This window comes from Nocardia sp. NPDC055321 (genome assembly GCF_053645575.1).
In genome coordinates this window covers 1-41,585 of record NZ_JBSHMS010000049.1, presented here as the reverse complement: position 1 = coordinate 41,585, position 41,585 = coordinate 1, and the positions used below count along the sequence as shown (strand labels likewise).

The following is a 41,585-nucleotide window of genomic DNA, read 5'->3' as shown; positions in this document are numbered from 1 at the left end:
GTGCTGTGTATGGGGTGGGGGCCCCGCCGCCCCCCCCGCCGCGCCGGGATCGTTCGCAGCGTGAACAGCGGACAAGTCTGGTAGATCGACGCCCAAAGCAGGTTGTGTCCGCACCGTCTCATTGGTGCTCGATCGTGCGCATCCCTTCACCGGTCCCGAGGTGCCACCGGCTACCGTCGGGGGCCGGCTCCAAACGGCCCTCCAGGAGCGCGATGAATCCGTCCGCGACCTCGAGGATGCGAGTGAGCACAACTCCCTCCGGATGCCGGGCAAATCCATCCGAGACAGCCGTTCCATCGAGAATCAGCCACTGCCGCAACCGATCCGGACCGATATCGCCACCGTCGACCGCGGCGCTGCGAGCAGCTCGCGCGCACGCGCGGATCAGGTCCCGCTGACGTTCGTTGTCGATGACCATGGTCACCCCATGATCATCGAGTGCGGCGGCCCGCCGCCAGTGATCGTGTACTCCACCGAGCCAGGGGTCGTCAGCAAGCGATTCTGGTTCGATCTGACCGACCAGGTATGCGAGCCAGACGTCGAGCGCGTCGTCGACGGCCCAGAAGCCGAGGCCATCGATCTCTACGTACTTCGTCGAACTCATCCCAGGAGTATGCGGGAGCTGGGAGCTGGGCTCTCGAACCGACACGAGCGTGGGTCCCGGCACGAGATCCGCTCCCGGTATTGTCGGCGCCCGAGCACTAACGAGTCGGTCCCGCTGGGACCGAGGTGCTCGGGCGTGCGGATTCGAGCAGGGCGACGGCATGTTATGCCGAGCAGCACAGGTTATTGGGGGAAGGGTAGTGCGGTTCAGGCAGACCCTCCGTCTCGCCATCCTCCACTCGTTCGCAGTGTGAACGGCCGGCATCCCTGCTCTCTCGGTCGGGCGGTGGCGGGTCGCCGAACCGAAGCTGTCAATAGTCTTTCCCCGCATCGAACATGGCGTGCAGCCGTGCCTCGTCCGTGCTGACTCCGGGCTCGGCGATCACGATGTCCACCTGCCGGATCGTCCCGGTGAACGCGAAGGGCATGGGGTACTGCGGGCTCACGGGCGAACCGGTGTCGCGGCCGATGTTGAAGGTGTCGATCCCGAACCGTCCGGGGACGGTGTGCTCGATCCGGTCGCGAGCACCGACCTGGTCATTCACGAACAGTGTTGCCTCGCCACCCTTTCCGAGGCCGCCCCCGTCATAGACGAACTCGAGGCGAACGGTCGAGGGACCGTCGGGCAAGGGCAGATCGGATTCGATGATCGTGCGCTCGGACCCGAAGTAGTTGTAGTGGTAGACAGGTCGGCCGTCGTGCACGTACAACACGTACCCCGCAGAGGATCCACCTGCGGCGACCAGAATGCCGTCGCCGGGCCCGTCGAGTATCACCTCGATTGCGTGAGAACGGTTTTTGGTATTCGGTGCGGCGGTCTCGGGCAAGCGCAACGTGCCCGGGTAGTAGGTGAACCGAGTGCGGTTCGGGTCTGCTCCGCCTGGAGCGGGCTTGGGGACGCTGAGCCGCGCCGAGCCACGATCATCGAGCGGGTAGACCCCGTAGGTGACACACTCGCGGTCGAAGAGCTCTTTCAGTTCCGCGAGTTTGTCGGGGTGCTGGTCGGCAAGGTCGAGGCTCTCGCTGAAATCCTCGTCGAGGTTGTAGAGCTCCCAGCGGTCGGCCTCCCAGTTCCCGGGCGCGATGTCCATCCGCCATGGGCGGGTGTGCTGGGCGCAGGCGATCCAGCCGTCGTCATAGATCGCACGGTTGCCCAGGATCTCGAAATACTGTCGCGACCGCGTCGGGCGTGCGTCCGCTGAATCGAATGTCGAGGCGATCGATACCCCGTCCATCGGCTTCTGGTCGATGCCGTCGACCGTGTCCGGCGCGGGGATTCCGGCGATGTCGAGGATGGTCGGGACGATGTCGATCAAATGGGTGAACTGCGAGCGGATGCCGCCGGCCTCGGTGATGCGGGAGGGCCATGTGACGATCATCGGATTGCGGGTGCCGCCGAGGTGGCTGGCGACCTGTTTGACCCATTGGAACGGCGCATTGCCCGCCCAAGCCCAGCCCATCGGGTAGTGGGACTCGCTGTTCGGAGTGCCGATATCGTCGATGCGCGCGAGGATCTCGCTGACGTCGGACTGAATGCCGTTGAGGTTCATGATCTCGTTCACGGTCCCGCGCGGACCACCCTCGGAGCTGGCGCCGTTGTCGCCGACGATGAAGCAGAGCAGCGTGTTGTCCGCATCGGGCAGCCCGTTGACGGCGTCGATCAGACGCCCGCACTCCTGGTCGACGAACGCGAGATACCCGGCATAGTTCTCCATGAAGCGGGCACACACACGTTTCTCGTCCTCCGAGAGCGAATCCCACGGGTCCACCCAGTCCGGCCGCGGGGTGTTGACCGTCCCCGGTGGGATCACTCCGAGCGCGAGTTGCCGCTGGAAGGTCTCCTCACGAACGGCATCCCAGCCTTTGTCGAACTGCCCGCGGAACCGGTCGCGCCACTCCTGGGTTACCTGGTGGGGAGCGTGCATGGCACCCGGGGCGAAGTAGAGGAAAGCGGGCTTGTCCGGGTTCACCGATTTGCCGTAGCGCAGCCACTCGATCGCCCGATCGGTGATGTCGGTCATGAAGTGGTATCCATCCTCGGGCCCACGATCGGGCTCCACCGGGCGCGTGTTCTCGAACAGTGCCGGGTAAAAGGAGTTCGTCTCGCCCGCGTTGAAACCGAAGAAGTAGTCGAAGCCGAGTCCGGTGGGCCAGCGATCGAACGGGCCGACCACGCTGGTCAACCAATCGGGCGTGTTGTGGTTCTTGCCGAACCAGGCGGTGTTGTAGCCGTTCTCCCGAAGTGTGCGTCCGATCGTCGCGGTCGATTTCGGGATCAGGCTGGTGTAGCTCGGAAAACCCGTCGCCCACTCCGCGAGGAATCCCGCGCCGCAGTTGTGGTGGTTGCGCCCGGTCAGCAGCGCGGCCCTCGAGGGCCCGCAGATTGCCGTCGTGTGAAACCGGTTGTATCGCAGACCCGCCTCGGCGAGTTTGTCGAGAGCGGGGGTCGGGACCGGACCACCGAATGTCCCGACCTGCCCGAAGCCGACGTCGTCGAGCATCATGATGACCACGTTGGGCGCGCCGGCCGGAGCTGACGGCGGATCCGGCCAATCCGGAACGGAATCCTCGTACGTAGTGCCGATCGTTCCCTGGAATGGCGGATCCGGAATCGGCAGTCGCGACCGATCCAGATTCCGTGGGTCATGACTCGCAGAATTCGTCATTCGCGGCTCCTCGACGATTCCGTTCGGCTCGGTCGACCGAGCCGACAAAGCTCAACGCACCCGACCAGTGATAACCACTTCAGCGCATTCTTCTCACCTTCATCGACAAGGGAACCATGTCGATCGGTCAGGATGAGCAATTGCCACGCCGGGACCCGGTCTCACCATTCGTAATGCCGGTGGCATCAGGTAACCGGCGACGCCGACTTCCTCTCCGACACGGTCGTGATGTTGTCGGTGCTCGCCCTGTGTCGGCTCGGCTCGAGTAGCAGCCACCCGGCGACAGCGGCGACTGCCGCAATACCTCCGGCGGTGAGAGAGGCAGTGTGAAAGCCTTCGAGGAAGGCGCCTTTGACCAGACCGCTGAGTTGGGCGCCGACAGGGCCCGGGATTGATCCGGCCGCCTGAACCCCGGTCAGCATCGAGTTCGCCGCCGCATCGCGTGCCTCCTGCGGCAGCGGTATGCCGGCCAGATCGGAAGCGATCGTCCCGGAGTAGACCGAGGCGAGGATCGAGCCGAGTACAGCTACTCCCAGCGTTCCGCCGAGTTCGCGACTCGTGTCGTTGACCGCCGACCCCGCACCGACCTGGCCGGTGGACAGCTCGTTGAGCACCATCAAGGTCGCCGGGCCCGCGACGAGCGCCACGCCCGCGGCCAGTGTGACCATCACGGGCGCGATCACGCCCCAGTACGAGGTGAGGGCGTCGTATCGGATGGTCAGCAGGAAGGCCACGGCCATGACGAGCGACCCGAGCACCGCGGTGCGACCCGCCCCGATCTTCGACCCCAGCCACATGCTCGGCCCGGCGAAGACCGTCATCGCGATCGCGAAAGGCAGTGTGCGGGTGCCGGTCTCCAAGGGGGAGAACTCTTTGACGCCCTGGAAGTACTGAGTCATCAGGAACACGAAACCCATGAGCGCGAACATGCCGAAGGTCAGCAGCAGTGCCGCCGCGGCGAAGTTGCGGTCGCGGAACAGGCGAATGTCGAACAGGGGCGACGGGAACCGGCTCTCCCAGACGGCATAGGCCGCGATGACCGCCGCGCCGATCGCGATCCCGCCAATGGTGCGAAGGGTCAGCCAGCCGTGGTTCGGGGCCTCGATCACGCTGTAGACGACGATCGTGATGCCGGCCATCGACAGCACCATGCCCCCGATATCGAAGCGGCCGGCATCGGGGTTTCGGCTGGGCGGTATGAGCGCCGCGACCGCGACCAGCGCGAGGGCGCCGGCGGGAACGTTGATCCAGAAGATCGAGCTCCACGAGTAGTGATGGAGCAGCCAGCCGCCCACCACCGGGCCGATCGCGGCGGCGACTCCGGCGACCGCGGCCCACGTCGCGACCGCGATCGCGCGCTCGCGGAGGTCGTCGAACAGAATCACCACGAGCGCGAGGGTGGCCGGAAAGACAAGAGCGGCAAAGAGTCCCAGGCCCGCGCGCGCGGCGATCAGTTGCCCCAGGTTCTGCGAGAGAGCCGCGAGTGCGGAGACCGCCGCGAAGCCGACGATTCCGATCAGCAGCACGGTCTTGCGGCCGAAACGATCACCCAGATACCCGCCGGTCAGCAGCAGGCCGGCGAACACGAGCGTGTACATGTCCACCACCATCTGCAAACCGGACGTATCTGCGCCCAGATCAGTCGAGACTTTCGGCAGCGCGACGTTGACGATGGTGTTGTCCAGGAACACCAGCAACTCGGCGAAGCAGAGCGCGGCCAGTCCCAGCCATCGAATCACTATGGGACGCATCGGTTATGCCCCTCCTTGTCTCGGGCGGGCGATTCCGCATCGGGGAGGGGAACGACTCGAACGCGGTACGACCCCCCGTACACGGGCCGACGTCTGAACGGCCCTCTGCCAACGTACGAGCGGCCCGCGCAGGCGGGAATGACCCGATGGGACGGAACCGTGATACTTTCGGCGCGGTGGAGCGCAGGTCGTGGGACTTCAGACGCGGCATCATCGGAATCCGCCACATGGTCCAGGTCGGAATCGATCACGGGATCGCGGAGCGCCGACTGCTCGCCTCGACCGGACTCGTGCTCGCGGATCTTGATGCCGACGATCTGGAAGTCGAAGGCGTACAAGAGCTATCGGTCGCGCGCAACCTGGTCCAGACCCTCGGCGACCGGCCGGGACTCGGGACCGAGGTCGCGATGCGCTTCTCGCTGGCGAACTTCGGCCTGCTCGGCTTCGCCATGCTCAGCAGTCCCACCGCCGGCGAAGCCCTGCAGGTCGCCCTCCGAACGCTGCGGATCGGCAATCGGTTCATCGACATCGCGGCCGGTTTCACCGAGACGAGAGGGCGAATAACGTTCGAGCACGGGCACCTGCCCGCCGACGTGCGTGCGTTCCTGCTCGAACGCGACATCGCGATCATCTTCGGGGTGATCGTATTGCGTTGTCTCAGTCCGCAACTCGTCGATCGGCTCGGCGATACGCGGTTGGAACTGGCGCTTCCCGCCGACCGTGCGGCGACAGTGGTCGATGGCATGAGCCGCATGCTCGCCGACCTCGCACACGATCCGCTCCGGCGGCTTCGGATCGTCGCCGACCGCCCGACCACAGAACTGACGTTCCCACTCGATCTGCTCACCGAACCGATGTCGATGCCGGATCCGGCCACCGCCGCGCTGTGCGAGCAGCAGTGCCTGGACCTCTTGCAGCAGCGCAACCGCGGGCCGCTCGCCGCGAGAACGCGCGCGATGCTGCTGCAGCAGATCCACTCCGCGCCCACTGCGAGCGACATCGCGGCCGGACTGAACATGGACCGCCGCACCCTGCATAGACGACTCGCCGAGGAGGGAACCAACTTCCGGCTCCTGCAGGAGGAGACGCGTCACGCGCTGGCGATCGACATGCTCGACATCCTCGACCTCACCGTCAAGGAGACAGCGGCCCGCCTCGGCTACACCAGCGCCGCGGCGTTCAGCCGTTCGTTCACTCGATGGACCGGCAGTCCGCCCAGTGCCTACCGGCAGCGCACGCGACATGGCGTAGAAAGCGCCGAAGCTCCCACATCTTCGGTCTGAATCGGGCCTATCTCTGCACGACCCGATTCAGCCACGCTGTCATGTAGTCGAGCACCGACGGGTCGATAGTCGTGGCAATCGATACATATTCGTCGGGCATGCCGGTCTGCGCCGACTGCATCAGGTGATTGGCACCGTCGAAGGTGTGCACGGTCGCGGCCGGATTACCGGCCAGAAAGCTCCTCATGAGAGGGTCGTTCACCGCGGCATCGACCTGAACATCCTTGGTTCCGAACAATGCGAGGGTGGGTATCCGGAGTGCGCGCAGCGCCGGTTCGGGATCGTAGGTAGCCTGGGCGGCGTATTCCTGGTTGATCGCCCTGTCGATATCCGCGTCGGCGGCCCGTTGGTTCTCGGGCAGGCGCTGATTCGCGGCTCTGGCATTCGTGCGCGCTTGGTCGAAATTGCCTTCGCGGAGGAGATCGCATTCGGTGCGCACGGCCGCATCACTGGCCGCCAGTTCATCGGCGGTGGAGGTTCCGGCCGCGCGGAGCTGTACGCGCATCTGATGCGCGAGCACCTCGCATCCCGTCTGTGCCGGCCCCGCCATCAGCATCGCGAACGCCACACTGTCAGGCGCCTTCTGCGCTACCAGGGGCGCCAGCGTGCCGCCCTGGCTGTGGCCGAGCAGCCCGATTCGCGTGCGGTCGATATCCGGCCGTTCCCGCAGGAACGAGATCTGCGCGAGTACATCCGAAGCCATGTCGTCGTAGGTGGCCTCGCTCTTGTCGCCGGTCGTCGCGCCGACCCCGCGGTCGTCTGTTCGGAGCACCGCGAATCCCGCCCTGGTGAACGCGTCGGCCAGCACCAGGAAGGGCTTGTGCTGCGCGAATTCCTCGTCCCGATTGTGCTTTCCACCGCCGGGAATCAGGACCACCGCGGGAAAAGGGCCGTCCTTGTCGGGGACGGTCAAGGTGCCGCCGATGGTTGTTCCGGAATTCTGGATCGTCACGTCCACCGAATGATAGGCATCATCGGACGCGTTCTTCGTTTGCGCGCAGCCCGCTGCGACGGCCGAGATCAGCAATACAACGAGGGCGGATACACCTCGGACGGCTCGGGAATTCATGGGCGCCACCGGCCGCAGGCTTCCGTCGAATGGCGGACTCTTCCGTTCATGCGAGAAGGGTAGGTAGCCGAATTCGCTACGCACATCAGGGAATACCCGGAGGCTCCCCGGAATCGCGACGAATCCCGGCCCTGAGCCGCCATCCGGCGGAGTGCTCGAACGCCGGTGCATTCCGCTGCCAACTCGAGTCCCACCCAGTTGAACGATCTAGTCGATTTCCGATGATTCCGCCCGCCATCGCGTAAGCCTGATCGGACATTCCATCGATGTGGAGGGAGCAGTGTGCTCGAGCCTGCGCCGACCGCGAACGTGGCCCGGCTGTCCGAATTGACCGGCGACGCGGCCGCGATGCTGCGGGTCATCGACTACTTCGACGCCTTCGATGAATCGGCGGCCAACGCCGACACCGTCATTCGCGCGGCCGCGCTGCTGGCCGAATGCCCGGTCGGCGCGAGCTGGCCCGGCGGTCCGGTGATTCGATACGACGCGGCGGGCAGGTTGTTGCCCGCCCGCACCGCCGGACCCGAACCGGAGGACTCGGAACCCGTGGTCTGGCTCGAGCGGCCCGATGGACAGCCACGCGCGACCGAGCCCGACCACGTGCCGTCCTGGGCGGCGGCCCCGCATCCGCTCGATGACGTGGTGCTGGATCGGTTACGGCACTGTCTGCGGGTGGTGGCCGCGCGGCAGGCGCCGAACCCGCTGCGCATGGATGATCCCGCGCTGCTGGAAGTGGTGCTGTCGGAGAAGGAACGGCGCGAGGACCGAGTCCGCGCGATGCGGCTGCTCGGGCTCGACCCGGCTCGGTTCACCAGGGTTCTCGCGGTGGCCGGGCCCGGGGCCGCGGTCGCCGTGCGGATCATCGGCGAGCATGTGCCGGTGCTGCGGCAGGCGACGATCGGATCGACCACGGCGATCCTGGTCCAGGACTTCGGAATATCCGACGGCACGGTGGATCTCGGCAACCACGGGCATGACGCCGGCGGGACGAACGGTGCCGTGCGTTCAGGCCGGGGCACGGACGTCGCAGAGTCGAGCACAGCCGGGCCCGGACGGCTCTCGATGGTTGATCGCGGCCTCTCGGACACCTTGAATGCAGCTGTGGTGCAAGCGTTTCCGGCATCCCGAACAGGAGCCGAGGGCCCGTGGATCGGTGTGGGGGAGCGGTTGCCCGCATACGCGGCGGCCACGTCCTGGGAGCAGGCGCGGCGGGCCCTGCGCTTCGCCTCGTCGACCTGGCACGGACGCCGGGTGATCGCCTTCGAGCGCCTCGGCGCGTTGGAGTTGCTCGCGGACCTGCCGGTCCAGCGGTTGCTCGGCGTCGCCGACGTGACGCGCGTCAACGAGTTCGCCGCGACCGAGGCGGGCGCACTCGCGGTCGACACCCTCGAGGCGTTCTGCGTCTTCGGCACACTGCGCCGCACCGCGACCGAGCTGCATCTGCATCACTCCACGGTGGCCGCGCGCATCGCGCAGGTGGAGGCCGTGATGGGCTGGGATGTCGACGACGCGCTGGACCGGTTCACGGCCACGCTGGCGTTGTTCGTGCGCCGCATGGCGCTCTCGTCCACGCAGCTGTCGGCCCCGCCCGACCCGACAGGCGTCGGGTCGGGAAGGTGATACCCGCGACGGGCGGCGGGTGATCCAGATCACTCCGCTCGGCGACGATCGACGGGCACGGCACAGCCGGTGCGGGAGAAGGAGATTCACACCATGCCCATCGTCGAACCCACCAAGACCTGGAAGCTGCTCGAGGAGCGGCTCGCCGTCACCGCCAACGAGCGGCACCGCCGGGTGCTCGAGATCGTCATCGCGCACATGAAGGCCGAAGCGGTGCCGGACCTGGACGGTCTGATGAAAACCCTGGTGGCCGAACCGAATTACCACTTCTGGCAGTTCGGTCAGGATGTCGGCCCGAAGGGCTGGGACGGCGTGCGCGACTACTACGCGGCGTTCGTGGCGAGCAAGTCGAACATCCTGGAGTTCGAACTGGACCGCCTGCTGGTCGACGACGACTGCGTGGTCACCGAAGGCTATCTGCGCCAGATCTACCCGGGCGCGTACGCGGCCCGGATCGGCCTCCCGATCGAGGATCCCGAAGCCGACTACCTGATCTCGTTCCGGCAGCTGCTGCTGTGGCCGGTGAGCGAGGCCGGGCTGATCATCGGCGAGGACTCCTACCACTCGGGCCCGGTCGAGATCCGCAAGCTGTCGTTCGACGAACTGCCCAGCGAGTACGTCGAACTCGTGTACCCGGGCGTGTGAGAAGCGCGAGACTCGGCGAATGAAAGGCGAATCGGACATGACGGACCAAACGGCGGCAGCCCCGGCGGCGCAGAACCCGGTCGAGCGGCGTGCGGACATCGCGAGCCTGCTGCTCGACCGGCTCGGTGACGAGCGGCTCGGTCTGCGCACCCGGGAGCGGGACTGGACGTGGGACGCGGTGGTGCGGGAATCGGCGGCACGCGCCGAACTGGCCCGCGACCTGCGGCGCGACGGGCCGTTCCATATCGGCGTACTGCTGGACAACGTGCCCGATTTCGTCTTCTGGCTGGGTGCGGCCGCGCTGGCGGGCGCGACCGTCGTCGGCATCAATCCCACCCGCGGCAACGCGCAGCTGGCGGCCGACATCCGCTACGTCGACTGCCAGCTGATCGTCACCGACGCGGCCGGCATGGCCCGCCTGAGCGGACTCGACCTCGGCTTGGAGCAGGATCGGTTCCTGCTGGTGGACGACCCGGCCTATACCGAGCGACTGGCGGCGTACGCGGCCGAGCCGGTCGCGCACGCCGGTGCGGAGGCCCTGCTGCTGTTGCTGTTCACCTCGGGCACGACCGGCACCTCGAAGGCGGTCAAGTGCACCCAGCGCCGGCTGGCGATCCTCGGCTACGCGGCCAGCGACAAGTTCGGCCACATCCGCGAGGACGTGGACTACTGCTGCATGCCGCTGTTCCACGGCAACGCGATCATGGCCCTGTGGGCGCCGGCCCTGGTGAACGGCGCGACGGTGTGCCTGACCCCGAAGTTCTCGGCGACCGGATTCCTCTCCGACGTACGGTATTTCGGCGCGACCTTCTTCACCTACGTGGGCAAGGCGCTGGGCTATCTGCTCGCCACCCCGGCGACCCCGCAGGACGCCGACACCACCCTGGTCCGCGGATTCGGCACCGAGGCGTCGGTGGCCGACCAGGCCGAGTTCCGCCGCCGCTTCGGTGCCGAGTTGTTCGAGGGATACGGCTCGAGCGAAGGCCCCGCCCTGGCCGCGCTGGATCCTGCCGCCCCCGCCAGCGCACTGGGCCGCCCGGCGCATCCCGGTGTGGCGGTGGTGAATCCGGAGACGCTCGAGGACTGTCCGCGCGCGGTGCTGGACAGCCACGGCCGTGTGCTGAACGCCGACGAATCGGTCGGCGAGATGGTCGACAAGGCGGGCGCGATCGTCTTCGAGGGCTACTACAAGAACGATGTCGCCGATGCCGAGCGCCTGCGCAACGGCTGGTATTGGACCGGCGACCTCGGCTACATCGACGAGGCAGGTTTCCTGTATTTCGGTGGCCGCAAGGGCGATTGGCTGCGCGTCGACGGGGAGAACACCTCGACACTGATGATCGAACAGGTGATCCGGCGACATCCCGCGGTGATCGCCGCCGCCGTGTACGGCGTCCCGGACCCGCGCTCCGGTGACCGGGTGATGGCGGCCATCGAGGTAGCGGATCCGAAATCCTTCGACCCCACGGAGTTCGCCGAGTTCCTCATGGCCCAGGATGATCTCGGCTCGAAAGGCGCGCCCCGCCTGCTCCGCGTCTCCGCCCGCCTCCCGGTCACCGGCTCGAACAAGGTGCTCAAACGTGAACTCCAGGAACAGCGCTGGCACACCGAGGAGCCCATCTACCACTGGTTCGGCCGCGGCAAACCCGAGTACGAACCCCTGACGGCTTCCGCCAAGGCCGAACTCGAAGCCGAGTTCGTCTCGTTCGGGCGGGGCAACCTGTTCTGACTCCGCTGCCCAGGCAGCCGCAGCGCCGAGATCGCCACCACCGGTGAACTGCGCTCGGCTGCGGGAGGCATCAACTTTCGGATGTGGACCGGCGGTTCTCGGTCGGCCAAGTGCCCGGGCCGGTGAATCAGCCCCTGGTCCACACGGTGTCGGCGGGGTCCTCGGGCGACACCCAGTCCTTGTCGAAGAACCACACCAGCCCGTCGCCGGCCGCGGCCAGCTCGAGCGCGACGATCTCACCGAGCACCGCCCCCATGGACCTGGAATCCGCCGCCGACATCTCGATATTGATCGCGAGGCGTACAGCGGCCAGATGATCGCGGATCCGCTCCGGCCCGGGACCGGTGGCCTCAGCGATCACTTCGTCGAGGATCTCCGAAACCTCTTCCGCAGGTGCGGTGTTGACCGAGATCAGCAGTGGATGACCGGACTCCGTCCAGTGCACCTCGAGCGGCGAACCGGCATGCACTCTGAGATTCGCGGCGACCGAATCCGCTGCTGCTGCCGCCAGTTCATCGTCGTCGTACACCGTTTCGGCCCAGGTCGCCAGGTCGGCGACCTCGATCCATCCGCGAATCCGCTCGGGCTCGAGCCGGATCGTCTCGCGGCAGTACACGCTGATCCACTCGGCCACGTGCACACCCTAGCCCCAGACGAGCCGACCCAAGCGATCCGGCGCCACCTCGGCCTCAGCCGAGAGAAATCCCCAGCTCCTCGGCGAACACCCGAATCATGTTCTGCACACCGATCTCGTTGCGCCCGATGATCATATGATCGTGCTGGCCCCGGCGAACGGCCTCCCCGCACTGGGGCAGCATGGCGAAATCCTCGTCGCGGACCGCGGCGTGGACCTGTGCGTAGATCTGGTCGTACAGCTCGCGCTGTTCGGCGGTGGTGGCCGGGACCCGGCTCATCCAGCTGTGCCGGACCGTACAGCGGGTGGGGGAGTCGACGGGCAGCATGTCGATGATCTCCACCCCGACGGGGCTGTTGGCCAGGATGAGGTTCGGGTAGACCCAGTAGATGACCCCCATCTGATGGGAGGGATCCCAGGACCCGGTCGGATCGGCGTCGAGGTCGGTGATCCAGGTGAAGGGAAAGCCCATGCGGTGGTGCTTGCCGAACTTGTCGAACACCATGGTGTTGGCCAGCGTGTTCTGCCCGATCACGCTCTCGCCGTGCACGAACGGAAAGTGGTAGCCCTCGGCGAAGGCTTCCAGCGCACCCTTCCAGCTGACCTCGGACTGGAATTCGCGATCGTCGTGATACCCGTACGCCGAGTAATTCCATTGCGCGAGTTCGGCATCCAGCGGACCTAGATGGGTGTCGAGATCGATGTCCGCGCCCGCGGTCAGCACCGCCCAGATGAATCCGTGGCGTTCCTCGGCGGGTAGTTCGACCAGCCCGTAGTCGGCGCGGTCCATGCCGGTGAAGCCTTCCTTGCCCGGCACACCCACCAGCTTGCCCGTCGAGTCGTAGGTCCACGCGTGATACGGGCAGGCGAACCGCTTCGCGTTGCCGGAGCCGCAGGCGGGCATCGCCCCACGATGGCGGCAATAGTTCAGGAAGACATGGCTTTTGCCGTCGCGATCCCTGGTGATCAACAGGGAATCACCCAGCACCGAGCGCACCACGAAGTCGTGGGGCGCTGCGAGCTGTGCGCCGGGCACGATCGCCAGCGGTGTGCGGCGCAGCACGTTGTCCTGCTCGAGCTGCACCAGCTTCTCGTCGCGGTAGTAGGTCAGCGGCACCCGCAGCACATCCTCGGCCAGTTGCGTGCTGCGGTTCAGGGCGAAATTCAGAGCGCGGCGAGTGAGGTTCTCGTCCAGGGGCGCGGGATTCAGGAGCGGATGAGTGTTCACGCTCCCTTTTGCCGTATTAGGGTGGCCCGATGCGCACACACGGCTGGGCCGGCACGCGGCCAACCAGCGACGCGGAAGCGGTCGATCGCATTCTCGAGGCGGCTCGCGGGGCGATCGACCGCGGCCTGGAGCCGGGAATCGCCGACGTCGCCCGCGCGCTCGGGGTGTCCCGGCAGACGGTGTATCGCTACTTCCCGGGCACCGATGCCCTCCTCGCGGCCGCCGCCGAGCGCGCGGCAGGCGACTTCGTGGACGTGCTCGCCCGGGACCTGGCCGGAATCACCGACCCCGCCACCGCGGTGGTCGAAGGCATCGCCCGAACCCTCGAACGTCTACCCCGGGAGCCACAGGTCGCCCTGCTCATGACCCCCGGCCGCCGAGTCGGCTTGGCCGCCGGCGTGACGTCGTCGATAGCCCGCGACTTCGGCCGCTCCATCCTGGATCGCTTCGACGTAGACTGGCCCGCAGCGGGATTCGACGACACCGCACGCGATGAGTTGATCGAGATGATGCTGCGCACGCTGCAGTCGTTCATCATCGACCCCGGCGACCCACCGCGCGAGGGCGCCGACCTACGCCGCTATCTCCGTCACTGGGTCGCGCCGGCCCTGGACCCCCGGACACGCGCCACGCCGTCCGAGCGGTGACCGGCACCCGCATGGAGTGCGCGCTGCCCACCCCCGAACCGCTCAGGGAACCAGGACGACTTTTCCGGCCATATGCGCACCTTCGACCAACTCGTGTGCCTTGGCGATATCGGCCAACGGCACAGCGTGCGCGACTCGCACGGTCAGCGCGGCGGTATCGGCCAGCCGTACCAACTCGGCGAGATCGGCAGCCGACGGACGGACATCCACATACCCGAACCGCACGCCGGCCTGGTTCGCACGTTCCGGCGTAATGCCGAGATAGACACCCACCGCGGCAATGAGCTGCCCGCCGGGCTTCAGAACCGCCAGCGAGCGTTCTGCATACGCACCGCCGACCAGGTCGAAGACCACATCCACCGGATCGACGACCTTCTCGAATTCCGTTGCCCGATAGTCGATCACCTCGTCCGCGCCGAGGCCGGCCACGAACTCGCTGTTGGTGGCGCTCGCGGTTCCGATGACATAGGCCCCGCGAGCCTTGGCTATCTGGACCGCGATGTGCCCGACTCCACCGGCGGCCGCGTGCACCAGAACTCGCTGCCCGGCAGCGATATTCGCAGTGCCGACGAGCCCCTGCCAGGCGGTGAGACCGACAAGGGGTAGTGCACCCGCCTGCTGCATGGTCAGCGAGTCGGGCTTGCGCACCAGTTCGTTGGGCGAAGCCAGGACGTAGTCCGCGTGCGCCGAGGCGAGCGCGGGAAACGCGAGCAGTCCGAACACCTCGTCACCGGGCTGGAAAGCCGACACCCCCGGCCCGAGGGCCGCCACCGTCCCCGCGATATCCCAGCCGAGCGTGAACGGCGGTGTAGCGAAGCCGGACTCGCGCAGGTCGACCGTCTCACTACCGACACCGTCCCGTGGCCGGTAGCTCCCGGCCCGCACCACGACATCGACCGGATTGACACCGCTCGCACCGAGCGCGATCAGCACCTGTCCCGGTCCCGGCTCGGGCCGGGACACCTCGCTGATCTCGAGAACCGCTGTGCCACCGAAGGATTCCTGAAGTGTGATTCGCATGCCAACCAGTCTCGGCGCACCACTACTCGGTGTGAAGAAGGCACCTTCTTGATATATATGTACCTGATGGATACCACTCTGGACCTGCGTGACTTCGGCGGAGCCAATGCTTATCTGCGTGACTGCCCCGCACGCATGGTCTTGAATCTCATAGCGGACAAGTGGGCGCTGCTGGTGATCGCGGCCCTGGGTGGTGGCACCCTGCGCTACGGCGAACTCCGCCGCCGCCTCGAAGGAATCTCCCCGAAGATGCTCAGTCAGACCCTCCGCAGTCTGGAACGCAGCGGGTTGCTGACCCGCACCCAGCACCCCACCATCCCACCCCGGGTCGAATACACCCTCACCTCACTCGGCGAAAGCTTGCGGACTCCAACCGAAGCCTTCAAGAACTGGGCCGAGCAGAATGTCGCCCAGATCCTCGCCGCCCAAGACCAATTCGACACCCGGGAACCCCCCGAACCCTGGCACGGACGGTGAGTTACGGCGAGGACATCGCCTCAGTCGTCCTCGCCCTGCGCCCAAGCCGCCACCGGCATCGACAGATAGATCCCGAAATCGTCCAGGCCCGTGGCCTTTTCGAGGCTCTCGTGCAACTCGTCAACCCGTTCCTGGCGGTTCTCGGCCCGGCTCGGGAAGAACTTCGAGCGGATCTCGACCACCACGTCGAGGCCGCAGCGGTCGTACGGGCCGAGGGCGCGGAACCGGACCTCCACATCACCGGGTTGCAGGTCGCCGTCGTAGGGCTCCTCGGGGCACTCGACCGCGAGGGAAACCAGGTGCGGCAGAACATCACCCAGCTTCCGCAGGGTGGACTCGGGGACATGTGGGGCGTAGACGACCTCGACCAGGGGCACTATCGCAGCCTACTCACGGACGGATTCGGCCGGTCGCGACGGTGACGGGGAGCGCAGGCGCAGCGGGTCGACCGTCCGTAGCGAGAGCGCCGCGACCGTGGCCACGGCGGTGGCGGCGGTGACGTGCCAGAGGTTGTACATCCCGTGGGACCCATCCGGATTGAACACCAGCATCAGCCAGGTGCACAGGCCAACCAGCGTCATCAGCGTGGTGGTGGACAGCGCGAAACCCGCAGCCAGTGCGAGGGGCCACGAGTAGTACCAGGGCAGCGCGGCGGGGGAGAGGACGACGATCGCGACGAAGGCGATCACGATGCCCAGCACCGCTTCCCGCTCGCTGTGCCGGAACCGCCACCAGGTCCAGGCCAGCACCGCCACCAGCGCCAGCATGCACAGTGCCCGGAGCGGGTCGAGCAGGGTGTCCGGGTTCAGCGGGGTCTGCGCGGCGATGATGTCGCGCAGTATCGTCGGCAGCGAGAGCCATTGGATGATCTTCTTCGATCCGGACAGCGCGGTCAGCCAGCCGATACCGACACCGGCGAGCATCGTGGCAGCCGCGAAGACCGCGGCGAACACGCCCAAGCCCAGGCCCGCGATCCTCGCGAAGATCCGTGCGGGATGCGGCATGTCGGGGGTCGGCTGTGCCGCGTCGTGCGGCCGTTCGTTGTTCGGCAGATTCTCGGGCGAGCGTCCGGCTCGCTGCGCGGCCCGCCGCTCACGCTCGTGCAGCATCCAGATCCACACCAGGAACGGCAGTGCGACACCCGCGGTCGCCTTGATCGCGACGCCGATCGAGAGCACCACGATCCCCGCCGCGTGCTGACGCTCCAGCACCAGCGCGATCGCCGCGCACATCAGCCCGACCATCAGCATCTCGTTGTGCACGCCGCCGAGCAGATGGATCAGCACCAGCGGATTGAGCACCGCGAGCCACAGCGCGACCGCGGGCCTGCCGCCGAGATGCCTGGTCAGATACGGCACCGCCCATACCATCAACGCCAGGCCGGGCAGCATCACCAGTCGCAGCGCGATGGTTCCCGCTATGACGTTGTCACCGGTGACGCCGGTGACCGCGCGGCCGAGCAGCAGGAAGATCGGCCCGTAGGGCGCGGTCGTGTGGGTCCAGACCTCGCTCACATTGTCCAGCAGCACACCGGGATTGAAGACCGGCCCGACCGCGTACGGGTCGAAGCCGTCGCGCAGCAGCGCGCCCTGGGCGAGGTAGGAGTAGGCGTCGCGGCTGAACAGGGGCGCCGCGAACACCAGCGGGACGCTCCACAGCGCCACGACAGCGCGCAACTCGCGCAGCGTCACCCCGGATCCGCCCCGGATCACGGTGCGGCCCAGCCGAACCCACGAGGCGATCATCAGCAGCACGCCGATCCAGACCATGATCGTGGCGAGCGCGTAGCCGTGCCCGAACCGCAGCCAAGACAGGTGCAGATCCTCCATCAGCGGGTCGTGGACGCGGGTCGCGCCGGCGCCGAAACCGCCGCAGGTGATCATGGTCGCGCCGAGCAGACCCCACACCGCCTGATGCCCTTCGGGGCCGCGGACGAAGTCGGTGTGAGTACGCAGCCGATCACGGAACCCCGGGCCGGGCACCGTGCGGGCGACGGGCTCCACGGTGCGATTCGCGGCGGCGTGCGGTGCCGTGGGCATCGCGTCATTTCTGGTGTCTGCCATGTGTTTCGGTCCCCCGCATCCGTCAACGATCGCCGCAGCGCCGCACATCGACGGGTGGCCGCGAGTCGACGCTTTCACATTCCGCGCATCATCGGCTACTCGACTGGTTCGCTGCCTGGCCGCAGGAGTCGTTCGGTGCACCCGCGTGCGTCCCCTTCAGCAAATCCGCTGGCTTCGGCCCAGGCGCACCACCTGTCCCATACACCCCATCGAATCTCTTTCGGTCCGTAGATTTTCCGACCTCGGACGATTCGAGTCCGACACGCGGTGAGTGTCTACGAACTGGAATCAGCAAACTCACAGTTACTGTCGGTATCGACACGAATCCACACCAACCGGACAGATGCGTCGTGCATCGAATATGCATCGATTGGGGTACCATCGTCCGCACACGCACTCGAACGGACGCATGACGGGGTCAGCCCGCCTCAGTGCCGGTCACCTGTCTCGACCCGACCGGCGGTGCGACGGGTCGGCCCGATAGGGATCTGACCAGCGGAGGAGTTCTCGGCATGGCTCGATATCTCGTGGCGGCGAGTCCGATCCCGGGCCATGTCGCGCCCATGCTGACCGTCGCCGCGGATCTGGCCCGACGCGGTCATCAGGTGCGCTTCCTCACCGGCGAGAGCTTCCTGGAAACGGTGGCGGCCCAGGATATTTCCTGCTCGGCACTGCCCGCCGACGCCGCGGTGTCGGTGAACGACGTGGCCCGCGAACCCGCACCCGGACTGCTCCGCAAGTGGCGCAACGGCAACGCCGAACTGCGCGCGGGTTTCCTGGACCCGATCGCCGGCCAGTACCGGGCACTGCGCCGCGAACTGGACGGCGCCCACGTCGACGCGGTCCTGGTCGACGTGATGTTCACCGGGGCGATCCCGCTTCTGCTCGCGCGGCGGCCGCGCCCGGCCGTAGTGGCCTGCGGCGTCGTCCCGCTGATGCTCTCGAGCGCCGACACACCCCCGTTCGGCATGGGATGGCAACCGCACAAGGGCCGCGACTACACGGCGATGAACCGGTTCGTCCGACGGGTGCTGTTCCGCGGCACCCAGCGCAGGCTCGATTCCATCCTCGATGTGCTCGGCGCGGGACCCGCGCCCGGATATCTCCTCGATTGGCCGCTGCTGGCCGATCGGCTGCTCCAGTTCACGGTCCCCGGCTTCGAGTACCCGCGCGGCGACCTGCCCGATTCGGTCATCTTCACCGGCCCGCTCCCGACCGCCGGCGTACATCCGCCCAGCCCGTGGGACCGCCCGTCCGCCCGGACGATAGTCCACGTGACGCAGGGGACCTGGAACAACAGTGACCTCGGACAGCTGATCGCCCCATCGCTGACGGCACTGAGCGGACGCGAGGACTGCGCCGTGGTGGTGAGCACCGGCGGTTCGCCGATGCCCGCCGTGCCCGTCCCGGCGAACGCCCGGATCACCGACTTCGTGCCCTACGACCAACTGCTGCCGCACGTGGACGTCATGATCACCAACGGCGGCTACGGCGGTGTGCAGCAGGCACTTCGGCACGGCGTCCCGGTGATCGTCGCGGGCGAGACCGCCGACAAACCCGAGGTCGCGGCCCGGGTGGCGTACACCGGCGCGGGCATCGATCTCCGCACCGCCCACCCCACGCCCGCCGTCATCGCGGCCGCGGTCGACAGAGTCCTAAACTCGCCCGAATTCCGTTCCGCCGCCGCGAGAGTGGGTCGTGAGATGAGCGCGACCGCACCGCTCGCGGTGGTGTCGAACGTACTCACCGACCTGCACGAGAACCCATCCCGGACAGGCGTTCCGGCCTCACGAAACGGTATGGCCCGATGAGCACCGTATCCTTCGATCCCGCCCGGACCCCGCTCGATGCGGGGCCACCCGATCTATCCGTGGGATTCGCGAACTGGCACACCGACACCCGAGCCCGGGTACTCGGCGAGCTCACCGACTTCCTGCGCCAGACCCGGGTGAAGGAGCTGTCCGCCGCCGGCGTGGACGAGGTCCTCGCGCAATACGCCGTCGGCGGCAAATGCCTGCGCTCGGGATTCATGTACCTGGGCTGGCTCTGCGCCGCGGCGCCCGATGCCGCCGCCGTGCGTGCCGCGGCCAGCCTGGAACTCCTGCACGCCTTCGCACTGCTGCAGGACGACGTCATGGACGACGCCGTGCTGCGCCGCGGATCCGACGCCGCCCACGTCCGGCTCAACGCCCGATTCGGCGGCCGGGCCGGAGCGGTACCGGGCTTCGGGACCTCGGCCGCGACACTGCTCGGGGATATGTGCCTGGTCTGGTCCGAGCAGATGCTGCGCGAGAGCGGCGTCGGCGCCGACGCGCTGGCGCGACTGTGGCCCCGGTACGACGCGATGCGAATCGAGCTGGCGGTGGGCCAGTTCGCGGACCTGGCCAACGACGTCCGCGAGCGACCGAGCCTGGACACCGTGGTCGACATCGCGCGCGCCAAGTCGGGCAACTACACCGTGCGCCGGCCGCTCGAGCTGGGCGCCGCACTCGCCGGTGCGAGCGAGACGATGCTGACCTGCCTCGGGCACTACGGAACCCTGATCGGCGAGGCGTTCCAACTGCGTGACGATCTGCTCGGGATCTTCGGGGCGGACTCGGTCACCGGTAAACCGCAGGACAGCGACCTCGGCCAGCACAAGGCCACCAGCGTGGTGGTCGCCGCGCTCGACATGAGCGCGGGCAGCGCCCGCCACGAGCTCTCGGACCTGGTGGATCGGCCGGAGCTCGACGCCGCCGCGATCGAGCGCTGCCGCACGCTCATCGCGGCATCGGGTGCACCCGACCGCATCGAGGACATGATCGCCGACCGGGTCCGCGACGCCGTGCACGCACTGCGTGATTGCGCGCTCGGCTCGGATAGGCAAGCGGCACTGGAACATATGGCGCTGCTGTGCAGTGCCCGGCAGTTGTGACGAGAGGAAGTCCGATGCGCACGGTCACGGGACGCAGCGATCACATCGTGGTGGTGGGGGCCGGCCTGGCGGGCCTGTCGACCGCGATACACCTGGCCGCGCGCGGCCGCACGGTGACCGTGCTCGAACGGGAACCGGTCCCGGGCGGGCGCATGGGCAGGCTGGACCTGAACGGCTATCGCATCGACACCGGCCCGACCGTGCTGACGATGCCGGGCCTGCTCGAGGAACTCTTCGCCGCGGTGGGCGAGCGGATGACTGACCGCCTCGACCTGATGCCCGTCGATCCCGCCTACCGGGCTCGATTCGCGGACGGGCGCACCCTCGACGTGCACAGCGACGAGGAGCGGATGGTCGGCTCGATCACCGACTTCGCGGGCGCCGAACAGGCCGCGGGCTACCGGCGCCTGCGGGACTGGCTGACCCGCCTGTACGCGACCGAGTTCGACCGGTTCGTGGCCGCGAATTTCGATTCGCCGCTGTCGATGTCGATCCCGGCGCTGGCCGGGCTGACCGCTCTGGGCGGATTCCGGCGCTGGGACCGCAAGGTCGGCGAGTTCATCACCGACCCGACCCTGCGGCGGGTGTTCACCTTCCAATCGCTCTACGCCGGTGTCGCACCCGATCGAGCGCTGGCGGCGTACGCGGTGATCGCCTACATGGACACGATGTCCGGGGTCTGGTTCCCGCGCGGCGGCATGCGCGCGGTGCCCGTCGCACTCGCCGACGCCGCCGAATCCGCCGGTGTGCGTTTCCGATACGGCGCGAACGTGAGCGAGCTCGAGCGCACGGGCGGACGCGTGATCGCCGTGCACACCGATCAGGGTGAGCGGATCGCCTGTGACGCGGTCGTATTGACGACCGAACGGCACCGCACCTACGAACTTCTCGGTCATCGCTCGCGCCGCCCGCTCGCCGTGCGGCCCGCGCCGTCGGCGGTGGTGCTGCACGTCGCGTGCGAGCAGAACACGCGAATTCCCCATCACAGCCTGCTGTTCGGCGACGCCTGGCACAGCGCGTTCGCCGAGATCATCGAGCAGGGCAGGGTCATGTCCGATCCCTCGCTGCTGGTGACGCGACCGACGGCGAGCGATCCGGGTCTGGCCCCTGCGGGTCGCGACCTGCTGTACGTCCTGGCCCCCGTGCCCAACCTCCAACGAGGGCATATCGATTGGGAGACCCGGCGCGACGAGTACGCGGAGGAGGTTCTCGACCTCGCCCGTGCCAGGCTGTCCACCGATCTGCGCGACGCCGAGGTGCTCCGGGTCGTCACCCCGGCCGATTGGGCGCGCCGGGACATGCTGGCGGGCAGCCCCTTCGCCCTCGCACACACCTTCAGCCAAACCGGTCCGTTCCGGCCCGCCAACATGATTCGCGGGTTCGAGAACGTCGTGCTCGCGGGCGGGTCGACGGTGCCCGGGGTGGGAATTCCGCCGGTCCTGATCTCCGGACGTCTCGCCGCGGACCGCGTCACCGGGCACCGCGAACGGAATCGACACGTCGCCACCGCGGGTGACGCCACCGCCGGGACGTCGCGATGACGCGCGCCGAACTCGACGCCGCCGGGATCACCGATCCGGGCCTGCGCGAGTCGTACCTGCGCTGCCGGGAGCTCAACGCCGCCCACGGCAAGACCTTCTTCCTCGCCACCCGGCTCCTCGCACCGGATCAGCGGCCCGCCGTACACGCCCTCTACGGCTTCGCCCGGCGGGCCGACGACATCCTCGACGAGTTCGATCCGGCGCTGACCCCGGCCGAGCGCGGCAGCAGATTGGACACGCTCGCCGGGCAATTCGGCGCGGCCGACGCCGGCGGCGATCCCGTGCTCGCCGCCGTCCTGCACACCGCGCGGGCCTACCGGATTCCCCCGGACCTGTTCGAGGCGTTCCTGACCTCGATGCGCATGGATCTCTCGATCACCGACTATCCGAACCGCGCGGCCCTGGACCGCTACGTCTACGGCTCGGCCGAGGTGATCGGCGTACAGCTGCTGCCGGTGCTGGGCACCGTCGAATCGGTGGCCGCGGCGACACCGTACGCGGCGGCCCTCGGAAAAGCCTTCCAGCTCACCAACTTCCTGCGCGATGTGGACGAGGATCTCGCACGCGACCGGGTGTATCTGCCCGCCGACGAACTCGCCGCCCACGGTGTGGACCGGGACCTGCTGCGCTGGTGCCGCGACTGCGGCCGCGTCGATCCTCGGGTCCGGAGCGCGCTGGCCGAACAGGTCGCCAACACCCGCGATATCTACGCCTACGCACGCGCCGGGACCCAGCTGCTCGCGCCGCGATCACGACCCTGCGTGGAGACCGCCGCCGTTCTGTACGGGGAGATCCTCGATCGCATCGAGGCCGCCGATTTCGAGGTGTTCGGGCGGCGGGCCACGGTCGGCACCGGCCGCCGGATACGGGTCGGCACAGCGGGTTTCGTGCGCGCGTGGCGAGCGCGCCGCGCCCATCCGGCCGAAGGGACGGGACGGCTCCCGGCACCACCGGTCGGCGCCCCCGACCCGTCCGAGCGCGGGTGATGGCGATGGAGCACTGGCACTATCTGCTGATCCTGGTGGGCTGTCTCGTCGTGACCGCGCCGCTGGAGTTCCTCGGTCCCGGCGTCTACCGGCGGCCGCGACTGCTGCTCGGCGCGCTGTGGCCGGCCGCGGCGTTGTTCGTGGTCTGGGATCTGATCGCGATCGCCGCCGGTGTGTGGGACTTCGATCCCCGCTTCACCCTCGGGGTGCTGCTGCCCGGGTCGATGCCGCTCGAGGAACTGCTGTTCTTCCTCGTCGTGCCGCTGTGCGGGCTGCTCACCTTCGTCGCGGTCGAGAACCTGCTGGACCTCGCGCGCCGTCGCCTCGGCCGTGCGGAAAAGGCGGTGCGGCAATGAATATCACCGGCGTGGGATACACGCTGCCCGCGATCGCCGCGGTCGTGGCGGTGTGCCTGATCGAGTCGAAGCTATTGCGCACCGGCCTGTTCCGGCGTCCGGCGTACTGGATCACGATGCTGATCGTGCTGAGCTTCCAGGTCCTGGTCGACGGCCTGCTCACCGCCGGCCCGACCCCGATCGTGGTGTACAACCCGGAACACATTCTCGGACTACGGTTCCCGTGGGACATCCCGGTGGAGGACTACTTGTTCGGATTCGCCCTGATCACCGCGGTCCTGCTGGGCTGGGAACGCGCCCGGCAACGCCAGATCGGCGGCCGGCGATGACGGCCCCGGACGGCTACGGACGCGATCGGCGGCGGGTGCGCTATCCCGCGACGCCGGGCCATTCCGATCTCACCCGGCTCGGCCCCGCACCGCGCGTGGCCGTGATCGGCGCGGGTATCGCGGGTCTGGCGGCGGCGACCGGACTGACCGAACGCGGATGCCGGGTCGAGCTCATCGAGCGCGAACGCTATCTTGGTGGCCGGGTCGGCGCGTGGAACGAGCAGCTGCCCGACGGCACCGAGGTCGGGATGAACCGCGGCTTCCACGCCTTCTTCGCGCAGTACTACAACCTGCGAAAACTGCTGGGGCGCACCGATCCCGGTCTGCAGCGGCTGCGCAGGCTCGACGACTATCCGCTGATCGACGCCCGGGGCCGCCGCGACACCTTCCGCGGCCTGCCGCGCACGCCACCCTGGAACGCGCTCGCATTCGCCCTGCGCAGCCCCACCTTCCGCGTCCGCGACCTGATCCGCATGGATCCGCGCGCGGCCGCACCCCTGGCGGCGGTGTCGGTGCCGGGTATCTACGAGTGGATCGATCACCTCGACGCCGACACCTTCCTGCGCGAGATCAACTTCCCGGAGTCCGCGCGGCACTTGGCATTCGAGGTGTTCTCGCGCAGCTTCTTCATCGAGCCCCGGCGGATGTCCGCGGCCGAACTGGCGGCGATGTTCCACATCTACTTCCTCGGCTCGAGCGAGGGCCTGGTCTTCGACGTGGCGCGCGACAACTTCGACGTCAGCCTGTGGACCCCGCTCGAGGACTACCTGACCGGGCCGCCCACACCGGCCCGTCCGGGCGAGGCCCGGGTGGACCGCTGCGTCGCCGTCGAGCGCATCGACCCCGACGGCGACGGGTTCCGGCTCACCGACGACACCGGCGCGACCCGGCGCGTCGACGCGGTCGTGCTGGCCACCGACAACACCGGGCTGCGACGGCTGGTCGAATCGTCCCCGGATCTGGGCGACGCACCCTGGCGCGCACGGGTCGCGGCCACCGCCGTCGCACCCGCCTTCGCGGTGCAGCGGCTCTGGCTGGATCGGCCGGTGCGCCCGGACCGTACGTGCTTCCTCGGCACCGGCGGGCTGGATCCCCTCGACAACATCAGCGTGGTCGACCGCTACGAACAGCAGGCCGGAAAGTGGGCCGGGGCCACCGGCGGCAGCGTCGTGGAGCTGCACGCCTACGCGGTCGCCGACGAGATCCCCGCACCGGCCGAACGCGCCGCGGTGCGCGAGCGGCTGCTGGCGCGCCTGCACACGATCTACCCCGAGACCGCGGCGGCGACCATCGTGGGGGAGTCGATGCTCTGGCGGCAGGACTGCCCGCGATTCTCCCCGGGCGATTTCGCCGACCGCCCGGGCGTGACGACCCCGCACCCGCGACTGATGCTGGCCGGAGACGGCATTCGCGCCGATCTGCCGGTCGCGCTGATGGAACGGGCCGCCACCACCGGCTGGATGGCGGCCAACGCGCTGCTGCGCGGCTGGAACGCGGCCGGGCACACCCTGCACTCGGTCCCCGCGCAGGGACGCTCGGCACTCCTGCGCCGACTCGCCACACGCGAAAGGCACACCGTCCGATGAGTATTCGCGCCGAGCTCGTCAACCTGACCGCGAAGTCCCCGCTGCAACGGTTCTCACCGGAGAAGTGGTCGCGGCAGGAGCCCACGTTCGGGGACGCGGATCCCGGGCTGATCTCCGCGGCCCTGCGCTGGTCCCAGCAGCGCCCCTCGGGCAACTGGTACGCGGTCGCCGCCAGCACCGCGATCACCGGATCGCGCCCGTACGGCGTCAAGATCGGGGGAAAGGAGGTCGTGCTCTGGCGCGACGACGCGGGCGTCCTGCTCGCCGGGCCCGGAGCCTGCCCGCACCTGGGTGCTCCGATGGCGACGGCGGAGGTGGAGAACGACGCGCTGATCTGCCGCTGGCACGGCATGCGGGTCGGGCCGGGCGGCGACGCCTCCCGGTGGTGCCCCTACCCGGCCCACGACGACGGCGTTTTGGCCTGGGTGCGCATGGACGCACTCGGCGGCGAATCACCCACGGACGCACCGATTCTGGGTGACCGACCGGCCGATACCACGGTGCACGCGGTGACCAGGCTGGTCGGCGTGTGCGAACCGCGCGACATCATCGCCAACCGCCTCGATCCCTGGCACGGCTCCTGGTTCCACCCCTACTCCTTCGCCCATCTCGAGGTGACCCGAACCCCGCCCCGGGACGGGATCACCGAGGAGAACCACCGATTCGTGCTGGCGGTGACCTTCCGGGTGACCCGCCGGCTCGGGGTTCCGGTGCAGGCCGAGTTCACCTGCCCGGACCCGCGCACCATCGTCATGCGCATCGTCGCGGGCGAGGGAGCGGGAAGCGTGGTCGAAACCCACGCCACCCCACTGGGTTCCGGGCCCGACGGCCGCGCCCGCACGGCGGTGGTGGAGACGACCATCGCGAGTTCGGACCGCCCGGGCTTCCGGTACGCGCGCACGGCGCTGCCACTGTTGCGGCCGCTGATGAACCATGCGGCCACCAGGCTGTGGCGGGACGACCTCGCCTACGCCGAACGCCGCTACGCCCTGCGAACGCATCGGACCTAGGCCCGGAGCGATAATCGTCCTCGAGCGCCGCCGGGCCGATCGGGCAGCGCACAGCGGGAAGGAGATGCCGTCGTGGCCGGAGTCCGCGATCAGGAGGCGTATCCCGTCGGGGTGGTGGCCGAGCAACTCGGCATGCCCGTCGCGACCCTGCGCAGCTGGAATCAGCGCTACGGCATCGGCCCGCAGCAGTATCGCTCCGGCAGACACCGGCTGTACTCACGCGCCGACATCGAGGTCGCCGCGCGCATGCTCGCCCTGGTGCGCGCGGGCGCGAGCCCGGCGAGCGCGGCCAGGGCGGTCATCCCGGCCCGCCCGCCCGCGCAACCCGCCGACGGCATCGAAGCGCTGCTCGACGCCGCGTTCCACCTGGACTCACCGCGGGTGATGGGACTGCTCGAATCGCGGCTTCGCGAGCACGGTGTCGTCAGAGCCTGGGATGACCTGTGCCGTCCGGCGTTCGCGGCGATCATCGCCCGCCAGGGGCTCGGCGAGGATTGCATCGACGTCGAACACCTGCTGTCCTGGGCGATCGTCACCGCCCTGCACCGCGTCTCGCCCGCACCCGACCGCGTGGCGCACGGGGCCGTCATCCTCGCCTGCGCCCCCGGCGAATTCCACACTCTGCCACTGGAAATACTGCGTGCCGCCCTCGCCGAGAAGGGTGTGCACGCCGACATGCTCGGCGCTTCGCTCCCCGCGTCGGCCTTAGCGGCGGCACTGACGCGACGGCGCCGCCGCAGCACGGTCGTGCTGTGGTCGCAGAGCACGGACACCGCCGATCCGGCGCTGGTGGTCGCGACCGGTTCGGCTCGGATATGTCCCGCCGGACCGGGATGGGCCGATACCCCGATACCGCCCGGCACACGGGTTCTGCGCGATCTGGCGGATGCCCTGGCAGAACTATGCGGGACGGCGTCCTCGGGTGAGTCGTCACCGGTCACCTGAACACTCGCCGCCGATTCACTACCGGCCCCGGTCTGCCGTGCCCCGACTATGTGTCGACGGGGACCGCCGCGATTGGTCGCCGCGTACGGACCGCGGTGGATATGTCCGCGGACGGGGGATTGAGATCGCGATCAGCGGGTACCGCGATCATGTCGCCGGCTCCACGCGGCGACGTGGCACGAGGGATGGTCGGCAGGAATGGGAGGTGCGTTGCGCGGTGGGCGTTCAGGTCGGAGAGATCATCGCGAGACGGACCGTCGCCGACGGTGACAGCACCGTGCTGATCGAAATGGGTATGCCCGCAGACGATGTCGGCGGCGCGGGCGTGTCGGGATTTCGCATCGAAGGGCTGGGCGAGTACACCGTCACGGGGGTCGACGCGATCGGCGCGCTGTACAACGCGCTCCTGGAAGTCGGTGCGGTGCTGTCCCGCGCCAACACCGCGGGCCACGATTTCACGGTCCTCGACTCGTCCACGACGGAATTTCCCGCGGCGCCGAGCCGGCGACCGGCTCCCGACCGGACCCCGGAATCGCACGGCGGGGAGGTCGTGGCGTTCCGCATCCTGATCAACGACGGCGAGCCCTTGGCGGTCGAAATCGCTAGGCCCACAAGGGCACTCGACCAGCCGTACTTCGTCTGCCGGTTCCGGATCGACGGCCGCCGCGAGGCGGTGGCATCCGGATTCGACGAGATCCAGGCCCTGCTCACCGCGGTCCGGATGATCGGCGCGTGGCTGCGGCTACCCGCGGATTGGCCGGTGAGCAGGGCCTCGTGAATCAGTCGGACCCGATGCGCTCGTGCAGCGTCAGCAGCCGGTGATCGAACCGCGTGCGGAAGTGCGGCAGTTCGTTGCTGAGTGGGCGGAACTCGGCCACCAGCTGGGCGGCCAGGGTGCGGAGCTTGACGTTCGTCTCCTGCGAACGCCACCGGAGCAACCGGAACGCCTGATCGGGGGTCAAACCGTAGACGAGCATGAGCGCGCCCTTGGCCTGTTCGATCGTCTCCCGGCCCTCGTAGAACTCGGCGGGAGCGTCCTCGGCCTCACCCTGCACCATGTCGGTGATCTCGATGTAGTAGCCGGCCGTGCCGAGCACCGCGCCCTCGTCGTCGGCGAACAGATCGGCCACGGCGATCACTTCGTGCTCGTCGCCGGCGGTGTCGATGATCCGGTGCCTGCTGGAGAACGGCTCGCCGTTGTCGATCATGCTCGTGATGGCGCCCTCGACCCGGTCGCGGTCCTCGGGATGCTGATGCGCGAGCAGCAGCGTGGTGGTCGGCTCGACCTCACCGGGCGCGTAGCCGTGCATGGCGGCGACTTCGTCCGACCACTCCCAGCGCTGGTCGGCGAACCAGAACCGGAAACTGCCGATGGACTGCGGGGTTCCCGTTCCGATCACGGCTTCGGCCTCGGCGACGCCCTCGGGCGCGACGACCTGCTCCACCGCGTCCTCGTGCGGGGTCACCTGTTCCATATCGGTCACCGTTCCAGTGTGTGCGGGCCGAGCGACCCGTGAAGTCGAAATGCAGTCAGGAGAGTAGGCGACGCGGTAGTGGTCACGATTGCCGGGGCAGGCGGACGACCTGCACGAAGAACTCGTCGATGTGCTTGATCGCGGCAATGAACTGGTCGAGGTCGACGGGCTTGGTCACATAGGCGTTGGCGTGCAGGCGGTAGCTGCGCAGCACGTCCTCCTCCGCCGCCGAGGTGGTCAGCACCACGACCGGGATGTGGCTGAGGTCCGGATCGGATTTGATCCGCTCCAGGATCTGCCGGCCGTCGTATTTCGGCAGGTTCAGGTCCAGCAGGATCAGGTCGGGTCGCACGGCCTGTGCGTGTTCGCCCTGCCGGTAGAGGAAGTCCAATGCCTCCTGGCCGTCGCGCGCCACGTGGAGGGTGTTGCCTATCTTGTTGTCCTCGAACGCTTCTCGCGTCATCAGTTCGTCGCCGGGATCGTCCTCGACGAGCAGGATGTCGATCGCGCGGGTGGGTGCCGGGATTGTCATGGGAGGGTTCTTCCTCGAGAGTTCGACGGTGGAGAGGTGAGCACCGTGTCGACACCGATGCGCGCGGTCGGTCGGATTCTCGGGAGGGCCGGCGGGCACATGGCCACGCCGAAGAAGACGACGGACACGTGGTCCACCGTCCCGAGGGCACGCTGATACAAGCGGGCTCCGATCAAACTCAGGTGACGTCGCCGAGGCTCGTCAACTGCGCTCGACTCATCGGCGCACTGTTGGACCGATGAGGCAGAACGAGATTATCCGATGCCGACACTTCCGGGGAATTCGGCAGGTGAGGCGGTGTTCGCCGATCCACGGCGGTCGGCGAAGTTGCCATCGACCGCGCGACGGCGATAGCGTGCGCCACGCGCGATCGGCGCGACGGGGATCACACACGAGGGGGCGTGCGATGCACGATCAGTTCACCGGACAGACACAGGGTTCGTTTGCACCGCAACAGTTTCCAACGGCGATGCCGACCCCGGTCTCGGCCGCGAACGGAATCTACTGCCGGTACTGCGGTTCCACGCCCGCGGTCCACGTCGACCTGCGCGGGCACCGCGCCTTCGTCATCTTCATGCAGTTCCTGCGCCGCCCCGGACCCTTCTGCCGGGACTGCGGCCTGGCGACCTCCCGCAGCATGACCGAACAGAGTCTGATCCTGGGCTGGTGGGGCATGCTGTCGCTGTTCATCAACCCGTTCACGATGCTCACCAACATCTCCGGGCACAAGGCGATCGCCGCCCTGCCCGCCCCGATCCCCGGCGGCCCGGGCCGCCCGATGGACCCGGGCAAGCCTTTGCTGCGCCGACCCCTGGTGCTCATCGCCCTGGCGATCGTGGGCATCCCGGTCGCGCTGTTCGTGCTGCTGTTCCTGTTCTCGATCGTGTCGGTCATCTTCGGCGGGTGAGCGGTCCGGGTGACACCGAGCCGGTCCGGCACCGGTGGTTCCATCGGGAACCATGATCTTGTCAATGGCAGCAGCGTGTCGAAAGACGCTGTTCCATTGGATGAATCGGGTGTCTCAGGCCGGATAGCTGACCATCACGCAGCGCATTCGAGTACCGCGTTCGCGTCGTGGTCAGGACGTGACATGAACTCCCCGCGGGCACCACGTGTTCACCGACCAGGGTGTGGCCAGGGGGAGTCCCGGGCGCGAACCACCGTGCGGGCGAGCAACTCTGGTAACCATCGCGGCACCGCTCCGGCGCTGCGACCGGAGACCGTGGAGACGAAGAATGATGTTCAGTAACCCTCGTTGGGCGATAGTCCTGATCACCGTGGCGATAGCGACCCTGGCAACCGTGCCGCTCTGGGCGGCGGGGCCACTGTGGGACGCCGCCGGACCCACCGTCGTGCTGGCGCCTACCAAGCCCGCGGACTTCGACGCTCTGCAACCGTCCGGTATCGCGACGACCGTCCTCCGGGCGGCAGCGCCGACCCGGTGACGAGCGGCACTTCCATATTGGAACATTTCGAGACAGGATGATCACCCTGTGATTGCTGGGATCGACCAGCTCGGATCTACCGTGGTGAAGGCAGGCGAAGGTGACGAGTCGGGGTCGAGTCGAGCTGGTCGGACGAGGGCCGGAATCGGCTGCCCTGGACCAGATGATCGCGGCGGCCCGAACGGGTGAGAGCCGAGTGCTCGTGGTTCACGGCGTGGCCGGGGTCGGGAAGTCAGCGCTGCTGGACTACGCGCAGGATGCGGCGACAGGTCTGCGCATTGTGCGGGCGGTCGGCGTCGAGTCGGAGATGGAGCTGGCATTCGCAACCCTGCACCAGTTGTGCGCACCACTACTGGACCGGCTGGCAACGCTTCCCGAGCCGCAACGCCACGCCCTCGAGACGGTGTTCGGCATGCGCGCGGGCACTCCGCCGGAACGATTCCTGGTCGGTCTGGGTGTGCTGAGCCTGCTCTCGGACACGTCCGAGAGCAGCCCGGTGCTGTGTGTCATCGACGACGCGCAATGGATGGACAAGGCCTCGGCTCAGGTGCTCGGTTTCGTTGCCCGGCGACTGCTGGCCGAATCGGTCGCCATGGTCTTCGCAACCCGCCGGTGGACCCAGGACCTGCTCGGCCTGCCGGAACTGGAGGTCGCCGGACTGCACGAGACCGATGCCCGGTCCCTGCTCGACGCCGCGACCCCGACGCGCCTCGACCTCCGCATCCGCGATCGGATCGTGGCCGAGGCCAGGGGGAATCCGCTCGCGCTGCTCGAGCTACCTCGCGAGCAGACCGTCACCCAACTGGCGGGCGGGTTCGGGCTGCTGCCGGCCGACAGTGTCCCCGGCCGCGTCGAACAGAGCTTCGTGACGCGTATCGAAGAGTTGTCCGCGCAGAGCAGGCTGCTGCTGTTGATCGCGGCCGCCGAGCCGGTCGGTGATCCCACGCTGGTGTGGCGGGCCGCCGAGCAGCTCGGAGTCACCCCCGCGGCGGCGCTCGACGAGCAGACCGATGCGCTGGTGTCCTTCGACGTTCGTGTCACCTTCCGGCATCCGCTCGTCCGCTCGGCGGTGTATCGCACCGCCGGAGACGAGGATCGGCGCTCAGTGCATCGAGCACTGGCCGAAGTCACCGACCCACGGCTCGATCCGGACCGCCGGGCCTGGCATCTGGCCTCGGCGACCGTGGTACCTGACGAGGCCGTCGCCGCGGAATTGGAGCGTTCCGCCGATCGGGCGCAGGCCCGAGGAGGTCTGGCTGCCTCGGCCGCGTTTTTGCAGCGTTCGGTGGCCCTGACCGCCGATGCGGACCGGCGGGCCGAGCGCGCGGTGGCGGCCGCCGAGGCCAGCGCCCGCGCCGGTGACCTCGATATCGCGCGTGAGCTGGTCGATCTCGTCGATGCGGAGTCGACCAGCGAATTGCTGCGTGCGCGAGGGCATCTGGTGCGCGGCCGAATCGCACAGGCGGCCGGGTTCAACGATCAGGCGCCACCGATGCTGCTGGCAGCGGCGCGACGGCTGGAACCGTTCGACCGCGATCTCGCCCGCGAGACCTATCTGCTGGCGTGGGGAGCGGCGGCGTGGGGAGCGGCCGACACCGCGAACCTCACCGCCATCTCCGAGGTGATTCGCGAACTTCCTGTCCCGCAGGTGAATCCGCGCCCCATTGATCTGGTCCTCGAGGGGTGCGCGGTGCTGGGCACGGCGGGCCGGGGCACAGCGATCGGCCCGTTGCGCCGGGCGATGGACGCACTCGTGGACTTGCCCGCCGCGGACCTGCTCAAGTGGGGCTGGGCCGCCTGCGGATTGAGCCCGGCCGTATGGGACGAGCAGGTCATGCTCGAAACCTATACTCGCGCTGCCGAAGTGGTGCGCACCGCGGGAATCCTGTCCGAGCTGCCGCTGTATCTCGCATCGCTGGGGGCGGCGACCTCGCTCATCGGCGACTTCACCGCGGCGGCGGGGATCGTCGCCGAATCCGAGGGGATCGCGGCCGCGACAGGGGTCCCGCTCGCGCCGTACACGACGCTGATCCTGACGGCCATGCAGGGCAGGGAGTCCGAGGCGGCCGCGCTGATCGCCGCCACCATCGAACAGACCCGTGCCGACGGCCAGTTGACCGGCGTCACCACCGCGCAGTGGGCGGCCGCGATCCTGTACAACGGCCTGTCCCGCTACCACGACGCGCTGGCCGCGGCTCTGGCCAGCACACAGATCGCCCAGCTGGTCGTCTCGGTGTGGGTATTGCCCGAGCTCATCGAGGCGGCGGTGCGGGTCGGCGACGACAACGCCGCGAACGCTGCCATGGAGCGTCTGGCGGAGGCCGCGGATACCGCCGAAACCGACTGGGCGCGAGGGATTCTGGCCAGATGCCGGGCGCTCCTCGTCGACGGCGCCGCGGCGGAAGCCCACTACCGCGAAGCCGTCGAAACCCTCGGGCGCACGCTTCTGCGCCCGGAGGCGGCGCGCGCGCATCTGCTCTACGGCGAATGGCTGCGCAGGCAGTCGCGGCGAGTCGACGCCCGTCGTGAGCTACGCACGGCCTACGAGCTGTTCGACGCGATCGGTATGGCGGCGTTCGCCGAGCGGGCACGCCGCGAACTGCTCGCCAGCGGCGAGAAGATCCAGAAGCGGACGGTCGAGGTCACTGCCGAGGAGTTGACCCCGCAGGAGAGGCAGATCGCGATGCTGGTCGGCGAGGGTCTGTCCAATCCGGAGGTCGGCGCCCGGTTGTTCCTGAGCCCGCGCACCGTCGAATGGCACCTGCGCAAGATCTTCGCGAAGCTGAAGGTCACCTCCCGCCGGCAGCTGCGCGGAGCTCTGCCGCAGGGCGCCTGACGGGCCGTGACCGTCGTCGGGGCGGATTCGATCCCCTGGTATTCGGGAACCAGTGGAACTCCCTGGGGCGCGCGATCCTGGGTATCCCCGAGTCTGATTGCACCGGTTCATCGCGCCGGGCGTCCTCGACCCAGGGAAATGAGGCAGTGATGTCAGATCGGCCGTTGCACGGAGCCGTCGCGCTCGTCACCGGAGCCGCCGGCGGCGTCGGGGCGGCGACCGCGTATCGCCTGGTCCGAGAGGGCGCCACCGTCGCCTTGGTCGCTCGGCGCGGTGATCGCCTGACCAGGGTCGCGGACCACCTGACGGCTCTGGGTGGACGTGCGGTGACCGTCGAAGCCGATCTCACCACCCCCGCCGAGGCCTACCGGGCCGTCGAGGACGCCCGTGACCGGCTGGGGCGCCTGGACGTGGTGGTGAACAGTGCCGCCACGATGGTGTTGGAGACCGCTCTTCACACACCGATCGAGGAATGGGATCACATGGTCTCGCTCAATGTGTCTGGCCTCCTGCATGTCACACATGCCGCCGTGCCCTACCTGATCGACGCGGCCGCGACCTCGCCGCGGCGGGTGGCGGATCTGGTGAACGTGGGCTCGGTCGCCGGACGAGTGGCCAGACCCGCGGGCAGCGTCTATCACCTGACCATGTTCGGTCTCAACGGGTTCACCGAGTCGCTGCGTCAGGAGCTGCACACCGAGGGCGTGCGGGTCAGCGTGGTGTCGTCGGGCATGGTGGCGGATGGGGACGGGATTTCGGACTCGGCGGCCCGGCCCGATCGAATGCTCCCGGAGGACATCGCGGATTCGGTCTCGTACATCGTCACGCGCGACCGCCGGATCGCCATCAACGACATCGTGGTTCGGCCCGGCGGCCAACTCTGGTAATCACTCGTGGCCGCGACGGTGCGGCCGCGCACGGGCAGCGCTGTCACATATGCGGATACGGTGCGGTCCTTGTTTCCGAAGGCACCCGGCCGAGTCACGAGGTAAGAACGCGGAACACCGGGTTTCAGACGGCTCGCGGAGTATGCGTCAAGCAGAGCGTGTCTGGTCCCACCCGTCGCCGGGTGCCTTCTACTCCCCGCGTCTCGCGGTGGAGCACCTCGTCAGTCCTCGAGCGCAGCGCGGAGTTCTCTGCGCGAGGCGATGTCGAGTTTGCCGAACACCTTGCGCAGGTGCCATTCGACGGTGCGGGCACTGATGAACAGTTCGGCGCCGATCTCGGTGTTCGTCAGGCCGTCACGGGCGAGTTTGGCGATCTGGGCTTCCTGGGTGGTCAGTACCTCGCGTACATCGCTGGAACGCTGACGTACCGACTCCCCTGTTTCACTGAGCTCACGCCTGGCACGCTCGGCGAAACCGGTAGCGCCGAAGCGATTCAGCATCTCGTGGGCGGTGCGCAACCGCGCACGGGCCTCCTCGCGCCGGTTCTCACCCCGTAGCCATTCGCCGTACACCAGATGGGCACGGGCGAGCTGGACCACGATCCGGCCGCGCCCGAGGCGATCGATCGCCTCACGGTAGAGCAGGTCGGCGGATTCGCCCGCGCTGAGCAATGCCCGGGAACGGGCCAGTACACCCAGCGCCCAGTCCGTCCCACTGGCTGCAACACGCTCCTCGAGTTGCCGCAGGGCGGTCTCGGCGCTCGCACGAGAACCGGAGCGGGCGGCGGACTCCACCAGCTCCACCAGCGCAGGTCCGAAGACTCCCAGATCGTCGTGCTCGCAAGCTTTTTCCGCGCTGTCGCATGCCTGCCGATAGCGGCCCAGCCCGTTGTACAACACCGCGAGCGCGTAGTGGCCCTGGCCGATCGCCCGTCCCTCGCCCCAGGTGGTTGCACAGTCGACCGTTGTCTGGATCACCGTCGCCGACCGGTCATCCGCACCGCGCCATGCGGCGAGTAGCAGTCCCGTGTAGCCGAGCGGGGCATTGCCTGTCACCCTGGTGATCGATTCGGATTCCTCGACCAGGGCTGCGGCCACGTCGAACTCCCCGGCATGCAGGTGCACCGCCGCGCGGTTGGTCAGTGCCTGCGGCAGAAAGTTGAGTGCTCCGGTCTGACGGGCCGCGCGCACCGCATGGGTGGTCAGTTCGTGCCAGGTCCCCTCGTCCCACATCTCGATCGCGGCCTGCGATGCCAGCCAATGCCAGCGCATGACGTCCTCGTCACCGGCGGTCTCCGCGCTGAACGCCGAGAGCTCGCGCATGAGCGTGGCCACGCCGACGGTGTAGCCCTCGGCGAAACGCGTTGCCAGGACATCGAGGAGCACGTCGACCAGTCGACGCGTTCGTCGTCCGTGCGGCGCCGCCTGGGCCGCCCGAGCCACCGCGCTCAGCGCATCGGCGCTGTGCAGGCGGCTCGCGTAGATCGCGGACCCGAGGGCCTCCAGGTAGGTCTCGCGAGACTGGTCCACATCCAGCGCTTCGAGGCGGCGCGCGGCGTCGAGCAACAGCGGCAGTGCATCGCCGCCGCGCTTGCGCGCCAGCACGATTCGCCCGCGCAGCTGGGTCAGGCGTGCACGCTCGAGCTCGTCGAGCAACCCCATTTCGGCCGCGTTGAGCAGCTCGAGGGCGGTGTCGGGCGCCCCTGCCTCGAATGCCGCCCGCGCGGCCGCGAGCGCTCGCGTTCCGCGCCGCGCCAGGTCGGGTGTCAGGCTCGTCGCACGGCGCAGGAACGCGGCGGCCGCGGCCAGTCCGCCGCGGGCCTGCGCGCGAACCGCCGAACGCTCCAATTCATCGGCGACCGTCTCATCCGGTTCCACCGCCGCGGTGGCTCGATGCCAGGCGCGGCGATCGGGGTCGGTATCCGGATCCGTCAGCTCGGCGAGGACGAGGTGCACCGCGCGGCGATCGCGCGAATTCGCGGTGCGATAGGCCGCCGAGCGCACCAGCGGATGCCGAAATCGCACCCGCGCACCGAATTCGATCAATCCCGCGGACTCGACCGCAGTGGTCGCGTCGACGCCGATGCCGAGTCGTTCCGCCGCGCGCCGCACGAGCAGCGCGTCGCCGACCGGATCCGCCGCCGCGGCGAGCAGGAGCAGTTGAGCGGCGGCCGGAAGCTCGGCGATACGTCGCACGAAGCTCTGCTCGATCTGACTTGTCAGCGGCTGCGAATCGGGCCGCCCGAACCCTCCGGCCAGTTCCGCCGCCGTCATCCCGCGCGGTAACTCCAACAGCGCCAGCGGATTTCCATGCGCTTCGGCGATGATCCGGTCCGTGACGCGCTCATCGAGCCGCGCGGGGATGGCCGATTCGAGCACCGCGCGCGCGTCGCCGTCGCGCAGGCCGCGAAGCACGTGGTCCGGCAGGCCGGCGAGTGGACCCGCCCCACGATCGGCGGGTGTATCGCGCACGGCGAACACGAGCGCCACTCGTTCGGCGAGCAGCCTGCGCGCCACGAACGCCAGGGTCTGCGCGGATACCTGATCGAGCCATTGCGCGTCGTCGATCACGCAGATCAGCGGCTGCTCCTCGGCCACCTCCGCCAGCAGGGTCAGGACCGCCAGGCCGACCAGGAAGCGGTCCGGCGCCGGTCCCGCGCGCAGGCCGAAAGCGACGGCGAGCGCTTCGCGTTGCGGGCCGGGAAGCCGGTCGAGCTGTGCCATCATCGGCGCGCACAGCTGATGCAGGCCGGCGAAGGCCAACTCCATATGGGATTCGACCCCGGCGGCGCGCACGACCCGCCAGCCCTGTGCGCTCCCCACCAGGTGATCCAGCAGCGCGGACTTGCCGATCCCCGCCTCACCCCGTAGCACCAGGACCTGACTGCGCCCGGCCCTGGCATCGGCGAGCAGTCGATTCAGGCGTTCGCTTTCAGCCCGTCGGCCACGCAGTGCGCGCAGCGGATCGTTGCCCGACATCACCACCGCCGTCACCATCTCCGAAAAGGCCGCCGTGATCGGAGTGCCCGCCCATGATGCTATCGCCGGGCAAACCCCCCGGCTCGCGGGCCCAGGACCCGCGCCGCGAGGCGATCCCCAGCAGGGAACGAAAGCCGCAGCAGGACAGCACTATTCGCTGTGCTCGCCGGGCGAACCTCAGCCCTCGAACGGATGCGGAACCAATGGGGAGTCCGAGGCCAGCCATGCGTCGACCGGGTTGTCGGCGGCCCACGCGGCCGCGTAGTCACTCATCCTGGCGAAAGTGACACCGGGCCTGCCGGCCATGTAGCCGATGAGAGAGTCGAGCATCCGGATGCGCGAACCCCGCCCGATGACCTCGGGATGCATGCACAGCACCACGACCGCGCCCGGCTCGTTCTCGTAGGCGTAGTCGAATTCCTCCTGCCAGACCTCACGGACCGCGGACGGTGGATTCATGACGGAATTGAACCCGCCGTAGAACTCGAAGTGCACGAAATCGTCCAGGTGCCAGGCGAAAGGCATCTCGACCAGGTCGACGGTTTTCCCGAAGGTGTAGCGATCGGTCGCCGACCACTTGTCGCCGAGCCGAAGGTAGTACGGGTGGAAGTCCGAGGCGCTGAAGTGTGAGTTGTACCGGACGCCGCTCTCCAGCAGCAGGCCGATCGTGTCCTGGCTGTAGCTACCTCGTGGCGCCCGGTAGCCGACCGGGCGTTCACCGGTGACTTTCTGCAGGGCGTCGAAGCCCTTGGCCAGAACCTCGCGCTGGGTGTCGATGTCGAAATCGCCGGCCGACTCATGCGCCCATCCGTGATGGCCGATCTCGTGTCCCCGGCGCTGGATATCGAGTACCTGGCGCGGATAGGCGAGCGCGGTGTGGCCCGGGATGAAGAACGTCGCCTTGATTCCGTGCCGGTCCAGCAGATCCAGGACGCGCGGAACCGCGACGGCCGCGAACTCACCCCGCGAGACATCGGCGGGGTTCTGCGATTCGGCCACCCAGCCGCTGAGCGCGTCGAAGTCGAAGGTGAGGCAGACGGTTGGCTTCCCATCATGCCGACTTGTGCTCATAGACGCCCTGTTCGTAGATCGAGGGTCGCGATGGCCGTCATGGTCACGCGACCCGAAGGCTGACAGTTTGACATCCACCCGGGGCCGGGCGCTCGGCGCCACCCGTGATCCGACATGAGGAGTTCGACAGCATCGGCGAGCGGCCCACCCGCGTCGGCCGCACGTGCCCGGGGGTGCCGGGCACGTGTCCCCGGCCCGGGATCCCCGGGGGTTCGCCAGGGATTGCCAAGGGCGCGAACAGACCCCGTGCGGAACGACGGTGGATGTGCGGCGCCGCGCCGCCCCTTGCGATCGCCGAGCCGGATGGCGGGCGAGGTCAAACGAAAGGACGACCCGATGGGCCCGTCGAGCACTCTCACCGTCACGTCCGAACCGGGTTCGTCGCCGGATCCGCTGTCTCCGGGGACAACCGGCTATGTCGCGGACTTCCAGGATCTGCGGCCGCGGCTGTTCGGGATCGCCTATCACATGCTGGGCCGCGCAGCCGATGCCGAAGACGTCGTGCAGGAGGTGTGGTTGCGCTGGCAGCGGACCGATCGAGCGGTGGTCCGGGATCGGGTCGCGTTCCTGGTGACGATCACCACCAGGCTCACCCTCAACGCTGTCGGCTCTGCCCGGGCGCGCCGGGAGATACCGGTCGATGACTGGCTGCCGGGACAGGTGATCGTCGTCGAGGACCCGGCGCAGGTGATCGAGCACTCGGCCGATCTGGAGCGAGCGATCGCGATTCTGCTGCAACGGCTTTCGCCGAACGAGCGGGCCGTGTTCGTGCTGCGTGAGGCGTTCGATTACCCGTTCCGCGACATCGCGCAGCGCTTGAGCATCAGCGAGGCCAATGCCCGCCAGCTCGGCCGGCGTGCCCGGGCGCACATGGTGGGGCCGCGCCGGGAGCCGGTGCGCCGAGAGTCACTGGGCCGGTTGCTCGGCGCATTCCGCGACGCCGCTCGCGATGGGGCCGTGGCGGACCTGGAACAGCTCCTCGTCGACGACGCTAACGTCGCGAAACCATCAGCCGGGCAACGTGTTCGAGTCACACCGTCACGGAAGTCGGGGTCCGCGCGGTCCTTGGTTTCAGCACAGTACAGAAAGGCACACCGATGACCGAACCCATCCTGGAACCGGTGGCGCGGAAGTTCGCCGCCGCCACCGCCGGCCCACCGTTCCTCTACGAACTCGGAGTCGAGGGCGCGCGGGGCGTCCTCGACGACCTGCAGGCCGCGCCGATCGAGAAGCTCCCCGTGCGCGACAGGTGGATCACCGTGCCGGCCGATATCGGCGACGTTCGGGTCCGGATCGTCGAACCCGTTGACGCGGAGGGGAATCTGCCCGCGATCCTGTACATCCACGGCGGCGGCTGGGTACTCGGCAACGCCGGCACCCACGACCGTCTGATACGGGAGCTGGCGGTGGGAGCGCGCGCGGCGGTCGTCTTCGTGGAGTACGACCGTTCGCCAGAAGCCCGCTACCCGGTCGCGATCGAACAGGCATACGCCACCGCGCGATGGATCACCGAGCACGGCGCGCGCGAGGGTATCGACGCGTCGAGGCTCGCGGTGGCCGGGGATTCGGTGGGCGGCAACATGACCGCGGCGGTGACGATCCTGGCCAAGCGACGCGGTGACGTGCGATTCGTCCACCAATCGCTGTATTACCCGGTCACCGATGCCGGGCAGGACACCGCGAGCTATCTCGAGTTCGCCGAGGGTCCCTACCTCACCGCCAAGGCGATGGCGTGGTTCTGGGACTCGTACCTGCCGGATCCGGCTTCGCGTACGGAGATCACCGCCTCACCGCTGCGGGCGAGCGTCGAGGACCTCGCCGGGCTGCCCGAGGCCTTCCTGATCGTCGATGAGAACGACGTCCTGCGCGACGAAGGAGAAGCGTACGGCCGCAAGCTGATCGAGGCCGGCGTGCGCACCACGAGCACGCGCTACAACGGCACACTGCACGACTTCATGATGCTGAACCCGGTGCGCGGGACTGCCGCCGCCGACGCCGCGATCGAGCAGGCCGTCCGCGTCCTGCGTGCCGCGCTGCACTGACCACCGATTCCGACCCCACCCAGAGAAGAGAGAATGAGATGACCCATCAGAAGCCCACCGTGGTCCTCGTACACGGCGCCTTCGCCGAGTCCGCGAGCTGGTCCGGTGTCGTGGAACGCCTGCACGCCCGATCCGTCGACGCCATCGCCATCGCCAACCCGCTGCGGGATCTGCCCGTCGACGCCGCCTACCTCCGCGACGTGATCGCGAGCATCGGCACACCCGTTGTGCTCGTTGGTCATTCCTACGGCGGCATGGTCATCACCGAGGCCGCCGCGGGCAACGACAAGGTCGCCGCGCTCGTCTATGTCTGCGCGTTCGCCCCCGATCACGAGGAGTCGGCGCTCGAACTGTCCGGGAAGTTCCCCGGCGGCACCCTGGGCGAGGCCCTCGCCGCCTATCCGATCGCAAACGGCGGCAACGAGTTCGCCATCCGCCCCGACACGTTCCACCATCAGTTCGCCGCCGATGTACCCACGGCGACGGCCGCGGTGATGAGCGCGACCCAGCGCCCCGTCACCGAGGCCGCCCTGACCGCGGGCCTGCAGGCGCCCACTCCCGCTTGGAAGTCGGTACCCTCCTGGTTCGTCTTCAGCGACGCGGACCTGAACATCCCCGTCGCCCTGCATCGCTTCATGGCCGTTCGGGCCGGAGCCAAGGGCACTCGCGAGGTGCCGGGCGCCTCGCACGCGCTGTCCGTCTCCCAGCCGGACGCCGTGGTCGCGTCGATCCTTGACGCCGTGCGCGCGGTCGCCCCGGCGGCGGCAGCCTGACCGTCTGGTGTCGGAAACTGAGCCGCAGCCGTTCTCGAACGGCTGCGGCTCAGTTTTTGCGTCGAATTGACTCCTATTCAAAGGGAGCCAACGCTATTGACCGTCATCTACCCCAGCCGGTTCTGCCTGGCTCCACCGCACGCGGCGTCGACCGTGGGCGCGGGTTACGGGCCAAGCCGTCGCGGGTGGGATGGGGGCCGACGCCGAGCGGACCGGATCACTCCGAGCAGCCGGCGGTGATCGCGTTGGCAGCGCTAGCTCTCAATCCTCGCTAGTCCGCGCGCCCTTCCTGCGGTGCCCGACAGACCGCAAATCCACGAGCACAGCACCTAGCGCACTCTCCGGCGTACCGGCTGTAAGGATCGTGCTCGTCACGTCGCGGGCGATACGTCGGAAACTGACCGTCGTCGAACCCACGGTATCGCCACGCAGGTAGTTCCTGCG

Annotated in this window: 36 protein-coding genes; 23 read left to right on the top strand and 13 right to left on the bottom strand. The window is 68.4% G+C overall.

Going from position 1 to position 41,585, the window contains the following annotated elements; genetic code table 11:
• Positions 1-118 precede the first annotated feature (118 nt).
• The 3 genes from ACWIGI_RS40200 to ACWIGI_RS40190 all read right to left on the bottom strand — a co-directional run bounded on the left by ACWIGI_RS40200 (position 119) and on the right by ACWIGI_RS40190 (position 5,020).
• Positions 119-604, bottom strand: coding sequence for a hypothetical protein (locus ACWIGI_RS40200; protein ID WP_454208912.1), 486 nt, complete (start codon positions 602-604; stop codon positions 119-121).
• Between the two features lie 310 nt (positions 605-914).
• Positions 915-3,269, bottom strand: coding sequence for an arylsulfatase (locus tag ACWIGI_RS40195; protein WP_454208911.1), 2,355 nt, complete (start codon positions 3,267-3,269; stop codon positions 915-917).
• Between the two features lie 185 nt (positions 3,270-3,454).
• Positions 3,455-5,020 (bottom strand): MFS transporter, encoded by a 1,566-nt coding sequence (locus ACWIGI_RS40190; protein ID WP_454208910.1) that lies wholly within the window; start codon positions 5,018-5,020, stop codon positions 3,455-3,457.
• A gap of 176 nt (positions 5,021-5,196) precedes the next feature.
• On the opposite strand from ACWIGI_RS40190, the gene ACWIGI_RS40185 reads away from it, so the two are divergent.
• A complete protein-coding gene (locus tag ACWIGI_RS40185; protein ID WP_454208909.1) occupies positions 5,197-6,303 on the top strand; it encodes a helix-turn-helix domain-containing protein in 1,107 nt (368 codons plus the stop codon).
• A 7-nt stretch (positions 6,304-6,310) separates the two neighbouring features.
• On the opposite strand, the gene ACWIGI_RS40180 is transcribed toward ACWIGI_RS40185, so the two are convergent.
• Positions 6,311-7,330: an alpha/beta hydrolase family protein gene (locus tag ACWIGI_RS40180; protein ID WP_454208908.1), complete on the bottom strand. Its 1,020-nt coding sequence runs from the start codon at positions 7,328-7,330 to the stop codon at positions 6,311-6,313.
• 324 nt (positions 7,331-7,654) lie between these two features.
• On the opposite strand from ACWIGI_RS40180, the gene ACWIGI_RS40175 reads away from it, so the two are divergent.
• From ACWIGI_RS40175 to ACWIGI_RS40165, 3 genes are all read left to right on the top strand, one after another.
• The gene (locus ACWIGI_RS40175) at positions 7,655-8,992 is read left to right on the top strand and encodes a PucR family transcriptional regulator (protein WP_454208907.1); all 1,338 of its coding nucleotides are present in this window, start codon (positions 7,655-7,657) and stop codon (positions 8,990-8,992) included.
• Positions 8,993-9,085: 93 nt separating this feature from the next.
• The gene (locus ACWIGI_RS40170; protein ID WP_454208906.1) at positions 9,086-9,637 is read left to right on the top strand and encodes a nuclear transport factor 2 family protein; all 552 of its coding nucleotides are present in this window, start codon (positions 9,086-9,088) and stop codon (positions 9,635-9,637) included.
• Between the two features lie 37 nt (positions 9,638-9,674).
• Positions 9,675-11,366: an AMP-binding protein gene (locus ACWIGI_RS40165; RefSeq protein WP_454208905.1), complete on the top strand. Its 1,692-nt coding sequence runs from the start codon at positions 9,675-9,677 to the stop codon at positions 11,364-11,366.
• A gap of 127 nt (positions 11,367-11,493) precedes the next feature.
• Here the strand turns inward: ACWIGI_RS40165 and ACWIGI_RS40160 are convergent, their stop codons facing one another.
• Together ACWIGI_RS40160 and ACWIGI_RS40155 are read right to left on the bottom strand one after the other, a co-directional pair.
• The gene (locus tag ACWIGI_RS40160) at positions 11,494-12,000 is read right to left on the bottom strand and encodes a hypothetical protein (protein WP_454208904.1); all 507 of its coding nucleotides are present in this window, start codon (positions 11,998-12,000) and stop codon (positions 11,494-11,496) included.
• 55 nt (positions 12,001-12,055) lie between these two features.
• Positions 12,056-13,228 carry an aromatic ring-hydroxylating oxygenase subunit alpha gene (locus ACWIGI_RS40155; protein ID WP_454208903.1) on the bottom strand — a complete coding sequence of 391 codons (1,173 nt, stop codon included), beginning with the start codon at positions 13,226-13,228 and terminating at the stop codon, positions 12,056-12,058.
• 29 nt (positions 13,229-13,257) lie between these two features.
• Here ACWIGI_RS40155 and ACWIGI_RS40150 point away from each other — a divergent pair, with 29 nt between their 5' ends.
• Positions 13,258-13,875, top strand: coding sequence for a TetR/AcrR family transcriptional regulator (locus ACWIGI_RS40150; RefSeq protein ID WP_454208902.1), 618 nt, complete (start codon positions 13,258-13,260; stop codon positions 13,873-13,875).
• 42 nt (positions 13,876-13,917) lie between these two features.
• Here ACWIGI_RS40150 and ACWIGI_RS40145 read toward each other — a convergent pair whose 3' ends face one another.
• Entirely contained in the window at positions 13,918-14,895 is a 978-nt protein-coding gene (locus tag ACWIGI_RS40145; RefSeq protein WP_454208901.1) for an NADP-dependent oxidoreductase, read from the bottom strand.
• 66 nt (positions 14,896-14,961) lie between these two features.
• On the opposite strand from ACWIGI_RS40145, the gene ACWIGI_RS40140 reads away from it, so the two are divergent.
• Positions 14,962-15,372 carry a winged helix-turn-helix transcriptional regulator gene (locus ACWIGI_RS40140; protein ID WP_454208900.1) on the top strand — a complete coding sequence of 137 codons (411 nt, stop codon included), beginning with the start codon at positions 14,962-14,964 and terminating at the stop codon, positions 15,370-15,372.
• Between the two features lie 20 nt (positions 15,373-15,392).
• Here the strand turns inward: ACWIGI_RS40140 and ACWIGI_RS40135 are convergent, their stop codons facing one another.
• Together ACWIGI_RS40135 and ACWIGI_RS40130 are read right to left on the bottom strand one after the other, a co-directional pair.
• Complete coding sequence (locus ACWIGI_RS40135) at positions 15,393-15,749, bottom strand: hypothetical protein (protein ID WP_454208899.1); 357 nt, start codon at positions 15,747-15,749, stop codon at positions 15,393-15,395.
• 9 nt (positions 15,750-15,758) lie between these two features.
• Entirely contained in the window at positions 15,759-17,411 is a 1,653-nt protein-coding gene (locus tag ACWIGI_RS40130) for an alpha-(1->6)-mannopyranosyltransferase A (protein ID WP_454208898.1), read from the bottom strand.
• A gap of 536 nt (positions 17,412-17,947) precedes the next feature.
• Here ACWIGI_RS40130 and ACWIGI_RS40125 point away from each other — a divergent pair.
• The 10 genes from ACWIGI_RS40125 to ACWIGI_RS40080 all read left to right on the top strand — a co-directional run bounded on the left by ACWIGI_RS40125 (position 17,948) and on the right by ACWIGI_RS40080 (position 27,880).
• Complete coding sequence (locus ACWIGI_RS40125) at positions 17,948-19,246, top strand: glycosyltransferase (RefSeq protein ID WP_454208897.1); 1,299 nt, start codon at positions 17,948-17,950, stop codon at positions 19,244-19,246.
• Entirely contained in the window at positions 19,243-20,349 is a 1,107-nt protein-coding gene (locus tag ACWIGI_RS40120) for a polyprenyl synthetase family protein (protein ID WP_454208896.1), read from the top strand. The genes ACWIGI_RS40125 and ACWIGI_RS40120 overlap by 4 nt, the downstream gene beginning before the upstream one ends.
• Before the next feature lie 14 nt (positions 20,350-20,363).
• The gene (gene crtI / locus ACWIGI_RS40115) at positions 20,364-21,890 is read left to right on the top strand and encodes a phytoene desaturase family protein (protein ID WP_454208895.1); all 1,527 of its coding nucleotides are present in this window, start codon (positions 20,364-20,366) and stop codon (positions 21,888-21,890) included.
• On the top strand, positions 21,887-22,876 hold the full coding sequence (locus tag ACWIGI_RS40110; protein WP_454208894.1) for a phytoene/squalene synthase family protein: 990 nt from the start codon (positions 21,887-21,889) through the stop codon (positions 22,874-22,876). Before crtI ends, ACWIGI_RS40110 begins: the two co-directional genes overlap by 4 nt.
• Before the next feature lie 5 nt (positions 22,877-22,881).
• Positions 22,882-23,232: a lycopene cyclase domain-containing protein gene (locus tag ACWIGI_RS40105; RefSeq protein ID WP_454208893.1), complete on the top strand. Its 351-nt coding sequence runs from the start codon at positions 22,882-22,884 to the stop codon at positions 23,230-23,232.
• A gap of 2 nt (positions 23,233-23,234) precedes the next feature.
• Complete coding sequence (locus ACWIGI_RS40100; RefSeq protein WP_454208915.1) at positions 23,235-23,561, top strand: lycopene cyclase domain-containing protein; 327 nt, start codon at positions 23,235-23,237, stop codon at positions 23,559-23,561.
• A complete protein-coding gene (locus ACWIGI_RS40095) occupies positions 23,558-25,147 on the top strand; it encodes an FAD-dependent oxidoreductase (RefSeq protein WP_454208892.1) in 1,590 nt (529 codons plus the stop codon). Before ACWIGI_RS40100 ends, ACWIGI_RS40095 begins: the two co-directional genes overlap by 4 nt.
• Complete coding sequence (locus ACWIGI_RS40090; RefSeq protein ID WP_454208891.1) at positions 25,144-26,157, top strand: DUF5914 domain-containing protein; 1,014 nt, start codon at positions 25,144-25,146, stop codon at positions 26,155-26,157. Before ACWIGI_RS40095 ends, ACWIGI_RS40090 begins: the two co-directional genes overlap by 4 nt.
• A gap of 72 nt (positions 26,158-26,229) precedes the next feature.
• The gene (locus ACWIGI_RS40085; RefSeq protein ID WP_454208890.1) at positions 26,230-27,102 is read left to right on the top strand and encodes a MerR family transcriptional regulator; all 873 of its coding nucleotides are present in this window, start codon (positions 26,230-26,232) and stop codon (positions 27,100-27,102) included.
• Between the two features lie 217 nt (positions 27,103-27,319).
• Positions 27,320-27,880 (top strand): DUF6968 family protein, encoded by a 561-nt coding sequence (locus ACWIGI_RS40080; protein ID WP_454208889.1) that lies wholly within the window; start codon positions 27,320-27,322, stop codon positions 27,878-27,880.
• A gap of 1 nt (position 27,881) precedes the next feature.
• Here ACWIGI_RS40080 and ACWIGI_RS40075 read toward each other — a convergent pair whose 3' ends face one another.
• Complete coding sequence (locus ACWIGI_RS40075) at positions 27,882-28,577, bottom strand: PAS and ANTAR domain-containing protein (RefSeq protein ID WP_454208913.1); 696 nt, start codon at positions 28,575-28,577, stop codon at positions 27,882-27,884.
• A gap of 82 nt (positions 28,578-28,659) precedes the next feature.
• Positions 28,660-29,109 (bottom strand): response regulator, encoded by a 450-nt coding sequence (locus tag ACWIGI_RS40070; protein WP_454208888.1) that lies wholly within the window; start codon positions 29,107-29,109, stop codon positions 28,660-28,662.
• A 469-nt stretch (positions 29,110-29,578) separates the two neighbouring features.
• Here ACWIGI_RS40070 and ACWIGI_RS40065 point away from each other — a divergent pair, with 469 nt between their 5' ends.
• The 4 genes from ACWIGI_RS40065 to ACWIGI_RS40050 all read left to right on the top strand — a co-directional run bounded on the left by ACWIGI_RS40065 (position 29,579) and on the right by ACWIGI_RS40050 (position 34,277).
• Complete coding sequence (locus ACWIGI_RS40065) at positions 29,579-30,016, top strand: hypothetical protein (RefSeq protein ID WP_454208887.1); 438 nt, start codon at positions 29,579-29,581, stop codon at positions 30,014-30,016.
• 328 nt (positions 30,017-30,344) lie between these two features.
• Positions 30,345-30,554, top strand: coding sequence for a hypothetical protein (locus ACWIGI_RS40060; RefSeq protein ID WP_454208885.1), 210 nt, complete (start codon positions 30,345-30,347; stop codon positions 30,552-30,554).
• 100 nt (positions 30,555-30,654) lie between these two features.
• Positions 30,655-33,390, top strand: a complete 2,736-nt coding sequence (locus ACWIGI_RS40055) for an ATP-binding protein (protein WP_454208883.1) — start codon at positions 30,655-30,657, stop codon at positions 33,388-33,390.
• Between the two features lie 149 nt (positions 33,391-33,539).
• Positions 33,540-34,277: an SDR family oxidoreductase gene (locus ACWIGI_RS40050; protein ID WP_454208882.1), complete on the top strand. Its 738-nt coding sequence runs from the start codon at positions 33,540-33,542 to the stop codon at positions 34,275-34,277.
• Positions 34,278-34,498: 221 nt separating this feature from the next.
• Here ACWIGI_RS40050 and ACWIGI_RS40045 read toward each other — a convergent pair whose 3' ends face one another.
• Together ACWIGI_RS40045 and ACWIGI_RS40040 are read right to left on the bottom strand one after the other, a co-directional pair.
• On the bottom strand, positions 34,499-37,255 hold the full coding sequence (locus tag ACWIGI_RS40045) for an AAA family ATPase (RefSeq protein WP_454208881.1): 2,757 nt from the start codon (positions 37,253-37,255) through the stop codon (positions 34,499-34,501).
• A 177-nt stretch (positions 37,256-37,432) separates the two neighbouring features.
• On the bottom strand, positions 37,433-38,326 hold the full coding sequence (locus ACWIGI_RS40040) for a polysaccharide deacetylase family protein (RefSeq protein ID WP_454208880.1): 894 nt from the start codon (positions 38,324-38,326) through the stop codon (positions 37,433-37,435).
• A gap of 303 nt (positions 38,327-38,629) precedes the next feature.
• Here ACWIGI_RS40040 and ACWIGI_RS40035 point away from each other — a divergent pair, with 303 nt between their 5' ends.
• From ACWIGI_RS40035 to ACWIGI_RS40025, 3 genes are read left to right on the top strand one after another with little or no spacing between them, the layout of a single operon-like run.
• Complete coding sequence (locus ACWIGI_RS40035) at positions 38,630-39,427, top strand: sigma-70 family RNA polymerase sigma factor (RefSeq protein ID WP_454208879.1); 798 nt, start codon at positions 38,630-38,632, stop codon at positions 39,425-39,427.
• Positions 39,424-40,368: an alpha/beta hydrolase gene (locus ACWIGI_RS40030; RefSeq protein ID WP_454208878.1), complete on the top strand. Its 945-nt coding sequence runs from the start codon at positions 39,424-39,426 to the stop codon at positions 40,366-40,368. The genes ACWIGI_RS40035 and ACWIGI_RS40030 overlap by 4 nt, the downstream gene beginning before the upstream one ends.
• 38 nt (positions 40,369-40,406) lie before the next feature.
• Complete coding sequence (locus ACWIGI_RS40025; protein WP_454208877.1) at positions 40,407-41,141, top strand: alpha/beta fold hydrolase; 735 nt, start codon at positions 40,407-40,409, stop codon at positions 41,139-41,141.
• Positions 41,142-41,585 lie beyond the last annotated feature (444 nt).

Excerpts from the sequence above, each read along its gene's own strand:
- ACWIGI_RS40200 (WP_454208912.1), bottom strand. The coding sequence starts at position 604 with ATGAGTTCGACGAAGTACGTAGAGATCGATGGCCTCGGCTTCTGGGCC.
- ACWIGI_RS40195 (WP_454208911.1), bottom strand. The coding sequence starts at position 3,269 with ATGACGAATTCTGCGAGTCATGACCCACGGAATCTGGATCGGTCGCGA.
- ACWIGI_RS40190 (WP_454208910.1), bottom strand. The coding sequence starts at position 5,020 with ATGCGTCCCATAGTGATTCGATGGCTGGGACTGGCCGCGCTCTGCTTC.
- ACWIGI_RS40170 (WP_454208906.1), top strand. The coding sequence starts at position 9,086 with ATGCCCATCGTCGAACCCACCAAGACCTGGAAGCTGCTCGAGGAGCGG.
- ACWIGI_RS40165 (WP_454208905.1), top strand. The coding sequence starts at position 9,675 with ATGACGGACCAAACGGCGGCAGCCCCGGCGGCGCAGAACCCGGTCGAG.
- ACWIGI_RS40150 (WP_454208902.1), top strand. The coding sequence starts at position 13,258 with ATGCGCACACACGGCTGGGCCGGCACGCGGCCAACCAGCGACGCGGAA.
- ACWIGI_RS40145 (WP_454208901.1), bottom strand. The coding sequence starts at position 14,895 with ATGCGAATCACACTTCAGGAATCCTTCGGTGGCACAGCGGTTCTCGAG.
- ACWIGI_RS40140 (WP_454208900.1), top strand. The coding sequence starts at position 14,962 with ATGGATACCACTCTGGACCTGCGTGACTTCGGCGGAGCCAATGCTTAT.
- ACWIGI_RS40130 (WP_454208898.1), bottom strand. The coding sequence starts at position 17,411 with ATGCCCACGGCACCGCACGCCGCCGCGAATCGCACCGTGGAGCCCGTC.
- ACWIGI_RS40125 (WP_454208897.1), top strand. The coding sequence starts at position 17,948 with ATGGCTCGATATCTCGTGGCGGCGAGTCCGATCCCGGGCCATGTCGCG.
- ACWIGI_RS40120 (WP_454208896.1), top strand. The coding sequence starts at position 19,243 with ATGAGCACCGTATCCTTCGATCCCGCCCGGACCCCGCTCGATGCGGGG.
- crtI (WP_454208895.1), top strand. The coding sequence starts at position 20,364 with ATGCGCACGGTCACGGGACGCAGCGATCACATCGTGGTGGTGGGGGCC.
- ACWIGI_RS40110 (WP_454208894.1), top strand. The coding sequence starts at position 21,887 with ATGACGCGCGCCGAACTCGACGCCGCCGGGATCACCGATCCGGGCCTG.
- ACWIGI_RS40105 (WP_454208893.1), top strand. The coding sequence starts at position 22,882 with ATGGAGCACTGGCACTATCTGCTGATCCTGGTGGGCTGTCTCGTCGTG.
- ACWIGI_RS40095 (WP_454208892.1), top strand. The coding sequence starts at position 23,558 with ATGACGGCCCCGGACGGCTACGGACGCGATCGGCGGCGGGTGCGCTAT.
- ACWIGI_RS40090 (WP_454208891.1), top strand. The coding sequence starts at position 25,144 with ATGAGTATTCGCGCCGAGCTCGTCAACCTGACCGCGAAGTCCCCGCTG.
- ACWIGI_RS40075 (WP_454208913.1), bottom strand. The coding sequence starts at position 28,577 with ATGGAACAGGTGACCCCGCACGAGGACGCGGTGGAGCAGGTCGTCGCG.
- ACWIGI_RS40070 (WP_454208888.1), bottom strand. The coding sequence starts at position 29,109 with ATGACAATCCCGGCACCCACCCGCGCGATCGACATCCTGCTCGTCGAG.
- ACWIGI_RS40065 (WP_454208887.1), top strand. The coding sequence starts at position 29,579 with ATGCCGACCCCGGTCTCGGCCGCGAACGGAATCTACTGCCGGTACTGC.
- ACWIGI_RS40060 (WP_454208885.1), top strand. The coding sequence starts at position 30,345 with ATGATGTTCAGTAACCCTCGTTGGGCGATAGTCCTGATCACCGTGGCG.
- ACWIGI_RS40050 (WP_454208882.1), top strand. The coding sequence starts at position 33,540 with ATGTCAGATCGGCCGTTGCACGGAGCCGTCGCGCTCGTCACCGGAGCC.
- ACWIGI_RS40045 (WP_454208881.1), bottom strand. The coding sequence starts at position 37,255 with ATGTCGGGCAACGATCCGCTGCGCGCACTGCGTGGCCGACGGGCTGAA.
- ACWIGI_RS40040 (WP_454208880.1), bottom strand. The coding sequence starts at position 38,326 with ATGAGCACAAGTCGGCATGATGGGAAGCCAACCGTCTGCCTCACCTTC.
- ACWIGI_RS40035 (WP_454208879.1), top strand. The coding sequence starts at position 38,630 with ATGGCGGGCGAGGTCAAACGAAAGGACGACCCGATGGGCCCGTCGAGC.
- ACWIGI_RS40030 (WP_454208878.1), top strand. The coding sequence starts at position 39,424 with ATGACCGAACCCATCCTGGAACCGGTGGCGCGGAAGTTCGCCGCCGCC.
- ACWIGI_RS40025 (WP_454208877.1), top strand. The coding sequence starts at position 40,407 with ATGACCCATCAGAAGCCCACCGTGGTCCTCGTACACGGCGCCTTCGCC.